Origin of the sequence: Bacillus sp. F19, assembly GCA_023823795.1 — a bacterium.
GTDB lineage: Bacteria > Bacillota > Bacilli > Bacillales > Bacillaceae > Bacillus_P.
Map to the genome: position 1 here is coordinate 1,326,444 of CP085710.1, position 57,671 is coordinate 1,384,114.

General features: G+C 37.0%; 47 protein-coding genes and 2 pseudogenes (2 of these 49 cut by a window edge). 27 read left to right on the top strand and 22 right to left on the bottom strand.

Annotated elements, in window-relative coordinates:
* On the bottom strand, positions 1-325 hold the 5' portion of the coding sequence (locus LIT25_06755) for a helix-turn-helix transcriptional regulator (GenBank protein USK35030.1). The gene continues 35 nt to the left of window position 1, outside the view; the window shows 325 of its 360 coding nt (coding positions 1-325); it begins with the start codon at positions 323-325; the stop codon falls past the left edge of the window.
* Positions 326-502: 177 nt separating this feature from the next.
* Between LIT25_06755 and LIT25_06760 the strand changes: the two genes are divergently transcribed.
* The 4 genes from LIT25_06760 to LIT25_06775 all read left to right on the top strand — a co-directional run bounded on the left by LIT25_06760 (position 503) and on the right by LIT25_06775 (position 4,933).
* The gene (locus LIT25_06760; GenBank protein ID USK35031.1) at positions 503-1,711 is read left to right on the top strand and encodes an MFS transporter; all 1,209 of its coding nucleotides are present in this window, start codon (positions 503-505) and stop codon (positions 1,709-1,711) included.
* Between the two features lie 28 nt (positions 1,712-1,739).
* The gene (locus LIT25_06765; protein USK35032.1) at positions 1,740-2,582 is read left to right on the top strand and encodes an aldo/keto reductase; all 843 of its coding nucleotides are present in this window, start codon (positions 1,740-1,742) and stop codon (positions 2,580-2,582) included.
* 194 nt (positions 2,583-2,776) lie between these two features.
* Positions 2,777-4,306: an IS1182 family transposase gene (locus tag LIT25_06770; GenBank protein ID USK35033.1), complete on the top strand. Its 1,530-nt coding sequence runs from the start codon at positions 2,777-2,779 to the stop codon at positions 4,304-4,306.
* A gap of 201 nt (positions 4,307-4,507) precedes the next feature.
* The gene (locus LIT25_06775; protein USK35034.1) at positions 4,508-4,933 is read left to right on the top strand and encodes a VOC family protein; all 426 of its coding nucleotides are present in this window, start codon (positions 4,508-4,510) and stop codon (positions 4,931-4,933) included.
* Positions 4,934-5,195: 262 nt separating this feature from the next.
* On the opposite strand, the gene LIT25_06780 is transcribed toward LIT25_06775, so the two are convergent.
* Positions 5,196-5,819 carry an MEDS domain-containing protein gene (locus LIT25_06780; GenBank protein ID USK35035.1) on the bottom strand — a complete coding sequence of 208 codons (624 nt, stop codon included), beginning with the start codon at positions 5,817-5,819 and terminating at the stop codon, positions 5,196-5,198.
* 190 nt (positions 5,820-6,009) lie between these two features.
* Positions 6,010-6,204 carry a hypothetical protein gene (locus tag LIT25_06785; GenBank protein USK35036.1) on the bottom strand — a complete coding sequence of 65 codons (195 nt, stop codon included), beginning with the start codon at positions 6,202-6,204 and terminating at the stop codon, positions 6,010-6,012.
* Positions 6,205-6,460: 256 nt separating this feature from the next.
* On the opposite strand from LIT25_06785, the gene LIT25_06790 reads away from it, so the two are divergent.
* The 4 genes from LIT25_06790 (at position 6,461) to LIT25_06805 (ending at position 10,880) form a co-directional block, all read left to right on the top strand.
* Positions 6,461-9,496 carry an efflux RND transporter permease subunit gene (locus tag LIT25_06790; GenBank protein ID USK35037.1) on the top strand — a complete coding sequence of 1,012 codons (3,036 nt, stop codon included), beginning with the start codon at positions 6,461-6,463 and terminating at the stop codon, positions 9,494-9,496.
* Positions 9,497-9,624: 128 nt separating this feature from the next.
* The gene (locus LIT25_06795; protein ID USK35038.1) at positions 9,625-9,813 is read left to right on the top strand and encodes a DUF1272 domain-containing protein; all 189 of its coding nucleotides are present in this window, start codon (positions 9,625-9,627) and stop codon (positions 9,811-9,813) included.
* Positions 9,814-9,893: 80 nt separating this feature from the next.
* Positions 9,894-10,445 carry a hypothetical protein gene (locus LIT25_06800; protein ID USK35039.1) on the top strand — a complete coding sequence of 184 codons (552 nt, stop codon included), beginning with the start codon at positions 9,894-9,896 and terminating at the stop codon, positions 10,443-10,445.
* Between the two features lie 243 nt (positions 10,446-10,688).
* Positions 10,689-10,880, top strand: a complete 192-nt coding sequence (locus LIT25_06805; GenBank protein ID USK35040.1) for a hypothetical protein — start codon at positions 10,689-10,691, stop codon at positions 10,878-10,880.
* 141 nt (positions 10,881-11,021) lie between these two features.
* Here the strand turns inward: LIT25_06805 and LIT25_06810 are convergent, their stop codons facing one another.
* The 3 genes from LIT25_06810 to LIT25_06820 form a co-directional block, all read right to left on the bottom strand.
* A complete protein-coding gene (locus LIT25_06810) occupies positions 11,022-11,192 on the bottom strand; it encodes a DUF3934 family protein (GenBank protein ID USK35041.1) in 171 nt (56 codons plus the stop codon).
* Positions 11,193-11,465: 273 nt separating this feature from the next.
* Entirely contained in the window at positions 11,466-12,401 is a 936-nt protein-coding gene (locus LIT25_06815) for a bifunctional oligoribonuclease/PAP phosphatase NrnA (GenBank protein USK35042.1), read from the bottom strand.
* Positions 12,402-12,648: 247 nt separating this feature from the next.
* A complete protein-coding gene (locus LIT25_06820; GenBank protein USK36182.1) occupies positions 12,649-13,026 on the bottom strand; it encodes a very short patch repair endonuclease in 378 nt (125 codons plus the stop codon).
* A 386-nt stretch (positions 13,027-13,412) separates the two neighbouring features.
* Here LIT25_06820 and dcm point away from each other — a divergent pair, with 386 nt between their 5' ends.
* The gene (gene dcm / locus LIT25_06825) at positions 13,413-14,630 is read left to right on the top strand and encodes a DNA (cytosine-5-)-methyltransferase (protein USK35043.1); all 1,218 of its coding nucleotides are present in this window, start codon (positions 13,413-13,415) and stop codon (positions 14,628-14,630) included.
* 49 nt (positions 14,631-14,679) lie between these two features.
* On the opposite strand, the gene LIT25_06830 is transcribed toward dcm, so the two are convergent.
* Together LIT25_06830 and LIT25_06835 are read right to left on the bottom strand one after the other, a co-directional pair.
* Positions 14,680-16,028, bottom strand: a protein-coding gene (locus LIT25_06830) for an IS3 family transposase (protein ID USK35044.1) whose coding sequence is annotated in 2 segments (ribosomal slippage) — positions 14,680-15,584 and positions 15,584-16,028 — 1,350 coding nt in all. Because the reading frame shifts where the segments join, the coding sequence is not laid out codon by codon here.
* A 67-nt stretch (positions 16,029-16,095) separates the two neighbouring features.
* Positions 16,096-17,424 (bottom strand): restriction endonuclease, encoded by a 1,329-nt coding sequence (locus LIT25_06835; protein ID USK35045.1) that lies wholly within the window; start codon positions 17,422-17,424, stop codon positions 16,096-16,098.
* A gap of 318 nt (positions 17,425-17,742) precedes the next feature.
* Here LIT25_06835 and dptF point away from each other — a divergent pair, with 318 nt between their 5' ends.
* The 3 genes from dptF to dptH are packed head-to-tail and all read left to right on the top strand — an operon-like array spanning position 17,743 to position 26,634.
* Positions 17,743-20,079, top strand: a complete 2,337-nt coding sequence (dptF, locus tag LIT25_06840; protein ID USK35046.1) for a DNA phosphorothioation-dependent restriction protein DptF — start codon at positions 17,743-17,745, stop codon at positions 20,077-20,079.
* A gap of 2 nt (positions 20,080-20,081) precedes the next feature.
* Positions 20,082-21,464: a DNA phosphorothioation-dependent restriction protein DptG gene (gene dptG / locus LIT25_06845; GenBank protein USK35047.1), complete on the top strand. Its 1,383-nt coding sequence runs from the start codon at positions 20,082-20,084 to the stop codon at positions 21,462-21,464.
* Entirely contained in the window at positions 21,445-26,634 is a 5,190-nt protein-coding gene (gene dptH / locus LIT25_06850; protein USK35048.1) for a DNA phosphorothioation-dependent restriction protein DptH, read from the top strand. The genes dptG and dptH overlap by 20 nt, the downstream gene beginning before the upstream one ends.
* A gap of 140 nt (positions 26,635-26,774) precedes the next feature.
* On the opposite strand, the gene LIT25_06855 is transcribed toward dptH, so the two are convergent.
* Positions 26,775-27,287, bottom strand: a complete 513-nt coding sequence (locus LIT25_06855) for a hypothetical protein (GenBank protein ID USK35049.1) — start codon at positions 27,285-27,287, stop codon at positions 26,775-26,777.
* Positions 27,288-27,386: 99 nt separating this feature from the next.
* Positions 27,387-27,926: a GNAT family N-acetyltransferase gene (locus LIT25_06860; GenBank protein ID USK35050.1), complete on the bottom strand. Its 540-nt coding sequence runs from the start codon at positions 27,924-27,926 to the stop codon at positions 27,387-27,389.
* A 99-nt stretch (positions 27,927-28,025) separates the two neighbouring features.
* On the opposite strand from LIT25_06860, the gene LIT25_06865 reads away from it, so the two are divergent.
* The 4 genes from LIT25_06865 to LIT25_06880 all read left to right on the top strand — a co-directional run bounded on the left by LIT25_06865 (position 28,026) and on the right by LIT25_06880 (position 31,195).
* The gene (locus LIT25_06865) at positions 28,026-28,586 is read left to right on the top strand and encodes a GNAT family N-acetyltransferase (GenBank protein USK35051.1); all 561 of its coding nucleotides are present in this window, start codon (positions 28,026-28,028) and stop codon (positions 28,584-28,586) included.
* A gap of 69 nt (positions 28,587-28,655) precedes the next feature.
* Positions 28,656-29,555: a hypothetical protein gene (locus LIT25_06870; GenBank protein ID USK35052.1), complete on the top strand. Its 900-nt coding sequence runs from the start codon at positions 28,656-28,658 to the stop codon at positions 29,553-29,555.
* Positions 29,556-29,567: 12 nt separating this feature from the next.
* Positions 29,568-29,837, top strand: a complete 270-nt coding sequence (locus tag LIT25_06875) for a hypothetical protein (GenBank protein ID USK35053.1) — start codon at positions 29,568-29,570, stop codon at positions 29,835-29,837.
* Between the two features lie 23 nt (positions 29,838-29,860).
* On the top strand, positions 29,861-31,195 hold the full coding sequence (locus tag LIT25_06880) for a hypothetical protein (GenBank protein ID USK35054.1): 1,335 nt from the start codon (positions 29,861-29,863) through the stop codon (positions 31,193-31,195).
* Between the two features lie 42 nt (positions 31,196-31,237).
* Here LIT25_06880 and LIT25_06885 read toward each other — a convergent pair whose 3' ends face one another.
* Positions 31,238-31,843, bottom strand: a complete 606-nt coding sequence (locus LIT25_06885) for a hypothetical protein (protein USK35055.1) — start codon at positions 31,841-31,843, stop codon at positions 31,238-31,240.
* A gap of 174 nt (positions 31,844-32,017) precedes the next feature.
* Between LIT25_06885 and LIT25_06890 the strand changes: the two genes are divergently transcribed.
* The 4 genes and pseudogenes from LIT25_06890 to LIT25_06905 all read left to right on the top strand — a co-directional run bounded on the left by LIT25_06890 (position 32,018) and on the right by LIT25_06905 (position 38,995).
* A complete protein-coding gene (locus LIT25_06890; GenBank protein USK35056.1) occupies positions 32,018-33,817 on the top strand; it encodes a hypothetical protein in 1,800 nt (599 codons plus the stop codon).
* A 6-nt stretch (positions 33,818-33,823) separates the two neighbouring features.
* Positions 33,824-34,291, top strand: coding sequence for an immunity 30 family protein (locus tag LIT25_06895; GenBank protein ID USK35057.1), 468 nt, complete (start codon positions 33,824-33,826; stop codon positions 34,289-34,291).
* Positions 34,292-34,494: 203 nt separating this feature from the next.
* Positions 34,495-35,517: a hypothetical protein gene (locus LIT25_06900; protein ID USK35058.1), complete on the top strand. Its 1,023-nt coding sequence runs from the start codon at positions 34,495-34,497 to the stop codon at positions 35,515-35,517.
* A 769-nt stretch (positions 35,518-36,286) separates the two neighbouring features.
* Positions 36,287-38,995: pseudogene (locus LIT25_06905) on the top strand (pullulanase).
* Positions 38,996-39,118: 123 nt separating this feature from the next.
* Here LIT25_06905 and LIT25_06910 read toward each other — a convergent pair.
* Positions 39,119-39,265: pseudogene (locus LIT25_06910) on the bottom strand (YozQ family protein).
* A 190-nt stretch (positions 39,266-39,455) separates the two neighbouring features.
* Between LIT25_06910 and LIT25_06915 the strand changes: the two are divergent.
* Complete coding sequence (locus LIT25_06915) at positions 39,456-40,688, top strand: MFS transporter (GenBank protein USK36183.1); 1,233 nt, start codon at positions 39,456-39,458, stop codon at positions 40,686-40,688.
* A 75-nt stretch (positions 40,689-40,763) separates the two neighbouring features.
* On the opposite strand, the gene LIT25_06920 is transcribed toward LIT25_06915, so the two are convergent.
* The 3 genes from LIT25_06920 to LIT25_06930 all read right to left on the bottom strand — a co-directional run bounded on the left by LIT25_06920 (position 40,764) and on the right by LIT25_06930 (position 44,614).
* A complete protein-coding gene (locus LIT25_06920; protein USK35059.1) occupies positions 40,764-41,180 on the bottom strand; it encodes a hypothetical protein in 417 nt (138 codons plus the stop codon).
* 12 nt (positions 41,181-41,192) lie between these two features.
* Positions 41,193-42,557 (bottom strand): amino acid permease, encoded by a 1,365-nt coding sequence (locus LIT25_06925; protein USK35060.1) that lies wholly within the window; start codon positions 42,555-42,557, stop codon positions 41,193-41,195.
* 965 nt (positions 42,558-43,522) lie between these two features.
* Entirely contained in the window at positions 43,523-44,614 is a 1,092-nt protein-coding gene (locus LIT25_06930; protein USK35061.1) for a low temperature requirement protein A, read from the bottom strand.
* A 74-nt stretch (positions 44,615-44,688) separates the two neighbouring features.
* Between LIT25_06930 and LIT25_06935 the strand changes: the two genes are divergently transcribed.
* Entirely contained in the window at positions 44,689-45,252 is a 564-nt protein-coding gene (locus LIT25_06935; protein ID USK35062.1) for an NAD(P)H-dependent oxidoreductase, read from the top strand.
* Between the two features lie 378 nt (positions 45,253-45,630).
* Here the strand turns inward: LIT25_06935 and LIT25_06940 are convergent, their stop codons facing one another.
* Genes LIT25_06940 through LIT25_06950 form a run of 3 tightly spaced genes read right to left on the bottom strand, consistent with a single transcriptional unit; the run spans position 45,631 to position 48,472 of the window.
* Entirely contained in the window at positions 45,631-47,298 is a 1,668-nt protein-coding gene (locus tag LIT25_06940) for a ribonuclease J (GenBank protein ID USK36184.1), read from the bottom strand.
* Between the two features lie 45 nt (positions 47,299-47,343).
* Positions 47,344-48,195, bottom strand: coding sequence for a dimethylarginine dimethylaminohydrolase family protein (locus LIT25_06945; GenBank protein ID USK35063.1), 852 nt, complete (start codon positions 48,193-48,195; stop codon positions 47,344-47,346).
* 22 nt (positions 48,196-48,217) lie between these two features.
* Positions 48,218-48,472: a hypothetical protein gene (locus LIT25_06950; GenBank protein USK35064.1), complete on the bottom strand. Its 255-nt coding sequence runs from the start codon at positions 48,470-48,472 to the stop codon at positions 48,218-48,220.
* A 415-nt stretch (positions 48,473-48,887) separates the two neighbouring features.
* Between LIT25_06950 and LIT25_06955 the strand changes: the two genes are divergently transcribed.
* Positions 48,888-49,667 (top strand): YqcI/YcgG family protein, encoded by a 780-nt coding sequence (locus tag LIT25_06955; GenBank protein USK35065.1) that lies wholly within the window; start codon positions 48,888-48,890, stop codon positions 49,665-49,667.
* Positions 49,668-49,674: 7 nt separating this feature from the next.
* Here LIT25_06955 and LIT25_06960 read toward each other — a convergent pair whose 3' ends face one another.
* Together LIT25_06960 and LIT25_06965 are read right to left on the bottom strand one after the other, a co-directional pair.
* Positions 49,675-50,301 carry a LysE family translocator gene (locus LIT25_06960; protein ID USK35066.1) on the bottom strand — a complete coding sequence of 209 codons (627 nt, stop codon included), beginning with the start codon at positions 50,299-50,301 and terminating at the stop codon, positions 49,675-49,677.
* A 280-nt stretch (positions 50,302-50,581) separates the two neighbouring features.
* Positions 50,582-50,728 (bottom strand): hypothetical protein, encoded by a 147-nt coding sequence (locus LIT25_06965; GenBank protein USK35067.1) that lies wholly within the window; start codon positions 50,726-50,728, stop codon positions 50,582-50,584.
* Between the two features lie 1,342 nt (positions 50,729-52,070).
* On the opposite strand from LIT25_06965, the gene LIT25_06970 reads away from it, so the two are divergent.
* Positions 52,071-52,943 (top strand): LysR family transcriptional regulator, encoded by an 873-nt coding sequence (locus LIT25_06970; GenBank protein USK35068.1) that lies wholly within the window; start codon positions 52,071-52,073, stop codon positions 52,941-52,943.
* 76 nt (positions 52,944-53,019) lie between these two features.
* Here LIT25_06970 and LIT25_06975 read toward each other — a convergent pair whose 3' ends face one another.
* Both LIT25_06975 and LIT25_06980 read right to left on the bottom strand, forming a co-directional pair.
* On the bottom strand, positions 53,020-53,595 hold the full coding sequence (locus LIT25_06975) for a DUF2179 domain-containing protein (protein ID USK36185.1): 576 nt from the start codon (positions 53,593-53,595) through the stop codon (positions 53,020-53,022).
* Between the two features lie 437 nt (positions 53,596-54,032).
* The gene (locus LIT25_06980; GenBank protein USK35069.1) at positions 54,033-54,863 is read right to left on the bottom strand and encodes an AraC family transcriptional regulator; all 831 of its coding nucleotides are present in this window, start codon (positions 54,861-54,863) and stop codon (positions 54,033-54,035) included.
* A 333-nt stretch (positions 54,864-55,196) separates the two neighbouring features.
* Between LIT25_06980 and LIT25_06985 the strand changes: the two genes are divergently transcribed.
* From LIT25_06985 to LIT25_06995, 3 genes are all read left to right on the top strand, one after another.
* Positions 55,197-56,489: an extracellular solute-binding protein gene (locus tag LIT25_06985; GenBank protein USK35070.1), complete on the top strand. Its 1,293-nt coding sequence runs from the start codon at positions 55,197-55,199 to the stop codon at positions 56,487-56,489.
* Positions 56,490-56,641: 152 nt separating this feature from the next.
* On the top strand, positions 56,642-57,526 hold the full coding sequence (locus LIT25_06990) for a sugar ABC transporter permease (protein ID USK36186.1): 885 nt from the start codon (positions 56,642-56,644) through the stop codon (positions 57,524-57,526).
* Positions 57,527-57,543: 17 nt separating this feature from the next.
* Positions 57,544-57,671, top strand: the start of a protein-coding gene (locus LIT25_06995) for a carbohydrate ABC transporter permease (GenBank protein ID USK35071.1). The gene runs 706 nt beyond the window's last position; the window shows 128 of its 834 coding nt (coding positions 1-128); its start codon is at positions 57,544-57,546; its stop codon lies beyond the right edge, outside the window.

The window sequence follows — 57,671 nt, forward strand, 5'->3', positions numbered from 1 at the left end:
ATTTATCACCATACACTTTCGTAATGTGGCCTTCTCCCCAGGCACAGAGTGAATCTAAAATTGTCTGCAGACTCCAGCCGTATTCGCTGAGCTCATATTCAACTTTGGGAGGAATCTGCTGATGGACAATCCGGTTAATGACGCCATCACCTTCAAGCTCCCGCAATTGCTGTGTCAGCATTTTTTGCGTAATATTTGGCATCAAGCGCTTCAATTCGTTTGTCCGTTTTTTGCCGTGAGTCAAGTGACAGAGAATAACGCATTTCCACTTTCCGCCAATGATTTCAAGTGTTGCTTCAACAGGTATATTGTATTTTTTTTGCATGAAATCCCTCCTATATAAATAGGCACCAAAAAGTGCCTACCGAACTTAAAAGTTCCTACAGCACTTAAAAGTACGTACTTTTCATGATGTCTGATATGTTTCATAATAACATTTGCCGGCTGATCTTTACCATACACTTATTTTTAATAAATATTCAATTTTTTAGGAGGAGAAAAGATGACTTTAGATAAAAAGAGAAGTACGCTCGCGCTGCTTGCATTAGCAGTCAGTGCTTTTGCCATTGGTACAACCGAATTTATCAGCGTCGGCTTGCTTCCGATGATTTCTGAGGATTTAGCCATACCTGTTACAACTGCAGGATTAACCGTTTCGTTATATGCAGTGGGGGTTATGTTCGGGGCACCGATTCTGACCTCACTCACATCAAACATGTCACGCAAAACATTATTGCTTTGGATTATGATTGTTTTTCTTATCGGAAATAGTCTTTCTGCCTTCGCAACAAGCATTGGGGTTTTATTAGCCGGACGTATTATCGCAGCCCTTTCACATGGTGTGTTTATGTCGATCGGTTCAACGATTGCAGCCGACCTTGTACCTGAAAACCGCCGGGCAAGTGCAATTTCCATCATGTTTACCGGTCTGACAGTCGCAACTGTAACAGGAGTTCCGTTTGGAACATTTATTGGCCAGCAATTTGGCTGGAGACTTGCTTTTATTGTGATTATTATTATTGGGCTAGCTGCACTTATTGCAAACTGCATTCTAGTGCCTTCTGATTTGAAAAAAGGCAATCACACAACATTTGGCGATCAGCTGAAGCTAGTAAAGAACGGCCGTCTGCTGCTTGTCTTTATGATTACAGCTCTTGGATACGGCGGAACATTCGTTGTCTTTACGTACCTATCACCGCTGCTACAAAATGTAACAGGCTTTAAAGAAGGAACAGTAGCGATTATTTTACTTGTTTATGGAATTGCGATCGCCATCGGAAATATGATTGGAGGAAAGCTTTCGAATAAAAATCCGATTAAGGCCTTATTCTATATGTTTATTGTGCAGGCTATCGTACTATTTGTGTTAACCTTTACGGCTCCATTTAAAATTGCAGGTTTGCTGACGATTTTATTGATGGGACTATTTGCTTTTATGAACGTGCCTGGATTGCAGGTTTATGTCGTCATGCTTGCGGAGCGCTTTGTGCCAAGTGCTGTTGATGTGGCATCTGCGATCAATATTGCTGCGTTTAATGCAGGAATTGCGATTGGCGCTTTCTTGGGTGGCATTATTACGGATTCAATTGGCCTGATTCACACTGCTTGGATCGGAGGATTCATGGTTTTGGGCGCCGTTATTCTTACGGGCTGGAGCCGTGCACTAGAGAGTAAAGATCAGAAAATGCAAGGGAAAAAACTAGCCGGATAACTTACCTAAAATACAGGAGGATTTGAATATGATGAACAACTTACAAAGTACAACAACTCTGCATAACGGTGTGAAAATGCCATGGTTCGGGCTTGGCGTATTTAAAGTAGAAGAAGGACCAGAGCTTGTAAATGCTGTAAAAGCAGCCATTAAACATGGATACCGCAGTATTGATACGGCTGCTATTTATGAAAACGAAGAAGGCGTCGGACAAGGAATACGTGAAGGGATAGCTGAAGCTGGTATCCGCAGAGAAGATCTATTTGTCACATCGAAGGTCTGGAACGCGGATTTAAGTTACGATAAAACGCTCGCAGCTTATGAAACGAGCTTAACTAAACTTGGTTTAGACTACTTGGATTTGTACCTGATTCACTGGCCGGCAGAAGGCAAATATAAGGAAGCATGGAGAGCGCTTGAATCTCTTTATAAGAGTGGAAAAATAAAAGCGATAGGCGTAAGCAATTTCCAAACTCATCATTTGGAAAGCCTGATGGAAGATGCAGAAATCAAACCAATGATTAACCAAGTGGAATTTCATCCGCGTCTGACTCAAAAAACTCTTCTATCGTTTTGCAGGGACCATGGTATTCAGATTGAAGCATGGTCTCCTTTGATGCAGGGCCAATTATTGAATCATCCGCAGCTGCAGGAAATTGCAAATAAATACAAGAAATCAATTGCCCAAATTATTCTGCGCTGGGACCTTCAAAACGGAGTGATCACGATTCCAAAATCAACAAAAGAGGAACGCATCATCCAGAATGCAGCGATCTTTGATTTTGAGTTAACAGAAGGGGACATGGCTCTTATTGATGGATTGAATAAAAATGAACGAGTTGGTCCTGATCCTGACAATTTTGATTTTTAATAGTGAACATATCCGTTTCAGATAAAAACAAGCTGCGAACACGTTCACTGTTACCCTAATTTTTATTAAAAATCGGACGCGTTTCTCTAACAGAGGGTACTGCAAAATGAATACATTTTATGGAAAAGACGCCTGTTTGGCGTTTTTTTTGTTAAAATAAAGGTATATATTACTAATTTTAGGAGCTAACTAGTATGTTAAAAAACCATAAACAAACTTCGCTTTCTTTTCATTCAGAATTGTATTCTTTAGTACCTGAGAATCACTTACTTAAAAGAATTCATGCTAATGTAGACTTTTCATTTATTAATGATTTAGTAAAGGACTCTTATTGTATATTTTATGGTAGACCTGCAAATGAGCCTGAATTGTTATTTCGCCTACTATTCCTTCAATTTTTGTATAATTTATCAGATGAAAGAGTAATAGAAGATTCTCAATATAATCTAGCTTATAAATGGTTTTTAGGATTAAACCCTGAAGATGTTCTACCTGATCCTTCTCAACTGAGTCGATTTCGCCGTCATCGTTTAGGCGTTAGTCAAATAGAAAAAGTATTGGAGCATATTGTAAAGCAGTGTGTTGAAAAGGGATTAATACAATCTAAGGCCTTAATTATTGATTCTACTCATTCATTGGCAAACTCTGTGAAAGATAAGCCATTAGATGTTCTTAAAAAAGCCTCTAACCGGCTCTTAAAGGGGATAAAAAAACAGTACAGCCTCTTATATGAAAAGCTCCCAAGGTTCCCTAAACTAGAAGGGACTGATGAAGAAAAATCCAAACAACTTCTTCATTATTTATCAGAATTAACAGATCAATTGGAGGAACAGATTCCAAATGTAGCAGGAAATTTAAAGGAGAAATTAGAAATTGCCAAGCAGATCGTAAAAGATGAACGACTTTTAACGAACAAAGGAATACAATCTGCAGTAGACCCTGATGCCCGATTTGGACGTAAATCAAATTCCAAATCTTTTTACGGATACAAAAATCATATTGCGATGACAGAAGAAGAAATTATTACTGCCGTTCATGTAACACCTGGTAATGAAGTCGATGGAAAGCAGCTTCAACCCCTAGTAAACAAAACAGTGGAACAAGAACTGATTGTTGAAGAAGTACTGGCAGATACTGCTTATTCGAGTAAAGATAATCTAAGATTTCTTCAAAAAGAAGAGATCGATGCTTCCATCCCATTAAATCCTATCGTATATGGAAAACGAGAAGAGGATCTCTTTCAATATGAGAAGGAGAATAGTAAAGTTATTTGCCCGGCTGGGCATACAAGTATAGGCAAAACCAAAAAAAGTAGACAGGCAACTAGTAGAAATCCTTACTATAAGTTTTACTTCGATACAAGTATCTGTCGACAATGTCCACTAAGTGAAGGCTGTTATAACAACACTAAAGAGAAGGCTTACACGGTTACAATCAAGTCGGAGGAACATCAAAAACAAATAGCTTATTTGGAATCGGATAAGTATCGTCAACGAAAAAACGTACGAAGTAGAATTGAACATAAAAACGCTGAATTAAAAAATGCACATGGAATGACCAGGGCAAAATACCGTGGTCAATTTGGCATGCAGATACAAACATTTCTGACAGCTTTTGTAGTTAATGTGAAAAGGATGATTAAACTTCAAGAAGCTCCTAACAAGGAATGCGTCCTGTTTCATTTATTGGCTATTTTCCCTGGGGTTACCCTTATTAGTAGTTAATTTTTGCTCTATAATAAAAGAGTATCAAGGAAAATATTGTTAGTCTTCAATTAAGTCTTTGTTGACGAACGTTTGTTCTGTGTTGTAAAATGCATTTATGGGTAATAATGTGACAGTGGTTACAGCCATTGACAATTCAAACGGAGGTTTGAAGATTACTCAAGCATTTGTATGAAAATTGAGCCAAGGAGCTGCTAAATTATGACATTGCGAATGTCCCCCTATTTAATGATGAACGGAAATGCAAAGGAAGCGATCCAATTTTACGAAAAGGCATTGGACGGGAAAGTCCTCTTCAACCAGACTTTTGGAGAAATGCCAGAAAATCCAGAATTCCCTTTACCTGAAGAAGCAAAGGAACTTGTGGCACATGCAATGATAAAAGTTGGCGAAACGGACCTCATGTTTTCAGATATGTTTCCAGGTCAAACCAGTCAAATTGGAGATCAGGTTACGATCTGTATTTCAACGAACGACATCGAAAAATCTAAACAAATTTTTGAATCCCTTCAGCAAGACGGACAAGTGAAAATGCCGCTGCAGGAAGCTTTTTTTAGCCCAGCTTATGGGATTGTAACGGACAAGTTCGGTGTAACGTTTCAAATTTACACAGAGGGCGAAAAATAATTTATTATTTTTCTTTAAAATAAAAATAGCCTCCATGGATAACCCCAAGCGGCTGTTTTGGTTACTCTTATCAGGAAAATTACCTATTTTCCGTTCCAATATTAAAATCAATAGTTTAGCTTGTTAAGGTGATGCTTGGTTAATAAAAGACATTTCCCATGTTATTCAGGCAAAAGGAAGCCAGTATGAGCAACGAAAGCCGAATTTCTCATTGTTTCAACGAGAAATTCGGCTTTAGCTGCTATTTACTGCTCCTTGGATACTAAGAAAACCCTGTAACCGGATTTACTAATAAAACACTTAGCGATTTATTTTTTTTTACATCAATCTTTGGCTGGTATTGTTCGGAGACGATGATATCATCTTCCATTAACACATAGGGATGTGTTTCCATTAAAATCGTTTTGAGATAGTCAGGCATTCTCTCTGCTTCGTACGCACAAATTAACGGAAACGACAGCTGGTTTACAGCTTCGTCTACCACTTTCTCGAAATCACTTATTAGATGCAGCGGATCTCCCATTGTGGCCCACTCTACATGTGCCCATGAACGGAAAGAAATTTTATTTTCCACATATGGCTGTACAGTTTTATTAAAGTATTCAACGATTGCAGGAGGATGATAACTGCCGCTTGAATAATAGAAATCGAAGTTGTTTACAAAGTGAACGAATTCCATTTGATTTTTTGTTAACCGAGTGCTCAGTTCATTGCGAATCGCAGGGTAAACACGTTCATTTTCAATAAGAATAACGTAATCTCCCGCTAAAATGCCATCTTGGATAAAACTCACAACCTGATCTATGTAATTCTTCGTTCCACTATAGGAATACAGTACATGAACATTCCTTTGGTCCTCAAACAACTGGTTCATTTTGCTCTTCAAGTAATCACCCCTTTTTTTATTTTTCCTTCATTATAATGGGTTTCTGTGAATAAAGCTAAAAAATGAAAGGAGAATAGGGCTTTCATTAATCGCTGCAGCGAATGCGTCTTATACAGAACAGTATGAACGGTGGCTAATCTCACGATTTATTAAAGAAAATAATAAAAACGCCATACATAAGACATGGCGTCTATTTCATAAAAGAAAACCATTTAAAGAATGGATTTTTCTTTTTGTCTGTTATTTTAATTTCATCCATCAGAAGTTTATCTTTACGTTTAGCTATCCATTGATTTAATTCATGCTTATCCTGGCAGTGGGTCATATACGTTTCTCCGCCTTTACCGCTCGCGTTAATGATATATCTGCACGAATTATTTTTCATTTCGTCCCGCCTTTTTTTTCATAATGTGTTTTAACTTCCACCTATTATAACAAGTTTAATTAAATCGTCTACCCCTAATTCAAAAATAATTCTTAGATTTATTTTACTGATAATATCCCCCGTTATTTATAGACAAATTGTAAAGAGTGCGAATAAGTACTTTTTACTAATTGTTAACAAAAATTTACACCTAATTTCCAAATTTTGTTGTATATTTATGGAGTATGTCTATTTTATATCTTTGGGGGATAAGCAAATGTCTATTTTAACTAAATTCTCGTTAAAAAATCGGGCAGCGATTGTTATTATGGTGTTTCTGGTAACAGTACTCGGTGTGTATTCGGGTTCCCGTCTGCCGATGGAGCTACTGCCGAGCGTGGATGCACCGATGATAACGGTCACCACGTTTGGTGAGGGAATGGATGCCGAGACGGTTACCGAAGAGATAACGGAACCGCTTGAACGTCAATTGAAAAATGGTACGTATCTTGACAGCATGACTTCTTCAACAAGTGAAGGAATCTCCATGATTACACTCAATTACACGTCAGAAGCCGACATGAAAGAGGCTGCTTCAGAGGCTGAAAAGCTGATCAATCAAGTTCAGCTGCCGAAGAACACAGGAAAGCCGGTTGTGTCTCAGCTGAACTTCTCCATGATTCCGCTTGCCCAGGTGGCACTTGAATCTGAAGAAGGATTTTCGAAAGCCGATGAAGATCGGATTGAAGAAGAAATAAAAACGAAATTTGAAGACATAGATGGTGTATCAAGCGTCACGTTTTACGGAAAGTCCATTTCAGAGCTTTCTGTTAAAATCGATCCGGAAAAAATGAAAGAAAAGAAAGTGTCCGCCGAACAGCTGATGATGGCTCTGCAATCTCAAAATGCATCGATTCCTGCTGGCGAAATTGCAGTGGACGGAAAAGCAAATGCTGTCAGGGTGCTCGGGGAAGTAACAGACAAAACGCAAATTGAGAATGCGATTCTTGCACCGGATACAAAAATAAAAGATATTGCGGATGTTTCCATTCGTCAGTTTTACGAAGCAGATGCAAGATTAAATGGTAAAGAAGCACTGGTTTTGGTTATTTTTAAAGAAGCAAGCAAAAACGCTGTTGAAATTGGAAAAGAGGTCGACCGGAAAGCCGAAGAATTAAATGATATCTATAATGATGATTTCTCCGTCCGCACGGTTCAAAATACAGCAGAGGATGTTGAAGGCGCCGTGCTTGGCATGGCAAAGGAAGTGGCGATTGGGGCAATCGCTGCAACGCTCATCATTCTGCTGTTTTTAAGAAACATCCGAACAACCTTAATCGCTGTAGTCAGTATTCCGCTGTCGATTTTAATTACACTGTTCTTACTTGATCAATCAAACATTACGCTAAACATTTTAACACTTGGCGGATTAGCCGTTGCGGTCGGACGTTTAGTCGATGACAGCATTGTTGTCATTGAAAATATTTACCGACGCATTCAGACTGAAGGCTTGTCAAAAGAAGTTATTCTAAGCGGAACGAAAGAGGTTTCGACTGCGATTACGTCTTCAACGCTTACAACAATCGCTGTCTTCTTGCCGATTGGCCTTGTTGGAGGTTCAATTGGAGAAATCATGACTCCGCTGATCTTGTCGGTCGTCTATTCAATTCTTGCATCCCTGCTTGTCGCATTAACAGTAGTACCGCTGTTAAGCTTTGTCCTTTTAAAGAAGGTGAAGCAGAAGGAGCATCAGCCGTCTGCTAAGTATATTTCCATTTTGAAATGGTCACTGAATCATAAATGGATTGTTTTAGGTGCCGCGTTCATCATTTTTGTTGGATCCATTTTCACCTTCAATTCGATTCCGCAGGCCAGTGTTAACAGTCAGTCTGAATCGTTCGTAAATGTCTCCTTAACCTACCCGGCGGATTATGATTTAGAAGATGCCAAAGAAAAAGCAGGGGAATTTGAGCAGGAATTATTAAAAGAAGATAAGCTCAAGGATTTATTTTTCCAGATGGGCTCTACATCTGAAGATGCAAAATACGGTCAGGTTTTATCTGAAAAACAAGCAAATTACTCAGTGATTTTTGAAAAAGGAAAAGATGTTGAAGCATTTTTAGAAATGATCAAGGAAAAAAATGAAGAGTATGCTCCAGGCAAAATTGAAGGAACTCAGTTCTCATTTGGAAGCTTTGGCGGAGGAAATGGCATTCAGCTGAACGTGACGGCTTCAAATGAGGAAGACCTTGCAGAAGCAGGAAAGCTTGCTGCAGCAGAACTTGCAAAGATCGAGGGAATCGAAAAAGTCAAAAGCAATTACGAAGAATTGAAAAACGAATGGGTTGTCAATGTGGACCAGGAAAAAGCGTCTGCACTGGGCTTAAGCCCAATACAAATTGGCCAGCAGGTCCGCGCCATGCTGAATAAAACGCCGCTTGGCCAAATCAAAGTAGGCGATGAACAGGTTCAAGCTGTTATCGAATACGATGATGTTAACTTTTCGACAACTAAACAAGTCCTGAATACGTATGTCACTTCACCTATTGCGGGACCTGTACAACTCAAACAAGTAGCTGAGATTGAAGAACGGGACATCAAAACTCAGGTGTATCATCAGGATGGAAAAGAAACGATTCAAATTTCAGGTGAAATCAGTGCGGATGACTTAAAAACGGCAGGAATGAAAATCGATAAAATGACTAAAGAAATCGACCTGCCTGAAGGTGCATCTGTCTCCGTTTCGGGTGCAACTGAATCGATGCAGGACGATTTCACAGATCTCTTTAAAATGATGGGCATCGCCGTATTAGTCGTGTACCTCATCATGGTCGTCACCTTCGGTCAGGTAAGAGCGCCGTTTGCGATCCTGTTCTCGCTGCCGCTTGCTGCAGTGGGAGGCATTCTGGGACTCGTCATCTCCCAGACACCAGTTGACATCAATGCTTTGCTCGGAGCCTTAATGCTGATTGGAATCGTGGTAACAAACGCCATCGTCTTAATCGAACGCGTCCAGCAAAACCGCGAAAAAGGACTCGATGCCAGAGAAGCTCTGTTAGAAGCGGGGTCCACGAGGCTGCGCCCGATTATCATGACGGCCGTAACAACCATCGTAGCCTTAACACCAATGATTTTCAGTGCAACAGAAGCTGCCAGCATGGTCTCAAGAAGCTTAGCGGTAGTTGTAATTGGCGGACTAATCGTATCTACGGCCCTGACACTTGTAGTTGTGCCGGTTATGTATGAACTGCTGGCGAAAATGGGGAGAAGACGGAAGAAGAATAAGGGTGTTGCAGAGGATGTTGGGGTTTAAGAAATAAAAGAATGCAGAGGTGCAGACTTTTAGGTGTGCCCTCTGTTTTTTTTTACACAAAAAAGAAAATATGGAATATAATTGGGTGTAGAAGGATTTTCTAATTCTAATAGGAGGGGGATTTCAAAATGGCACTAGAAATGAGAACGGTATGTGAAAAATGTTCTGCAAATCTCCATAACAAATCAGATGCATACATCTGTACATATGAATGCACATTCTGTCATACCTGTACGGAAGAAATGGAATTTGTCTGCCCAAACTGCGGGGGAGAACTTGTGAAGCGGCCGAGGAGCGGAAAAGCTGTTTTAAGCTGATTTAAAAACTATATAGAAAACAAAGAACAGTCAACATCTCACTGTTCTTTGCTTTTGCTGGTTGGTAAGGGGGTTCCGAAGTGATTGGCTGGTTAATTATAGCATGTGAAATTGGATTTTGGGTCTTTGTTCTAGCGGGTTTAGTCGCAAGGTATCTAATGAAAAAGAAGAAGCTTGGAGCGTTTCTGCTGATTTGTACACCGGCAGTTGATTTTGTGCTGCTTGCGGCAACCGTGCTTGATTTGAAGAACGGGGCGACTGCGACAATGGTACATGGAATTGCAGCCATTTATATCGGAATCAGTATTGCTTTTGGCCATGGGATGATCAAATGGGCAGATCAGCATTTTGCCTACCGGTTTGCAAATGGCGTGAAACCGCCGAAAAAAATCAAATACGGAACCGAGCATGCACGACGTGAAAGAGAAGGATGGATCCGCCATCTCCTTGCCTGGATAATTGGTGCATCTTTTCTCGGGGCCATTATTCTCTATATCAACAACGGACAGCAGACAGAACAGCTGCTTAAAACTCTTCAGCTTTGGACCCTTGTCCTTGGAATTGATTTTCTCATCAGCTTCAGCTACACCTTATTCCCGAAAAAAGAACCGTATAGGGGAAGAGACATGTAAATTAAAACCTGTTTGCTTTCCTCAAAAGATTTAGAAGTATGAAATTTTGCGCTTCTATGTCTAGCTCCATCACCCAGACCCTCGGTCATAACGGCTCCGCCAAAAAAGTCAAACCCGGACTTTTCTGTCGGATCCTTTTATGCCTGTCGGGTCTAAACGGGTGATTCCGCTTTTCTTTATAGCATGATACAAATTACCTTAGGCATAGGGTTAAGTAAAAGCTTCTGAAAAGGGCTGATTAACTTGAAGCGAAATCCTTATGTCCCGCTTATCGCAGGATTGAGTCTTATATTTATTGTTTATCTGGTTGTTAATACAATAAAGCACGTGAAAGTCTACCTTGTTTACAGCTCGGGTCTTGGTCCGTTTATCATTGGCGGATTGCTGCTTGCAGTCATTTTATTTTTAATTGTGAAGGGGAGCAGTTATCGGTGAAAAGACAGATCGGACCTTAAAAGGGGGCGGTCTTTTTTTATTGGGGTGGTATCCGGGTCTATTTCTTTTTTATGCGACATCACTTTAAGTCTGCAGCAAATAAAAAAAGACCCAAAAAGGATCCATGCGCTGTCATACTTTTTATTCTTTAGAGCCTTTTCCATCGTCCTGCTGTTTAGTGCCCTTACTTGTATAAGGCTTAAAGCTCTTCTTTTTATTGGCATTTGCCTGCCAGCGGTTCCAGCCTTTTTTGCCTGTTCCTCCGCCTGTCCCGCCTTTACTGCTCTTCGTTTTAGCTTTAGCTTTACCCATACTATCACTCCATTATGATTGAACGCTGAATGGCAGCGTGTTTATTTTGTATTAAGAAAGTTTAAATTATGCGCTTCGGTGTCTAGCTCCATCGCCCAACTCCTCGGCCAGAACGGATCCGCCAGTAAAGGCAAAAAGCGCCTTTTCTGGCTGATCCTTTTCTGTCTGCCGGAGCTAAACGGGCGATTCCGCTTTTCTTTTAAGCGTATTAGTACTACACTACCACAAACATCAGATTCTATGTGAAAACCAAAAATAGTTCCAATATTCGGTTTAAGTTTTACGATTCAAAGCTTCAATCACTTCATCCGCTTTTTTCCATGAATCAATCGATGCTCCTGCTGCGAAAGAATGCCCGCCGCCGCCAAACATACGGGCGATGTCATCAATCGGAATATTCCTTGAACGAATTCTTACACGAATTTCATTCGGATATTCAATAAAAAAGACCCAGATTCTCACTCGTGCCATCGAAGACAGGACATTCACAAGATTAGCCGCTTCCGCACGGTCCACCCCGTAAGCAGCCAATTTCTCCTCCGTTAAATGAATAAAGGCAACTCCCTGATCCGTCACCTTAAAAGTCCTTAAAATCGCCTCGCGAAGACGAGTAACACCGCTGCTTTTCTTGTTCAAATGATTATGAATCCGTTCAGGCTGAAAATGAAACTTCCGCAATGCCTTAACAGCCTTCAACGTACGCGGTGAAGCAGTTCCATTCAGCAAACGGCCAGTATCCCCAATAATCCCGGTATACAAAGCTCCGGCTGCCTCTTTATTCATCCGAAAAACCTCTGGATACTCCGAAAACAAATCAACAAGCATCTCACTGGCCGAGCTGTAAGAAGGATCCACCCATGAAAGATCACCGTAGGGTTCATGATCAGGATGATGATCGATTTTTATTAGCAGGGCTCCTTTTGAAAATCGTTGGTCGCAAATGCGAGAAGTTTCTGCCGTATCACATACAATTACTAAAGCTTCTTTATATGCTTCATCTGAGATAAGGTCCATTTTATTAATGAAGAGAAGACTTTTCTCATCGTTTCCAGCTGCGTATACGGTTTTGTCAGGGAAAGAATGCTGAAGCGTTCTTTGCAAGCCTGTCTGGGATCCGATGGCGTCGAGGTCGGGGTTGATGTGGCGGTGGATGATGATGGTGTTGTGGGTTTGTATATTTTTTAATATCCTTTTTTTGGCTGTCTCCATGTCCATTTTCTCCTTTATACCTAATAAAGAAAGGACTTCTTCAAAAGTTCTATATTATTTTTTCCCTCTTTATCATCTTCATATTGTTTTACAACAATCTATGATAACCCTAAAGAAGTACAATTGAATTGCTCCAGAATTTCTTTTATGATTCTATTGAATTATGAAAAAAAGCAAGTAATCTATACATCTATATCAAATAAAATCTATTTTCTTATTCCTTATCTTATTATATAGAATTTACTGGTTAATCTGAATAAAATGGTTTATATATTTTTGGGCCTTTAAATTTTTTTGAGAAATTAATTAAACTAACAATTTTATTGATAGATCCTGCAAAATCTCTTTTTAAGTCATGTTCCCATACTCTCAGAAGATGCCACTGCTTTTGTATATAGTAATTGTTCACTTCAAGATCCCTTTCTTTATTTCTATTGAATTTTTTTATCCAGAATAATTGATTTTTTTGAGGTAATGTTCCGTGAAATTCGCAAGCATGACAAAAACAAGAGTCAATAAATATTACAATTTTATATTTCTTAATAGCGATATCAGGGGTACCAAATAATGATTTACCGTTTTTTCTGAATCTAAAACCCCTATGCCAAAGTTCTTTTGAGACTATTGATTCTCATTTTGTATTTTACCCCTTTATAGAACCCATGATTTTCTTTCTATTCTCTTCTGAATTGTTTTTAACCATCCTTTTCACCTCATATTTTTTTCTACCCAAAAAACCATGAATCCAAAAGTGAAACGAACATTTTGAAGTTATCTTATAAATGTTTCAATGTTTTAATAACTGGTTCAAACGATATTAATATGTTAGTATGAAAAGACTATTTAGGTAATTAATACTCTAATGATAGCTCTTTATGCAACTGCAGAAAGAGCTTCTTATTTTGATTAGAAAGTTTCTTTTAAATTTATTTTTAAATAGGTACTTGATCTTTTTTGGCAAATTTATTATTATTTATATATATGATAAGGCGAAAGGATGTTCGGTTTTAAATGAAAGTAATTGAACTTTTTGCTGGAGTAGGTGGATTCAGACTTGGATTAGAAAAAACTGGTCATTTCGAAGTGGTATGGGGAAATCAGTGGGAACCAGCTAAAAGAGCTCAGGATGCATTTAATTGTTATTCAAAAAACTTCAGTGGTACAGGTATTCATTCGAATGAAGATATTTCTCAAGTAAATACACAAGAAATTCCAGATGCTGACTTATTAGTTGGGGGATTCCCTTGCCAAGATTACTCTGTTGCGAGAACTTTGTCCGGAGAACAGGGTTTAAAGGGGAAAAAAGGTGTTTTATTTTGGGAAATTAAACGAATTATTCAAGATAAAATGCCTGAATTTGTACTTCTTGAAAATGTAGATAGACTATTAAAATCACCATCTAGCCAAAGAGGAAGAGATTTCTCTATTATGCTTGCTACATTTAGAGATCTGGGATACAGCGTTGAGTGGAGAGTTATCAATGCTGCTGATTATGGATTTGCTCAAAGAAGAAGAAGAGTATTTATTTTTGCATCTAAACTAGAAACTAATTATGGACAAGCTATTAAAGATAAAGATAAGAATGATTTATTATTTAAAGAAGGTTTCTTTGCTGATGAATTCCCTGTTTTACCAGTGGCTTCAGAAAAACATAAACCACTGGAACTAACTCTACCTTTAGATCTAGTGGAAATTTCTGATACATTCAGCACCAAATTTTTAAATTCAGGTATTATGATAAATGGTCAAGTATACTCTGTGGAATTACTACCTATAGAGACACAACCTACACCTTTAATTGATATTTTAGATTTAATGGTTGATGAAGAGTACTATTTAACCACATCTAACATTGAAAAATTTAAATTCTTAAAAGGTGCAAAAAAGATTGAACGTACATCCTCAACTGGACATAAGTACATCTTTTCAGAAGGTGGAATGGCATTTCCAGAACCATTAGATAAACCAGGAAGAACAATGTTAACTAGTGAAGGAACTGTTAACAGGAGCACCCATGTTGTGCAAAATCCTTTTGATGAAGAAGGACGTCTACGCTTCCTTACACCCGACGAATGTGAAAAACTAAATGGATTCCCGGCTGGTTGGACTGATACTGGAATGTCTGAGAGAATGAGATATTTTTGTATGGGTAATGCTTTGGTTGTTGGGCTAATTGAAAAAATGGGTAGAAAAATTCATGAAATTGAAAAAACACATAGTTACAAATAGAAAGAGCTGCCAACTGAAGTGAACCCAAAAAGTTAGACACTTTATTTACTTAGGCAGCCTTGAGGGCATGAATCCGGTAATCAACCGGGCTCATGCCTTTTAATTTTACCTTGATTCGTTGATGATTGTAGTAATGGATATATTCTTCTAGTTCTTGTTTGAAATGCTCCATGCTTTTAAATTCTTGAAGATAGAGTAATTCGGATTTTAATAAGCCAAAGAAGTTTTCAATGACCGCATTATCGAGACAATTTCCTTTGCGTGACATGCTTTGTGTAATGTTATGTTTTTTCAAATCATGCGAGTATTGTTTCATCTGATAATGCCAGCCCTGATCTGAATGGAGAATGGGTGAATCTTTCGATTCCAAGCGATCAAAGGCTTTATCCAGTATTTTGGAAACGAGCGGATAAACAGGCCGAGATTCGATATTATAGGCGATGATTTCTCCATTAAACAGGTCAAGAATGGCCGATAAGTATAGTTTCTCCCCAGCTATATGGAATTCTGTGACGTCTGTCACCCATTTTTCATTGGACTTTGCCGCCTTGAAATCACGTGCTAGAATGTTGGGCGCAATCTTGCCGATTTTCCCTTTGTACGAACGGTATTTCTTCATGCGAACCAATGACTTCAATCCTAATTCATTCATCAATCTGAGAACTGTTTTATGATTGATGCGAGCACCTCGATTACGTAATTCTAGGGTGATACGCCGATACCCATAACGCCCTTTATGCGTTTGGAAAATCTCTTTGATAAGGGATTTAATTTCTGTGTATTTATCCTCACGCCCGAAGGCGTTTACCCAATAATAGTACGTACTCCGTGCCATTTTAGAAATGGATAGAAGCAGATTTAAATCAAATTGTTTCCTTAGTTCATGGACTACTTTCGCTTTTTCTTTTTTTGTAAGGCATCCTTTTCTTGAACTAAGGCATTCAACTTTTTTAGATAGGCATTCTCTGCACGTAAGTATTCTAATTCGGCAAGAAGTGCTTCTTGAGAGCCATTAGCTGGCGATTTTTTCTTAGTTTCTTTTTTCATGGATAGACGCCCCTTTTTCTTTGGTTTAAGGGCGTCTATACCTCCTTCCTTAAACTGATTTGCCCAATTCAAAAGTGTAGAATCGGAAGGAAGGTTATAGTGTACAGCGGTCTCGTTGATCGATGCCCCATATTCGTTCATATATTTAAGTACCTCTAGTTTAAAGGGCAGAGTGTAATTTGTATAGGATGAAACAAGTCCTTCCATCCCATGTTTTAGATAGCGAGCGACCCATCTTTTCAGAGGGGATAAACCTACATTTCTTTCTTGAGCAATGGATTTATAGGATTTTTCCCCTTCTAAGTACTCTAAAACTGCATGTGATTTTTCGTCTATCGTATATTTAGTCAAAAAAACTGCACCTCCAATTGTTAGATGTTGTCTAACAATTGGGGTGCAGTTCAAACGACAGCTCTTTCTATTTGTTGAAATTAACCTGTTCTAGTAGATAACTATTGTTTAGCCAAAAACATTTTTTTACTATATTGTCACCGTGAGGTGTTGGATAAGTATCTTCCCTGTTTCTCGCATGGGGTCTCACATGGCATACTTTGTTATCGCTACTTTTTGGTAAATCGTCTGATTTCCCCAGATTTATTCTATTAACTGTTTCTTCCCAAACAGATTTAACTTCATTTTCTAAATCAGAAAGTGGAATATTCCAGAACATTGATCTTTCAAAAAGATATTCTCCAACTTCATTTTCCTTAAAAACTACAAAAAGGAATCGTGTTTCTAAAAACATATTTCTTAATGTGCTTGTCTCCCACGTTTCCTTAATAATGTCTAAATACTTAAAGGTAGGAAATGACATACTCTCTTTTATTTTACCATTTTTTTGAATTCTGATAGCTTTTATTTTTGTATTTGATTTTAAAAATTCTTCTGTTTTATTTAAATCAGTTAACTCGCCATTTAACATTTTAGCAGCAACTAAATAAGTTTTACCCTTAGAATTATTCGAGACACCAAAACGAGTGCTTAAGTTGACCAGAGTCTCTCCATAATAATTGCTATAAGCTTTAATAATGAATTCTTCTAAAGAATCTTCTAATTTGTCAGTAATAGTTTGATAAGTAACATTTTTCTTCAATATATATTCATTTAAAATAAATGTCATATATGAAGATTTTAAACTAAACGCCCGTTGCATAGCTTTAATTGAAGATTTCGGCTGTTTTCTTAAACTATGTTTATTTGCCCCTTTAGTGCAAGCACCCAAATAACTTGTTTCAGATTCTGATAATTCATGTGCTAATCCTTTACTGACTTTATCTACTATTTTTTTCCAATCGTCTTTAATTATTTGTAGGTCTTTTTCTGGGAAACTAAACAATTGTGCGTGTGTGATTTTGAAATCACTTCTATTAGTTTCTTTTTCATACAAATAAAAGATTAACAGTAACAATTTATTTTTATTCCAGAAAGAACTAGTTTCAAATTTTTCATAAATCAACTTTTCATAATCAATAATATTTAAGACTAATCGCTCTTTTGAAGAATACTTTGATTTTCTTACTTTTTTATAAGGTGTCAGCTTAAGTTCAACGCCGGCTTCTACAAAATCTGGTCCAGAGAGGCTGTTAGGTTTATAGCCGAAATGATGTTTTTCAATTAATTGCCCCAATCCACCTTTATTAGTAGATTTTTTTAAATCTGAAGCAGGAATAACTTCATAGAAACTTTTATTTTCTAGTACTTTTGCGTGTAATTCTATAGATTTAGCGTTAAAAATATCGTATTTCATTATTAACTCCTTTATGTAATATTAGAATAAGATAATTTTACCATATAAAAAACCATAATAACTTTAATAACAAATCAGATAATCTAAATCTTTTCTTGGAGGTATTGACCAATTACAGATAGGCAAAGTTCCATATTACCGATGTAGGTATTTAGCTGTATGAGAAATAATAAATCTTTACATTTTCAGGATAAATATCATGGGTGATTGTGTAATGAAATTTAATAAATACTATTTAATTGTAAAATTTTTGTTTAAAATAGAAAGAGTGTTTCTATATAAAATTTGAATTAGGTTTTTTAATAAAGAGGTGAAGTTATGTCTAGTCATTCATTTGAATTTATCCAAAATTTGAATCCTGACTTATCTCAGTTAGGAATGATTATTGACAAAATTTTCTATGCGGATCCGCATGGAGTGTTAGTTAAAGGAAGGTTATTCGCAGAGCAGTTGTCAAAAGATGTAGTAAAACGTGAAGCGGGATTAGAGAACCTTCTTTATGTAAGACAAGTTGAAAGAATTGACGGATTAGAAAAAGAAGGATTATTAACAAATGAGATTGCTAAATCATTCGACTCCATACGTTATTTAGGAAATCAAGCTTCACATAAGAATAGTAATTTTGACCTGGAAACAGCATTAAAAATGCATAAGAACTTATTCAAAGTGGCTGTTTGGTATATGGAAGTTTATGGTGACTATGAATTCGTGCCACCTAACTATCAGCATCCTTTATTTAAGGAAAAAGGTTTTAGTAATGAAGAACTAGATGAATTAATAGATAAGAAATTGTCTAATCAGCTTAAAGGATTTCTAGATTTAAATAATAGAAAAATCAGATTGAATACTATATCAGATATAGATATTGAAAATAGAAATTCTAAAGAAGATACTCATCAAACCTTAGAAAAAAAGGCGAAAATTAGTGGAAATGTATTACATGGTAGTAGCTTAATTTATGAGTTATCAAAATTAAAGGAATCTTCTCAAGAAGCTGTGGAAAACGAAAAATCATTTAGTTCTTTTAAAACATATCTTCATGTAGAGCGTCCAATTCAAAACAACATGTATGAAGCTTTAAAGACCTCTGAGAAAAGTAATGTATGCCAGTTGATAATACTAGGTGGAAGTGTTGGTGACGGTAAGTCACATTTACTTGCTTATATGAATAACACATACCCCGAAATGATGAAGAAGTTCACTATTCATAATGATGCAACGGAAAGCTTTAATCCTACAAAAAACTCATTAGATACTTTAGATGAGGTTTTAAAGCCTTTTTCAGATGATTACATTGATAATTCAATTGATAAACAAGTGTTAGCGATTAACTTAGGTGTACTGCATAATTTCCTAGAATCAAATTATGCAAAAGAAAGTTATACAAAATTAAGTGAATTTATTAATAAATCTGATGTGTTTAATTCAAACAGCATATCTAAAGATGTTACAGATGAAAATTTCCATTTAATTAGTTTTAGTGACTTCCACACGTTTGAGATTACAAATCAAGGTCCTAAGTCGACATATTTTAAAGAACTTTTCAACCGTATTACTTCTGAATCAGAGCTTAATCCATTTTATCAAGCTTATATAAAAGATCTCGAAAATGGATATAAAGGTCATGTTATGACAAACTATCAGCTTTTTAAGAGAGGAGAAGTACAAGAAAAAATATCTCAATTGTTAATTCAGGCCCTAATCAAACATAAATTAATTATTTCAACAAGGGCTCTTTTAAATTTCATATACGATATCATTGTTCCAGCAAATTTAGAAGATAATTTGGTCTTTTCTTCCGTAATTGATGAGACGGAATTTTTACTTCCAAACTTGCTTTTTGGTAGTAAAGACCGATCTCTTTTACTACAAGTACTTTCTAAATTAGATCCAATTCATGTTCGATCAAAAGAAATAGATCAATTATTGATTGAGTTAAATAACAGTCACAATGTATCAGATGTTTTTAAATCACAAATAACATCAAATGGTATTGAAGTTTGGATCGATTCTCTAGAAGAGCTAGGACCTTTTTATGAACTCAGCTCTGCAACAAGAAAAATATTAAATGTATCAATGATTCGGATGGGCTGGTGCCTTTCATCAAATTTAGAACATGTATTCTCTGACTCAGTATATAAAAGTTATATGACATCTCTATATGCATTTAATACAGGAGACCGTTCAGGACTAATATCTATATATAGAGATACTCTAAAAGCTATTTTTGAGTGGAAAGGTCAACCAAAGAAAAATACTTCATACATTTATTTAGATGACACTGCAGAAACGATGAAAATTGCTCAATCATTACAACTAAAGCCATATATAAAACATCTTCAAGTAGACGTAGATGATGTGCTTAATCGTTTTAAAAAGACGTTAGTGATAGGGTTTCAAGATCAACAAGAAACATTTTTTGAACTACTTGAGATAGATTACCCACTATATGAGAAAATTTTAAAAGTTTTAGATGGATACCGTCCTAATAAAAAGGACAAAGATGATGCTATTCAATTTGTTGAGTTTATTGATAAGTTAATGAAACTTGGAAGTAGAAAAGAACAATTACTTATCCATCATTCTAATGAAAATTTGAACTTTAAATTAGAGTATGATTCATTCTTTGGACAATTTACATTCACGAGGGAGTAACTATGGATTATAATCAAAATCTAATTGAATTAAGACGGTATTTAGGAGTTAAACCAGATAAAAAAGGATTGACTCATAATATAAATAAACATGCTCCTTATTTTCCATTTCCGACTAGAGCTTCGGAGCGTGCTAGGTTCGCCAGGGGTTTCGATGGTGTAGTAGGGGAGTTCACTAGACTTGTCAGTAATCATTCATTAAAGGAAAAAATTGAAATCGAAGATATCATTAAGGGAATTAGTGATAAAGTACAAATGGATATTCATGATACACCCTATTTTCAAAGATTAATGAAATTGTATCTTGCTGACAATCATTCGTCTATGAAAGTCTTCCATCCACATATTTTTCAATATTTTCAAAGGACAGAAGGAGATGAAGGAAAAGGTGAAGCAGAAATAGCTCTATTACTTAGGGATATTTATATTAAAAGTAATGAATCCATTCGGTCAATGTTTGCAAAAGGAAATTCTGATCATGTAATATCAAAATTGATACTAGATCAGCTTGATTATTTAGTAGTAAAAGAAAAAGCTAATAAATATGTTGGTAAATTACCTCATATTACAGACCTGTTTAATGAAGATATTTCATATTTAGCTAAATATCCTGAATATTTTACTGTCAACTTAAGTCTTTTCTTATCATATTATTATTTCTTTTACATTTCACAGCTTTCATTAAAGCTTAGTCAAAAGTTTATTGCAGATTCTTCTAAAGTGAATGAACTGTTTTATATGTTGGATTGGGAAGGTCCAGGTAAAAGTAGGAAAAGCTATACTAAAGGATATAATTTGATAAAAGATTCTTTAAGAAATTTACTTATACAGGTAAATACACTAGAACATGTGAATTCTCTTCAAGGTACACATGGTTTATCCTATCCAGAGTTGGTAGATTTTTATAATGGAATTTCAGTTATTGAACAAACAGAGTTAAGTAATGTATTAACTAATTGGATACTTGAATATAGAGGTTTAATGGAATTGGAGCAGATAAAAGAGTTACCAGAAAAATATGACGAATTAATCATTTCTTTATACAACAGTATTGAAGAAGTTCATACAAAATTACCAACTAAACAAGGAACAAAGAGTAGGTATTCATTATCTTTAGAACAAATTGGGAAAAAATACTTCCTTAAAACAAGGGGTTCTTTGGGTTATATGTTAAATATAAAACAAGAATTATTATTGTTAATTACAACTGTTGTGGTAAAGGATGAAAGAAAGTCTTTAAAATCGGTATTTGAAGGACTAGAAAAAAGAGGTCTTTTTTTTGATAGATACTCAAAGGAAGGCATAGTTGAACTTTATGATAAATTAAATCTATTGGATAAAAAGAGTGATAGTGGAGATGCCCAATATGTTAAACCAATTTTATAATTATTTATCTGACAAGCTAATTCAATTTTTCCAAGGACAATCTTTAGAAGGTGGAGAACGATACTACCTTCAATTTGAAGATGAAAAACAGGTCTCAGATTTATATAAAGTCTTAAAAACGAAAGACATTGCAGCGGATTTTGATTATCAACATAAATTAGGTTCTCCATATTCTACATTTTCACTGAATTTTGGTGAATTTAGAGTAGTAGTAGCTGCTACAATAGAGAATGTTACACCTGACTTTCTTGTGACTTTACGAAATGAAGTCGGAGAACAAAAAGATAAATGGTCTAAAACGGCACTTCTTAGTATTTGTCATGAAACTCTTGATAGTATTCGAGGTGGGAGTAGTGATCTGCAAAAAGAAGGATTGCCCTTCCATGTAAAATCTATCACAAAGAATTTAAAAAAAGAAATTGAAAACTCAATATTATCAAAATCAGAAAAAGAGGTTGCTCAGTTTTATTTGAATCAAAAATTAGAAGACATGATATTGCAACCAGCTCTTTGGGATTTTGCAGAAGTATTGGCATTGTTATCTCAAGGTAAGATAAAAAAAGAAGATTATCCAAATCTAGGTGTCTTCTATGATGAAAACCTTGAGCAGTATACTCCATCTCAAATTCGAAAAAGATTACAAGAAAACCACGAGTTTTTTGAAAAGATTCAGCATTTCCATGAATATGAAAACTTAAGTCAACAACTTGAAAAGCTCTTCGATGAGAGAGGAGTTACACGACTTAAGAAAGAGGATTGGAAGGAAGAATCCTTTGTCTTTATTAAAGAATCAAATGAACGTAACCAGCCTGTAAGAAAACCTTTAGGGTATATTGGATCTAATAAAACAATAACTAAGGATAACCTTATATACTGGGACAAGGCTCAACAAGAAACGAAATCTGGATTACGGAAACGTCATATTATCATTTTTAATCCTGAAAAATATGAAGGTATTGAAATAGATTTTGAATTCGATCAGACGTTGAAAAAAGAGTTTATTCATATTAAAAATCGTGATATCTGTACAGTTTCTGGTAAGAAATTAAAATTGAATATACCGACTAATAAAGATGAAGTAACGTTCCAAAAAGTAGTTTATACACATGAAAATGATTCGAAATCAAAGTATGAGTTTCATATTGCAATTGTAGGATGTGTATCTGAGGTATTACAAGGAATCAAAACCTATTACGAAATTAATGTAAAAGAAAAACAAATTATCATTAACAACAAAGGTGAAGCTATTGTTTTCGGTCAAAATATTGAGTCCCCTACTGAGATTGTTTTAGATGAGGATGACCTGACTGTAGCTGTATCATCTCATATGGAAGGTATTAAAATATCTTCTTTATCACCTGCCTGGGGTGATGGAATTTTAAGTTTTTATTTAGCATTAAATGATACCAAAATCCCTTTTGTTGCAAAGGACTTAATAATACGATCAGCACCAGTGTTAGGAAAAAGAATTTGGAAGCTAAAGAGGGAATATCAAGCACATTTTCAATATGTAAATAAAAAGCTTCAGCAAGGGACAAGAGAATATTATCCTCGAGACGAATTCAAAGAGTTCTTAGAATATGAACAACTTTGGATTCAAAATGGTTATAAATTTGCTTTAAAATCAATTAGTGGTTTAGAGGAAATTCCTTTGGAACTACCAGTTAATCTATTGAATGCTTATTTATCTTTAGTCTCTTTTTATCGCGAAAATAATCTTTTACCAAGCTTAGCTTATATGGACCAGACACTTTTACAACTGTCAAGGGAATATCTCCAGGCGTTTAACGATGAAATTTCATCCATTGAAGAGAATAAAATTCCTAGCGATAATCAATTATCCATTTTGAAGCTAGGTACAGTAGAAGAAACTGGTCAAATTCTACTTACACCATTGCATCCTATTAACGTGGCCTATCAAGTTGCAATTAACGAACATATAGGAAACGAAGAAATTGAAACTCACATATTGGATAGATTACAGCCGCATAACTTACTTCCATATATGTACGGTAATAACGATGAATTGTTTCGTCCTTTAATGGTGAGTGACGCTTGGGAATGGACTACATATCAACCTGTTAAGAAGGTTGCGGTGGGTCAGTCAAATGAATTTTTGGCTAAAGTGATTGAAGAAAAAGTTATTCAATTTGTTGATCATTTTAATTATCTTTTTGTTCCTGAAGCGAAATCACCGCTTAAAATAAATGTTATTCAAATTTCAAATGATGAGGAAGTATTAAAAGGATTTATTAATTATTTGAAAAAACAAATTGAAAAAAATGGACCACAAAAAGTGGTTCCAATTGAAGTTGCTTTATTTAATGGAGTGGATGTAATTAGTTCTTTTGAACAATTTTCACTTCTTGACGATGTAAATGAGGTTCAGGACAAGTATAAAATATCGTTTGAATCAAAAAACATAGATCCGGTCGACTTACTTAGGATTATTAGAGAAAAAATTCATTATTACAAATTAAGTGACGAGGGTGAATATCAATACGCTCATATATCATTCTATAAAATGAACACTCAAGATGCAGAAGCGAAAGATAATATGGATGAGATAGAGACTGGTTTATCCTTGAATGGTTTATTATCATCTGTAACTTCTGTAGCGGGAAGAAAAGATTATCGAACGGGTTTTGGAACCAAAAATGTACTGTTAAATGAAAATTTATTAATAAAAACTGCCAAAAGTATAAATGAGTTGGCTTCTAACCTTGAAAAGGGCGGAGTAAATCCTTATTTAAAAAATAAAAGTATTGTTACGAGAACTTCTGCGATGAGGGAAGAAGTACTAGATAAGTTATATGACTCGTCTTATTGGGTTACTTTTATTGATCCTAACGTTGGATTAGATTTTTTCCAGAAATCAAAGAGAGAGTTACTCGTCATTCATTATAGTGATCAGTTTAATTCATCAGATCAATATGTGGCAATAACTGTAACCGATAAAGCCAATCAATATAGAAATGTAATAAAACAATATTTACAGGAAAATAAAGTTACAGCAAGAAATGAAAATATAGATGACGCTATTCGAGCATTTAATACTATAAATGGAGAATGGTTATTACGAGTTATTGGAAGTAAAGGACATTTCTCTAGAGAGAAAGTGAGTATTATTTCAGCTATTAAATACTCTTTAAGTTATTTCTATCATCCTAATATTGTCTGGGTACCAATATCGCTCGAAGAAATATTGCGCGTTTCTGGAGCAGTGAAATTAAGCAAAAGTGAAGGCGTTTTTACCGCAAAAAACCTAGGAGTGAAAGGGTCTCATAGCGATGATTTACTGCTTATTGGTTTAGAAATAACAGATGAGGATAAACTCTATCTGCATTATTATCCTATTGAAGTGAAAATAGGAATTAATCAAGATTCCGTGATTACTAAAGCAAAAGACCAAATAAGAAAGACAAAATATTTATTAGATAAAGAACTTAGAAAAACAGATGAAGAAGGAAAACGTGTATTTACAAATAAGTTCTTCAGAAACTTTTTTATTCAGCTGTTTTTAGCGAATTCTCAAAAATTTATTATGAATAACATTTGGCCAGAGAGCTCATATAAGGTTATAGATAAAGTAAAAGCTCGGTTATTAAATGATGATTACGAGGTAGGACATCATTTAACACCTTATATAGGAAATGGAGCCGTATTATCTTTTAGAAAAGAGGCTACTTGGAGATCTTCCAAGATTGAAGAAAATGTCCTAATATTAGAGCTTACTGAAGAAGATGCATACACTGGTGTTGTTGAAGAAATTGAAGTAATTAAAGGAAGAATTCAATCTGGAAATACAGATATTCGAAAATCTATTTTGCTGTCTAATAGACATAGTGATGGGGTTATTGATGAAGATTATGATGATTCATTATCAACTTTGGAGACGGATAAACCTTCCAGTAAAGAAGATGATAATGAGTTTTTACCCACAGATAAAATTGAAGGTAATGACAAACCTATTAATAAAGACGTGGTTGAAATTGAAATACCAATAATAAAACCAAAGCCGAGCAAAGAATTATCAAAAGTAAGAGTTTTATTAGGAAATGCTGAGGGTTCTACTAAAGATGTATATTGGGAATATGGACATCCACAATTAGCAAATAGACATATTCTTATATCTGGAAAATCTGGACAAGGTAAATCCTATTTTATTCAATGTATGTTAATGGAATTATGTTCACAAGGTATATCTAGCATTATTTTTGATTATACCGATGGATTTAAAAAATCCAAACTTGAGCCAGAATTTAAGGAACAATTAGGCGATAAAATAGAACAATTTCTTGTTGCACGTGATAAGTTCCCTATCAATCCTTTTAAGCGGAATCAAAAAGAATTGGATGAAGATGAATATATTCAGGAAGACTTTTCAGATGTTGCAGAAAGAATGAAAAGTGTTTTGGCTTCTATTTATAAGGATTTAGGAATTCAACAACAAAATGCAATTTATCAGGCAATTATGCGTGGAATGAGTAAACACGGCGATAACATGAATCTTGAGAAACTACGCGAGGAATTAGACCAGGATACATCAGGGCCTGCTAAAACTGCACTTTCTCAGCTGAATCCTATGATAGACAAAAATCCATTTAATCATATTAAACAATATGATTGGGCTGAATTAGAGGAAAAACAAGGAAAAGTATTTATTATCCAACTAGCTGGATTTACTCGTGATGTTCAACTTATGATAACAGAATTTATATTATGGGATTTATGGTACTACAAGCTGCAATATGGTAGACAGAACATACCATTACCAGTAATTCTAGACGAAGCCCAAAATCTAGATCATGGTGAAAAATCACCAAGTGCCAAAGTTTTGACAGAAGGTCGTAAATTCGGTTGGTCAGGATGGTATGCTACTCAGTTCTTAAAAGGGTTGCTTTCCACAGATGAAATTTCAAGACTGCAAATGGCGAGCCATAAAATCTATTTCGCACCACCAGACTCAGAAATAAGCAGCATTGCTTCTGTACTATCTCATGATGCAAATTCCCGAAAAGAATGGGAAAAGGCTTTAGCTTCGTTACATAAAGGCCAGTGTATTTCCTACGGTCCAATGTTAATGGAGGATAAATCTTTGAAACAGGTTAAGCCGATAATAATTGATATTGCTACATTAACAGAAAGAATAAAAAGAATGAACCCTTAATAAAAAATATTGGAGCTGAAAAATTTTCAGCTCCATTTTTATTTAAATTTCTCAACGACTTTTTTGATTTTATACTAAATGCTAAATAAGGCGAACGATTTACCTTCAAGATAGAGGTAACTTTTTGTTGTAAAGATAAGTTATTTAACTGGGTTATACGATTTTATTAAGCCATACCTATTTGACCAATCGTAAATATAATCTTTAATTTCTTTTACCCGAATATTTGCACTGCACTTACCGTCTCTCTTACCTATCATTGAATTCATTTTCATAACTTCCTGTATTAGTCCTAGATATTCATCATACTCATAACTATCGTTATATCCCGGATTTAACCAATGTAAATAAATGAAATAGTCTTTATTTGCAAAGAATTTTAATGTATCGATAGCGCTTTTTTTATACTGTATCGAACATAGTACAATATTGGGATCATACCCTACTTGAATAATATCTTCAACTTTCTTTTCACGTTCCTGAGAAGAACCATTTATAAGAAAAACTTTTGTAAACGCTCCTGTTTGCAATTTCAAATCTCTTTCAGACTTCTGTGTTGTCCTAATATTCGGATCGTTAAATAATGTTTTCCATGTTTCGGATTTTCCAGAGTTTCTATTTCCAAGAACTGCAATAAGTAACCTTTCATTCATTTCTCCACCTCCTAAAAATTCTATCTAAATATAATATATTTTATTTTTGTGAAAACAGTCCTGCGATTTTGTTTTATCTTTTAAAATCTTTTACCTTTTTCAATCATCCGGATTCAAAATCGCCAAAACCTCATGATCCTCCCACTTCCCATTAATCATCACATTCTTTCTCGCAAGTCCTTCTTTATGAAATCCTGCTTTCTCCAGTACGCGAATAGAACCAATGTTGTGTGGCATGACGCCGGCTTCGATGCGGTGGAGTTTGAGTTCTTCAAAGGCATAGTTAACAATAAGTTTGACTGCTTGGGTTGTGTAGCCTTTTCCGTTGTGAGCCTTGTCCAGGAAATAGCCTAGGACGGCGCTTTGGAGTGAACTCCGCATGACTTGGAAGAGGCCGATGGTGCCGAGCAAGCGATTGTCCTCATTTAGGTAGATGCCGAATTGATATTCGGTGTCTTCTTTGTTTTTTTGTTCGTATTCTTGGATCATGCTGCGCTGAGTTTCCAGGGTGTAGAAATCAGGTGTGCGGATCATAGAGAATTGTTCAAAGAACTCGCGGTTTTTGAGCTGCAGCTGAAGTCTTTCTTCTGCATCCTCAACTGTAAAAGGTCTTATATGAATGGTTTCATTTTTTAACATCAAATCATCCCCTCTCTCTTAATTGTACCGAATTATAAAGGATAAACAAGATAGGAAGTGGAATATGATGGATGGAATTGTTTTAAAAGTCAGGGAGTGATGAACATAAATGTTGAGATAAGAAGACCAGGAATGGAAGATATGGACGAGCTGAATCTTTTTTTCAGTAAAGTCATTAGGGATACATTTGATAAAGAAGGTTTATCGGAACTACTTGACGATATGAAAGAGGAAATTGAATGTAAGAAACGATATTTGAAAACCGATCTGGAAAGCGATGGGGGGAATCGATATTTTTTAATCGCTTTAGATGAAAATGAGTTTGTCGGTTCAATTGAATATGGTCCTGTGAGTAAATTGATTGTTACTTGCACAGAGGGCGCGTTGAGAGAAGGAGTTGAGGTAGGGACCGTTTTTGTTCATCCGGATTATCAAAGACGAGGTTTAGGTTCGCTGCTTTTGAATTTAATGCTTCTTACCCTGCAGAATAGAGGAATCAACGAGTTTTGTTTGGATAGTGGATACAAAAATGCCCAAAAGGTATGGAGGAAGAAGCTTGGTGAACCTGATTATTTGCTTAAAGATTATTGGGGAGAAGGAAGTGATCATATGATTTGGAAAAGAAACCTGAATGATATGTCTCTGCTGTTTCATTTATAAAAAATTTTATGAATCTTAACAAGGAAAACTTTTGATAAGGAAGAATAGTACGTAGTGGAGGTGGCATCCATGAATTATTATTTTGAGGCAGAGGAACGGTCTGAGATTCTTGAAAATTTAACAGATGATCAGCGGTCGTATTTACTTGAACGGTTAAAGCGCGGAAAACGGACTCTTTTTTCAAATGAGCTGGCAATAAGCAAGGGGACGTATAGTGGTTCAGACCAGGAGCTTGACCGGGAAATAAATGACTGGGAGTTTATTGAACTGCTTGATGGCGGTTTGGGGAATCGTCCGTTTCGCTGTGAGTGCGGCATGCCACTGAGGTATCAGTATATTGTGAAGAATACAGAGACTGGCGAGATCAAGAAATTTGGAAAAAATCATTTTGAATTTCATACCGGGATTCCGGCATCCGTTGTGAAGGATATTATCAAAGGATTTACGCAGATTGATTTTGAACTGGATGAAATGCTCTATAAAGTGATAAATGGCTGGGATAGGAAGGTTCTTGCGGAGGCTAAGGCGATGAATATTGAATTTCCAGAAGAGATTCAGGACCTCATTAAGCTCGACCTGCCTTTGTTAGATCGACAGATTAATAGACTTTATCGAATGATTCAAAAGGAGAAAGGTGCTCGACGCAAGGCATTGCGTCAGCCTGAAGCGGCTAAGGCGATTACAAGAGCTGCTCCAAAGAGGTTAAACGTGATTCCTAAGGTAAGTTCTCCTTTAGGGGAGGAAATGCATCAAGCAATCATTCGTTTAATTGAAAACATTGGAACGATAAGTGTGCTGGAGGTGTGCAGCGAGATTAATCAGTACAGCCATCCTTTTAAAGGATTTTATGACTCTGGAAAACCGAAGTCGTTTGTCTATGTGGCAATGGTGTTGGATCAATTGGTGGATCAGGGAGTCTGTCAATTAGATGGTAAGACGTTTGAAGATCGGTGGTATTCAGTGAAATGAGGCAAGAGGTAATTGGAAAATGAAATTTTGCTTAAGAGATTAGCTGAAATAAAAGGGCTTAGGCTTAACAAACATAATAAAAGTGAACTATTTAATGGTGAATGCATCATAAAGAAACCCCATCATAGAAGAAAAAATGTAATTGGTGATATTTCCCCAACTGGCAGAAGCTTTATATTATACCATAACGGCAAATGGAAATCCAAGAACAAACTTGGCATTCATACCGTTGAAGAAGCCATTGACTGGATCAAGAGGGATATTGATTTTTTGAGTAAATAAATAGGAATGTAGGTGACAAATTCATGTACCAGCCAAAAGCATTCGGAACGTTTCTGAAAAAGAAGAATCACATTTTCCGGCAGTCTGCCTACCTTCAATGGGGAGAGAGTGAAAAGTCGATCGGCAGTTTTCTGCTGCTGAACCCTGGAAGTGCAAGTCATGATGCTGTAAAGGATTTGTGTGATGGAGAAAGTGTTTTCGCACAGGTTTCCCTGGATCCAACTATGAAACAAGTAGTGAAATTGGTTGAAGCTTTCTATCATCTTGAGCCTCTAAATGGAAGAATTTATTTATATAATTTGTTCACACTTCAGAACACGAGGGACACTGTGGCCATTGCCCACATGGAGTATTTGGGCGGAAGAGGGATGGTTCTTCCTTCAGATATGCAAGTGCCGCTGAGTGAGCTGAAAAAGAATCCGTGGATTTGCATCGGGTGGGGAGTAAATAATAAGAGTACATACACATTTTTAAAGCAGCTGAAAAGCAGCTGGCTGGAGCAAATAGAACGTGCGGGCATTCCTTCGTTTGGGAAGAAAAATCAAAATGGCGATTATTATCATGTATGTCCTCAATTAACTGCGCAAAGGCATGCAATAATTGAAGAGCTTAGGCAATTATTCGTGCAGGAGGTTAAACCTCAAGAGCTATTTGATATCATTGAGTTCGCGGTCGCTGCAACTCGTCCTAATCTATACCTTGGTCCATTTACAACTTATTTCGATGAAAATGAAGGGTGGGCGATTTCAAGAGACAATCCTGAACGTGTTATTCAAAGCTTTTCACAGCTGAAGATTCGAAAAGGGTATAAATTGAGAGCCTACCAATATACAGCTGGGGGAAATGGAAATTCTGCCGTCTACGCCATTCCGTATGACCGGGAACTGCCTCCGCCTGAAGAATGTATGTATTCAGATGAGCATAGTTTGGAGCACCCGAAACCGGATTTTGCCTATGATCAGGTCATGATGGCAGTAGACGGGGATTATTCGCCGCTATCCTACTTGCAGGCAGCCATTGCTTATCATGAAATCGGGGAATTTGGCGCGCTGTGGCACGGGTGCTATTGGAGTGCCGGCGATATTTTGCCTATAGATGAGGACGAATACAAAGTGGCAAACAGCGTAGTAGATTACTTGTATACACTTGGTGATTGGAATGAATTTAAAACCATTCCGCCTTCACTCAGACCGGTTTTCTTCTATGAAAATGAAAGGCCGACTGTTGTCTTCTACACGAAGAACGATGTAGGCATGGTCAAACTGAGCCGGTATACACATACGTTTGAAAAAGACAGTTATGTTCAGAAAGTAGAGTGTGAGGATTTGGCTTTTGCGGGGTTGGGGATTATTTTTTAGCATGAAAAAGGGACATGAATCGAGAGTTCATGTCCCTGTGATTTATTTTACCGCTTCAAAGATTTCGTCTACACTTCCAAACTCCCAGATCCCGGTCACAACAAGTCCGTCATCAGTTTCTCCAAATCCAACACCAATAATTCCATCTGCTAATTCTATTGCATCAACTGCTTCACCTGGATACATACCGTTCTCAATGAAAATCGATTCATAAAACTGAAAATCACCAGTTTGAGAACCTTCTAATAAAAACGTAGTATATTCGTCGTAATTCATACCGGTGTAAATATAGCTTGTGAATTCATCATATGGCATGAACGTACTCTTCACCTCTGACTCTGTTTCACCGTAGTCGAATTCTTCTTCCATTTCAGCCGTTTCCTCTTCTTCAGCAGGTACTACTTCGACTTCTTCTACTAATTCAGCTGGCTCTTCTTTCTCGATAGGTGCTTTCTCTGCTTCAATTGGTTCAACCGTTTCTTGCTCCTCAACAGTCTCTGTCGTTTTTTCTGATACATCAGCCGTTTCTTTTTCTTCTTCAACGACTTCATCAATAGCAGCTTCTTTTGTGTCTGCAGGTTCTGATTCAGGTTTACTGCAGCCAACAAGACATAAGAGAATAAATATGAACATTACTCTATTTTTCAAAATAAATAATCCCCTTCAATAAAATAGTATATATGGCACGAAATAACATTATAGCATGTGAGTATTAGAGTGAGTAACTTGTTTTTTTAGAAATAAACTATGTCAAATGATTCATATATACTGATTATTCCTGTGCTATGATAGAATTGGAAATTTATGAGAAGAGAGGGGCGATTGTTTCTGAATGCAGTTTATGAAGCTGACACTCTGATTTCTGCGATGGAAGACCGTGCAAAAAAATATGAAAATCTAAGAGAGCAGCTCATTGTACTAAAAAAGGCATTCTACCAAGTCTCTCATTTAGGTGATGAGTTTCAGGGAGCAGGCGCAGAAGCGATCAAACACTTTTACCAAGAACATGCGGCAATCGTGGATGAATGGCTTACCTTTATTGAGATGCAGAGTGCTTTTTTTCAAGGAGTGGCAGCGGATGCCGCAGAGTCAAAGTTATCCGGGTATACATATGTGGATATAGATTTTTTGGAAAGAGATTTAGTCAATGGCTATCGGAGATCAAAGGATATGGTCTCTGATCAAAAGCAGGAGCTGACCAGCATTTTAAGCAGCATCAGCGACCTCGTCGACCTTCAGCCATTTGATACCGGCACATTCGACGCACACTTGGACAAAGCTGAAAAAGAAAGAAAAAACACTATTGACAAAGTTGATGCATTGACTGAAAAATTTACCTATGAGTATCAGCAATCCGAGGCCATTCAAAATCACATTAAGAGCCGTTTTGAAGCATTAAATCACGCAACACGACGAGGCGGACAGGCATCACCAATCTATTTCGATGCAAAGGCTTATCATAATAGTTCCGCCTGCAAAATGAAAGACAGCGTCCAGCATCAGGCGAAATCCTATCTTTCTTTTAAAAAGGAGCAAGCTGAAAAGCGTAAGATTGAGAAGCTGCAGAAAGAGCTGGAGACGCCGAATCTATCTTTAGATGAGTATTTGAAGATTGCAGAGGATCTTGGGGAAGAGAATTTGACGGCGGAGCAGAAGCTAGCGGTTGATCAATTAAAGGAAGCTAGGAATCGAGGAGAAGCATCTAAAGGAATAGGGAAAGGATTATTGGAATATACAGTGGATACCGCAATGAGTCTTTGGTATCTCAAGCATTGTCCTATGGAAGTGGCATACTCCACGACAGTCGCCCTAATGAATCCAGTCGATACCCTTGTCGCAACCTTGGATGCTCTTCGGAATTCGTTTCAAAAAGAAGTCATAAATGGAGATTGCTATTCCCGATCACGCTGGATTACCTATGCGACAGCATCTGTGGCAACATCTATTTTTATAACGAGAGGAACAGATAAAGCTGTAAAAATAGGGATGACAGCTGGTAAAAAAGAGCTAAAGGATCTTGCCGGTAAAACAGCTACAGGGATAAAGGAGTTTGGCAATGATTTACGTTACCAGCCACAAGATTATCAGCCGGTTGGGGCAGGTGGTGGCGGATTATATGTTGATGTAGATATACCTGTTAATGTGATTAATACTGGGAAGTTGTATGATCATATTAATACTCAGGTTGAGAGTTATTTGTTTTATAAGGGTATAGATAAACCTCTCCTACCAGAAGAAGGAAAAGTTGGAACATATGAAGATTTAATAGATGCTGGAATACGTGGAGATAACATTACACCACATCATATGCCGTCTGCAAAATATATGAAAACAAAAGCAGGTGTACATAAAAATGATGGAGTAAGCATGAATATGGAACAACCTCATCCAGGAAAAGGAGGTAGACACCGTCAAACTAAAACATATGGAATGACTGGTGAAAAACTAGAAGATTATCTCAACCTTCAACCGCGTGATGCTTTAACACGTGATATTATTGATGCAAGAAACATTTATATAAAAGGAGGGCTTTATACTCCTAAGATACGTTCAGGGTTATTGGAAGTAATAAACTTAAATAAAACAAAGTATCCAGATATGTTTGAAAATAATAGGAGGTAGGCTTAATTGGACATTTCAGTCGAACTTATTGAATTAAAGAATAATCGTTTGTTAAGAGATGAGAATGAAGTAGAAAAATTTGAGCAGTCAATAGAAAATATTTTAGAGATGAAGGATGTTAATCATATAGAAATATTGTGTCAAGGGTTTGATGATTTAACAGAAAACGATGAAATAATGTTTGGGCTAATACATGCTATTGAGTCATATGATAACATTGTTGATTCTGAAGTATCTTTGAAAATATTGGCAAATTCTATTCCTAATATGCTTCCTCATGCTAAGGAATGGTTAAAGATACTGCACAAGAGGATATTAAATCATGAGCCTTCCCTAAATATTTATAAAAAAATTATACCCACATTGTACAAAGATGTTCAAGACTATATTGTTTCTCAATTAACTAGTATTAAAGAAAAGAACCCAAGTCGATTTGAAAAAAGTGTAAATTTAATATTAGATTACTTAAAATAATTTCACAACCTTGATAGGCTAAATGCCTTTCAAGGTTTTTTAGTAGTAGGGAGTTTTTCTTTAGGAAAAAGATATTTTTGAAAAGAATTTACTTAGAGGCTATCTGAGATCAAAGGATATTGTCTCTGATCAAAGATAGAATATTACATATATCTCCAATTTGTTTCTACGCCTAACCGTATCACAATATTGCCGCCTGCAAAATGAAAGACAGCGTCCAGCATCAGGCGAAATCCTATCTTTCTTTTAAAAAGGAGCAAGCTGAAAAGCGTAAGATCGAGAAGCTGCAGAAAGAGCTGGAGACGCCGAATCTATCTTTAGATGAGTATTTGAAGATTGCAGAGGATCTTGGGGAAGAGAATTTGACGGCGGAGCAGCGGGAAATCGTTGGTTTGATAAAAGCCAATAAAAAGCAGGGTGAGATTCTAAAAGGTGTTGGAGCCGGTTTATGGGAATTCACCAAGGATACCGCCACCGGATTATGGAATGTTCTAATGACACCTCCTGAACAGGTTCTTTATGATATGGGAGCTGCTGTTATCAATTACGATGAAACCTATGCTCAAATCAGTGCAGCTATCGCAAGTTCCTATGAACGTGATATGGTAAACGGAAACGATTATACTAGAGCCAGATGGGTCACTTATGCGATTGCCACAGTTGGTACTTCTCTCGTTAGCACAAAAGGTGTCGATAAAGTAGGCAAAGCTGGTTTTGATGCTTGGAAAAACACTGTAAAGAATGTGAAAGAGGCGGCTGCGGTTAAGTTAAATCAAGTGAATAATACTAACGCTTTTGCAACTAGGTATGGGTTTGCTGGGGGATTTGAGGGAGTTCCTTATAATACGGTTGATTCGTTGGGTTTGAGGGATCAGTTGATTATTAAAGCTGGACATAGAAGCAAGGGGAATTCTTCTTCTGAGACTCAGGGTGGGAGTTACTTGTTTCATAAGGGTATGGGTAAAGAATATAAAAGCTATAAGGCTGTGGAATATACTGGAACAACTAAGATCAATGGAAAAGTAAGGGATATTAGCAGACGGGTTTTTCAAAGGCTAGATATTGATTACGAGAGAATTGACCCTAAGACTGGTATGACAAATCTTCAATTGATGAAAAAAGGAAGAGCACCAATTGGAGAGGGGACTACGCTAAAAATAGCCTTCATGCTTTCGATTAGCCAATTTTTGATGTGGCGTTCACATTTATACGGAATTATTTTCTAAAGTCTCGGAAAAAATCCGCAAAGTCTAGGAATTCATTCAAAAAGTCTTGGAATAAAGGTTGAAAGTCTCGGAATTAATAGAAAGGGTCACACTAGAAATAGTCTTTTTCTAGAAAAAGATCCCTTTAAACAGTAAATGAGCACCAATTGGAGAGGGGACTACGCTAAAAATAGCCTTCATGCTTTCGATTAGCCAATTTTTGATGTGGCGTTCACATTTATACGGAATTATTTTCTAAAGTCTCGGAAAAAATCCGCAAAGTCTAGGAATTCATTCAAAAAGTCTTGGAATAAAGGTTGAAAGTCTCGGAATTAATAGAAAGGGTCACACTAGTGCCGAGGAGAAATAGTCTTTTTCTAGAAAAAGATCACTTTATACAGTAAACAGGTGCTAATTGGAGAGATACCGCGCTAGAAATAGCCTGCATACTTGCAAATAGCAGAATTTAAAGTGGCGTTCAAAAGGGAGAATCAGAACCAACAGCCTGTTTTTCCCTTTTGATATATTTGTAGAATTTTCAAAATTATTATTGACAGAAAGCATATTTTTCCTTTTAATTATAAATGTAAACGCTTTATGAAACCGTTTGCACATCCGCGCAAGAACGATCCGCGTATAAACTCTCTTACCAGTTTCAAAGTTTCATTGAGTACAAGCTTAAAATGGAGGTTGAAAGATGTCAAGATTATTGAAAAGTGCCCTTGTTTTTATTTTATTTATTTCAATGGTAATTCCAACATTACAGCTGCCAAAAGCAAACGCAGCTGAAAAGGACCTTGATCTTCCTGAAAACACGGTCAGAATTCACTATGTCAAGGACGATAAAAACTACAAAGACCTTGGTTTGTGGCTATGGGAGGATGTAGCGGAAGCGCCAAAAGAGTGGCCGAAAGATGCTGTGCCGTTTACTGATGAGCAAACCGACGAGCATGGCCGCTACATCGATGTGAAAGTAAAAGAAGGCGCGAAGAAACTAGGTTTCCTTGTTGTCAATCGCGCATCTGGCGAGAAAACTGGCGGGGATAAAGTTTTCACGATGCTTGAGGACTACAATCACCTCTGGATTAAAAATGCAGATGACACGGTTTATACATCATCTGAATGGGAAAATCCGATTGGCATAGTCAGTGCAGAAATTGTTTCAAAACAAAAGCTTCTGATTGGCCTGACAAGAACAGAAGGTTTAAAGGAAGAGGAGCTGCTTTCTTCTATTAAGATACAAGATGAAAAAGGCGCGGATATTCAAGTTGAAAGTGTGAAAATTATATCCGGTTCAACTGTGGAAGTAAGTACTTCTGCTGAACTGACGAATGATTCTTACACCGTTATATACGCCGGTAAATCCGTTACGGCAACTAAAGGCTGGAGAATGATTGATGAGCTTTATTCGTATGGTGGCGATGATCTTGGAGCTGTCTATCAATCCGGCAAAGCAGTGCTGAAACTATGGGCACCTAAAGCAAGCAAGGTTACAGCCGTTTTTTATGATAAAAAGGATGCAGCAAAAGAGATTGGCAGGCTCAATTTAGCCATGGGAGAAAAAGGAGTCTGGTCAGTTGAAGCAAAGCCAAAGAATCTTGGAATCTCTGATTTAAAAGGATACTACTATCAATACGAAGTAACAAATGGCGGGGAAACAAAGAAAGTTCTCGACCCTTATGCAAAATCAATGGCTCCATTCACTGTAAATACAAAAGGTGAAGCAGGACCAGATGGTGATATGGTTGGGAAAGCAGCCATTGTTGACCTTGCAGGAACAGATCCGGCAGGACTTGATTTTGCGAAGATTGACGGCTATGAAAAAAGAGAGGATGCTGTTATCTGGGAAGTGCACGTCAGAGATTTTACATCTGATCCTTCAATTGAAGGGGATTTAACAACTGACTGGGGTACGTATGATGCGTTTAAAGATAAGCTTGAATATATCAAATCTCTTGGTGTGACTCACGTCCAGCTGCTGCCGGTAATGGCTTGGTATTACGGCGATGAAACGAATATGAGAGAACGCGAGCTCGAGTATTCTGCGGCAAACAATGAATATAACTGGGGCTATGATCCTCACAGTTATTTTTCACCAGACGGAGCTTATTCAATGGATCCGAAAGATCCGGAGCTTAGAATCAAAGAATTAAAGGGTCTCATTGACGCGGTGCATGATTCAGGAATGGGTGTTGTGCTTGATGTGGTGTATACCCATATGGCCAAAGCAAGCATGCTGAATGATATTGTCCCGAACTATTATGCTTTCCAGGATGCTAATGGAAACTTTATCGGCGGTTTTGGAAACAACCTTGCAACCAATCACGCTATGGCTGAAAAACTGATGGTTGATTCGGTTAAATACTGGTTTAAAGAATACAAAATTGACGGCATGCGTTTTGATATGATGGGTGATGCTACGTACGATTCCATTCAGAATGCCTACAATGCTGCTGCAGAAATTAATGAAAATGCCTTATTCATCGGTGAAGGCTGGAGAACGTTCGGCGGCCATCTATCAGATCCATCACTTGCAGGAAAAGGTGCAGATCAAGATTGGATGAACAAGACGGATAATGTTGGAGTGTTCTCAGATGAAATCCGCAATGAACTGAAGTCTGGTTTCGGTTCAGAAGGCGAACCTCGCTTCCTTACAGGCGGAGCAAGAAGCCTTGATCTTATTATGAAAAATATTAAAGGGCAGCCTACTAATACAGCTGCAGATGATTCTGGTGATATGGTTCAGTATATTGAAGCGCATGACAACCTGCCATTGTATGATGTCATCGCTCAATCGATTAAAAAAGATCCAGCCATTCCTGCAAACAATGAAGAAATTCATGACAGAATCCGTTTAGGAAACTCCATGATTCTCACTTCTCAGGGCACAGCATTCCTGCACGCAGGCCAGGAGTACGGAAGAACAAAACAGTGGCTTGGAGAAGGACTGCCTGAACAGAAATTCCACGCACTTCAAGATGAATCTGGAAAAGTGTTTGGCTATTTTATTCACGATTCATACGATTCATCAGATGCCATCAACAAATTCGACTGGAAAAAGGCGACAGATGATAGCATGTATCCAATAAATAACACGACTCGCGAATATACGGCAGGTCTAATTGAACTGAGAAAATCAACAGATGCTTTCCGATTAGGAAGCAAGGAGTTAGTTGATTCCAATGTTACGATGATTGATGCTCCTGAAATGAATGATTCAGATTTAGTCATCGGATATAAAAACGTATCGTCAAATGGAAAAGAAGCTTACTCTGTATTCGTAAATGCAGATACGAAAGCAAGAACGCTTACTCTTTCCGAGGATTTAAGAAAAGGTGTAATTGTAGTCGATAATGACGAAGCAGGCGCTGGAAAAGTTAAAAAAGCATCCGGATTTAAGCTGAAAAAAAATTCCATTACGATCGAACCTTTAACAACGGTTGTCGTAAAAGTAAGCGATAAAAAACAGGTTGGTCCTAAACATCCATCTTGCCGTTAACAGCGTCGACCAATATACGATGCGGCGGTCGGCTTGGTGAGCTTGCTTTCCGGAGCTGGATTTTACACAAATTTATATAAGATAATAAAGGACCAAATGGCCATGCCATTTGGCCTTTTTAATTTATTCATCCCCTTTATCTTGCTGGTCAATTGTTCCCTCGTAATAATCATCACTGACTTGCTCATGAGTCTCGGCCAGTCCTTTTTCCAATTGTGTTTCACCTTCATAATTAGAAACATCAAATTGCTTTCCTGCAATTTCTGATGATTGTGTGTTTTTCTTTTTCACCATTCATGCACCTCATTCATGTGTATTTATATATAGAGTGCTCTTATGTCAGTAAAACATTCAAATCATTAAAATAGCCCGTTTGTACATACTTAAGAGAACGAGGAAAATACTAAGAAAGGTCTGATCTAATCCTAACAAGCAGGAGGTCAAAGATTTGGGTGCATCCATGGTCAGTGAGGAGAACAAACTAAGCAATTGGTGCATAGTAAGTATGGCTTCTATTCCACTCGTTATGACACTCGGCAATTCAATGCTTATACCTGTTTTGCCGATTTTTGAAAAAGAGGTTGGGATTACTCCTTTTCAGTCAAGTATGGTAATTACCAGTTATTCTATTGCGTCCATTATCCTTATCCCATTTGCAGGATACTTATCTGATCGAATTGGAAGAAAAGCTGTGATATTACCCAGTCTATTTATTGCTCTCATCGGCGGATTAGTGGCAGGATTTGCTTCTTGGAAGTTAAGTGATCCATATACGATGATCATTCTTGGGCGTATTCTTCAGGGGATAGGAGCAGCAGGTGCCTCTCCCATAATCCTGCCTTTAGTAGGAGATTTGTATAAAAACGATGATGAAAAGGCAAGTTCATGCCTGGGTGTAGTGGAAACATCCAATACATTTGGAAAAGTGCTCAGTCCAATTATCGGATCATTATTCGCTTCAATACTATGGTTTGTTCCGTTTTTTTCCATTTCTTTTTTTAGCTTCATTTCCATTCTTCTTATTTTCTTTTTTGTGAAGGTTCCTAAAAGGAAAGAAAAACCAGCTGCTTTTAAAGAATTTCTTTCAAATACAAAAAAGACCTTTCATCAAGAGGGAAAATGGCTCTACCTTTTGTTCGCCCTTGGAGCATTTGTTATGCTTATTTTATTTGCTGTATTATTCTTCTTATCAAACCATCTTGAGAAAGTATATTTACTAAAAGGAATAAAAAAAGGATTTTTATTAGCCATTCCACTTATGGTTTTATGCACTTCAGCATTTATAACAGGTAAATGTATAAAGGGTAATATGAAAATAATGAGAATTATCACTATTTTCAGCCTTTTAATTTTATCTTTAAGTGTTCCGTTTATAGGCTATGTGAAATATAATCTATTTTGGCTTTTTTTTGTTACCAGTATCATTGGTATGGCTATTGGGGCCATGCTTCCAACCTTAGATGCAATTGTAACTGAAAATACCGAGAAGGAAGAACGGGGCACGATTACCTCATTTTACAGTTCTGCAAGGTTCATTGGTGTTGCCTTAGGGCCTCCAATTATGACTGCGGTGATAAAAAATTACTTGAACCTGAGTTTTATAATAGCTGGTATTACAGGCATTCTCCTGTTGTGGCTAGTCATAAAAAATTTTAAAGCAAAGCCTGAAAAAAGGAAAATGATTTACTTTTGACTTGCATCTGGTTAAATGCCGGATGCTATTTAATTTCAAGTACAGAAAGAACTCTAAAAAGAGTTCTTTCTGTACTTAAATCAGTGAATCAAATGAAAATGAGTCAATGGATGAAATTTTTCCTCTCCACCAGGACGCAGAAGCATTTATTGCCGGTTGATGATATTTTGCGTTTTTTAGGTGGATATAGGCTGCGGCAGCTTCCTCATTGTCTTTTTTATCCGCTTGTTCCTGCTTTTGTTTTAAGTATTCATCTCTTAAGTCACCAAATCGTTTAGCAATAATCTTGGACATTGTATCGTCTTTTAAATGAAGGGATGATTCAGTGATCCCGTCATAATAAGCTCTAGAACCAATTAATATGCCTGTAACGATGGCTCCCTGAATGTTCAGGGTAATCGCTACTTCTATGCCATCATTTTCGGCAAGGGACAGGAACATAAGCAAGACTGCATCTTCTGTAGGAGTCTGTTCTTTTTTTGAATTCCCCATTTTAGCCACTCCTTAATAATATCTAATTTTTGTTTTTTCTTGTTTCCAATATTTTTTCATCTTTAAGCAAACTAAAGAGATAATAAGCACAAATAGCAGACTAATATAAAAACCTGGTCTGACGGCCTTGTCCATTAACGTTCCGCTTACAGCAGCTAAAATCAAAACAATTCCAAGATATGAAGATAGTTTAGTGATCCATTTCGTTTTCAGCAGTTTTAAGGAAGACATAATAATGAAAAACCAATTGTACAGAAGAAGTATACCTGCTGCAGTGGTTATATACTCGTATATTTTTCCCGGCAGAATCAGAGCTGTTATGATGGATGCAACAAGACCTATTGATGCTAATGCAAGTGAAGGAACAGGAAGCTGTTTGAATCTCTTGATTTTCTTAGAAAAAAAGGCTGGAGCATCTCCATCTTTGGACAACGTAACAAGAAGGTTCGTTACACCGAAAAGGGAAGCAGTCATAGTAGAAAATCCAGCGATAATAATTGCTGCATTAAATACATGTGGAAAAAAAACAAGGTTATATCCAGTTAAAGCAGTTACAAAGGGGCTTTCTTTTTCATGAAAAGAATCGGAGGACACCAGCAATACTGCAAGTGCCAAAGAAATGACGTAAACGGCGGTCAGACAGAAGAGCATCACTTTTCCAGCCTTTGGCGCATCTTCCTTCTTTTTCAGCTGGATGGCCAAAAGACCAATTACTTCAATTCCTCCATAGGCATAAAAAGCATAAGTCAATGAAGCCCAAAATCCTTTCCATCCATCCTTGAAAAGATCAAATGCGCAAGCAAACAATTCCGGTTTTTGGGGTCCTTTTATGAATCCCATAAGTGCCAGAACTGCCAGTATTATAAACATGATAATCGCAGCAAACTTTAATATGGCAAGAAGGTTTTCTGTCTTATCGAACCCTTTGGTGCCTGTTATAACAACCAGGATGGAAAGAATCGCATAGCCAACGGCAAAAATCCATGAAGCTATATTTGGGAACCAAAATTGAGAGAGTATAGATAGGGCAATAAGCTGACTGCCCATAATTAAGATATTGGACGCCCAGTAATTCCAACCGCAGCTGAATCCTGCCCATTTGCCGAATGCTTTCCCTGCATAATAACAGAAGGATCCTTCCTGAGGGTCTTTTGCTGTCATCTTTGCCAGAACATTAAAGACAATATATGTACCTATTGATGCCAGGAAAAAAGAAATGACAATGGAGGGCCCAGTAATCATAATTCCAATGCTGGATCCAAGGAAATAACCGGTTCCAATGGTGCAGCCGACTCCGATTAAAGATAACTGCCACCAGTTTAAATCTCCGCTGCTTGAGCTGCTTTTATTAGAACTGCCTGGAGTGCAGCCGCTCATGTAACCCCTCCTTCACAGTTTTATTGTTCGATATAAAGTCATTGAATATGTATTTTTATTTGGAAGGGATAAATGCATTTTATCCGTTAAGCTTAAGCGAGCTTTTAGTTCTTTTAACAAATTAAACAAGCCAGAATTCTGGCTTGTTAAGATGAATTGACTATTATTAGTCCTTCTAGTCAATTAGGGATAAGAGGGAGTATATAATAATGGGTTTTACCAGACTTTAATAGTGGCATACTTTAAATGGATAAGGCCTTCAATAAAAATATTTGTAAATAAAATTAAAGCAGGTGAGGAATTGATTAAAACAAATTCAGCAAGATATTGTGAAAACTGCAAAAAAGAAACACTTCACACAATAACTGAGGACGCTTTAGAAATAAATTATCTATGCATTAATTGTAAGAGAGATGAAAATCTAATAAAAACCTTTTTTTGAATTTATTGTTCTTCAAAATCATACAAAAAATTTCCATCTGACTGGTGAACAGGAAGATACTGAACGATTTGAAATAGAAAAAGAAACCGGCCGAAATTATGTATATCGGTCAACATGATTTTATAGAATTTGATAGTGAAGATTTAAAGGTTGAAGAAATAAGTATTGGGTATGGCAGCAGGATGAGAAGGTGAAATTGGAACTTGATAAAAATCGCAACTTCAATTTCCCAAAAGAAAAAGGTGAATATCTAATTGAAGTGGACCTTCTTACAGACAGTGGAAGTGCTGAATATGCTGGTAATATCGACATTAAGTAGTGGATAACATACTTGCACGATCGTAGGGATGGAAGATTTTTTAGAGAGAGATTATGGTGAAGCTGAAGGAATGACAAAACAAGAGATACTATCGCTGCCGTTAATTTATTTCAGAAAACAGGTTTGGCATCCCTGTTCTTGCTGTGCTGCCGATATGTCAGAAGGCTGATTTTTATCAAATGACATAAAAAAACTTGAACTAATTTAAGTGGTTGTTAATTTAGCATAGATGATAAAAAACAGTGTTAATTCCCCTATTACTACAATATTAGGTACTACTACAATTAAATTAATAATAAAAAAGACTGCTAAAATACTTAAAAATAACCCTAAATGATAAATATTCAATCTGTGGTTCTCATGTCTATATTTGTGGAAAACAAAAGTAGTTGACAGGAAATAGAGCAATACAGAACCAAAAACGAAATATAGGATGAATGAATACTGAACCTCATGTAAAAACAATAGTCTGATGGATGCTGCAATCATGCTCAAAGACATTAAAATAAACAAATGACCATAAATAATGATTTGGTCGGCTGTTTGTATCGACTTGTCTACTTTCTTCTCCACATTATCGAAATACTGCCACCACATCGATATAATTAGGATAAATGAAATGATCGAAAAGCCTATTGAATTCCAATTTCCTTGTTTAGGTTGAATTACCGCAAGGGTGCTGACAAGAGCTTCACCAAAGAGAATAATTGAAAATAGACCAAATCGCTCTAATAAGTGCGCCGTATTTGTGGGCACCTTAACTAAATATTTACGTCCAAACATTGGGACCATGATATCAATAATGATACCCGTATATAACACAGCATATCGAATCCAAGAATCAAAAAGGACGGAGAATAATGATATAATGATTCCAATCCAAAAATACCTTCCTAAATATAGTGCTGCATCTTTTCGAAATCCCTCTTCTATACGCTGCACAACAAGATATTGGATCGCAGTCACTGCTCTTAAGCCAATATAACCAATTAAAAAAGAAAGATAATATGGATCAAAATCAACTGCTAAGCTTGATGTCATAATTAGGACAAAAAACATTTGCAGTATCAAAAATAGCCGTTGATGAAATAAATCTTGTCCAAACCGGTTAATAAACATAGTTTGCCCTACCCAAGCCCACCAGATAGGAATAAAAATTAACACAAACTTTAATAAATACTCTGTATGGATATATCCATCTTCAATATGAAGTAAAACATGGGTTGCAGCCGCAACAGCCGCAACAAATAACAAATCATAAAAAAGCTCTAACCATGTAACTTTCTTTTCTGCCATTTCTGCACTCCTTCCTATCCTCTAATTGATTATAGTATGATAGAAATGATTAGAAATTGAAAGGGGAAATCGATATGACCAAAACAATTGGACTAATTTGTGGTAGTTTAAGAAAAAGTTCTTATAATCGAATTATTGCACAATCCCTAGTTGACATGGAAGGTAGCACTGAGTTTCGCTGGATTGAAATTAAAGATCTCCCTTTATTTGATGAAGATTTAGAAGTCGGCGGCGGACCGGAAACTGTAGCATCATTTAAAAAAGCAATTCAAGAAGTTAACGGTATTATTATTGTAAGTCCTGAGTACAATTCAGGCATTCCTGGTGTGTTAAAAAACGCATTAGATTGGGCTTCAAGACCTCCAAAGACTTCGGTTCTTCATAGAAAACCAGTAGGTGTGATAGGAGCAACCCCTGGGGGATTAGGAACGGCTTTTTCTCAAATGCAAATCAGACAAACACTAGAAGCCATACAAGCTCAAGTTCTTCCGTTTCAAAAAGTTTTAATTTCACAAGTACATGAAAAGATTGACTCAAATCAGAAAGTGCTTACTGACGATAAAACAAAGCGATATCTTCAGAGTTATTTGCAACAATTTTTGCTTTGGATCGATCACACTCCCTTTGAAAATAAATAATCATTGTTCTAAGATGAGTCTGCAGCAAGCCTTGACGTTATCTTGCAAGAGGCAGTTGCTTGCATTATTGACAGAGACTCGCAAAATTTAGATTTCTCATACTTTTTATTCCACATGATCTTGCTGACTACTTAAAAGTTCCTGATGTTGCTGAAGGTAAACTCCTTCCGCACTTTTCAAAAATTTGTAAATAAAAACAATTTAGTATATTTTTTTCTCGGTCTCTAACCTGATTTTCTTACCATTTAAAAAGACTTCTGTCCATAAGGATAGAAGTCTTTTTAAAAAAGTTGGATGTACTTGTGTTCATTTCTTTTCAATGAGGGATTCACAACTGGTAAACAAATGACCTTTAAAGAGCAGATCATTCCTGTTTTATTAAACCTCGATAATGATGGGAAGAATCATTGGTCTTCTCTTGGTTTGGACAAATAAAAAATGTCCAAGTTTTTCTTTTATCTCTTTTTTGATTACGTTCCATTGGTTGTTTTTCTTTGTTAAAAGTGAATTTACAGTTGTTTTTGTAAGTTGATTAACTTCTTGCAGTAACGCTTCAGAATCACGTGCATAAACAAATCCTCGTGAAATAGCATCTGGACCGGAAATGATTTTTGCTTCCGTTTTGCTTAAAGTGATTACGATAACAAGCATCCCGTCTTCTGAAAGCTGTTTCCTGTCTCTTAAAACGATATTGCCGATATCGCCAATACCTAAACCATCAACATATACATTGCCTGCTTGTATTGAACGAGTTTGAACGGCTGTCTGATTCGAAATGTCTACAATATCCCCATTTTTCATAACATACATATTTTCTGCTGCAACACCCACGGATTCTGCCAGTAAACAGTGATGGTGAAGCATTCTGTATTCTCCATGAATAGGGATGAAATATTTAGGTTTCATCAAAGTCAGCATCAGCTTGAGTTCTTCTTGATAGGCATGGCCTGAAACATGCATTCCAGTTGAACTGCCAGACCCGTATATGACAGTTGCTCCTAAGTTAAATAAATTATCTATAATACGGGAAACGTTTCTTTCATTCCCTGGGATTGGGGAAGCTGAAAAAATCACAGTATCTTCAGGCAATACCTCGACATTTCGATAACTTGAGTTTGAAAGTCTGGCAAGAGCAGCCATTGGTTCACCTTGACTTCCAGTACAAAGGATCGCTACCCGCTCAGGAGGCAATTGATTGATTTCATGTGCTTCAATCAGCATGCCATCGGGTATTTGAAGGTATCCTTGATCGATAGCCACGGATACCACATTAACCATACTTCGTCCGAGTAAGGCTAATTTTCTATTCGTTAATTTTGCAGCATTCACGATTTGCTGAACACGATTTACATTTGAAGCAAAAGTAGATATGAAAATTTTTCGATGAGCTTTTATGAAGGCATCTTCGATATGTTCTCCTACGATTTGTTCGGAAGGAGTAAATCCTGGCCTTTCAGCATTTGTGCTTTCTGATAAGAGCAGCAAAACGCCTTCACTGCCTATTTTGGCCATTTTATGTATATCAGTATGCTGATTATTTACTGGGGTCAAATCAAATTTAAAATCTCCAGTATGGACAACAGTTCCTTCAGGGGTGTTAAAAACTACGCCAAGGCAATCAGGGATGCTGTGATTTGTTTTAAAGAAACTTAATTTTAGAAATTCAAATTCAATTTTTGTTTCTGAGTCAATTCTTATCAGTTGTGTGTCAGCCAAAAGATTATGTTCTTTTAACTTAATCTCGATTAATCCTAAAGTAAGCCTGGTCGCATAAATTGGGATGTTCAGCTGTTTTAAAAGATAGGGAATACCCCCGATGTGGTCTTCATGCCCATGAGTAACCACTAAACCTTTGATTTTATCTTTGTTCTCTTTTAGGTAAGCAATATCAGGAATGATCAAATCAATTCCCAGTAGACTTTCATCGGGAAATTTCGATCCGCAGTCAATGACAACCATTTCATTATCGTACTGTAAGGCATACATGTTTTTACCGATTTCATTTAATCCGCCAAGTGCAAATATTGAAAGCTTTTCACTAGTCATCAATACAAAAATCCTCCTATGTATATAAACTTTTTTGAGAGAGAATTACATGATTCGTTTAATTGGCAGCGTGCAGCAGCGGAAAGATCCGCCTGATTTAATAATTTCACTAAAATCAATTTTAATCACATCATACCCGCGCTTGCTTAATTGCTGATTGACTTCTGCGTTTTGAGGTAAACTGATGATTTTTTTATTTCCTATTGAAAGAACGTTTACACCCATAGAAAACTGTTCTTCTTTAGAAACCTCAATTAAATCAAATCGATTGGCTAATAGGTTATATTCACTATCATTAAGGCCATCTTTATAAATAAGGGCCTCTGTATCCGAAATAATATTGAAGATACAATCTAAATGTAAAATTTCTTTTTTTATAGGGATAGGAATGACCGTATAATCTATTAGATGTGACTGAATTTTTTCAATGGCACCGGCAGTTGTCCTTTCACTTAAACCAATATAGACTGTTTTACGGTCAATAATGACATCGCCGCCTTCAGTCTGATCTTCGACAAGATCTATGTACTTTATTCCAATGGTATTAAGCCATTCTTTTAGAATTCCTTCTTCACCCTGCCTGATTGGCATTTTCATATCCGAAATAAATAAAACCTCTCCTACAGCAAATCCGATATCTCTAGTAAAAACCTGTTCTGGATATTTTTCTTTTGAAGGAAGGATATGAGTCTCGATTCCGTTATTTTTAAGAGCATCAACAAAAGTTTGATGTTGAACGATTGCTTTTTCCACTTGAATATTTTCTTTATGATATCTTCTTTGAGTCTCATTAATTACCTGACTGATCCTCATAAATCTTGGTTCGCATAGGATTACATTCTTTAAAGAATCATATTCGGAAAAGCAGCTTACTTCTGTTTTATCTTCTTGATGCATTTCATTATCCTCCGAAAAAGTTTTATTGGATGCTCTGCAGGGCAACAAGTGTTTCATTTAAATGCATTAAATGTTCTTTAGCATGATGAACCATAGTTGCCTGTTCATCATTTTGCAAATCCTGGTGCATAACAATGCTTAATTGGTCTTTGGCTAACTTTAAAGCTCTTAAGGCCCTTTGGTATTCTTCGGAGTTAAAATTCATTTGGGCCTGGATCACCGCATTTCTTGCTTGTTCTACAAGCTGCAGCATTTCATCAAAATTAGTATGTTCCATTATCTTTCCTCCAAGAGACGCATGATCATAATTTGGTTTTCATCTTTCATAAAACCAGATTATTGTTGAACAAGTTTAAATGCTTCAAATTGATATGGTGATTGAATGCATGATTTTCTGCTGGGGCTTTTACTTTGTCTGCCACTTGCAGCACGTTTTCTTTATATTCTGCTCAGGTAACTTAAGACTCATACAGATAAATGAATCCCGGTTATCATAAACGCTGGTCCTGATATTAGTTGTATTTTATGATTTTTTCTCGTCTAGTCAGTTTGATTATTGATAGAAAATCTAAAACAATTGATGGGTAAATTTTTCACTCAATCGCAATCTTCTCTTATTATTTAGCTTTCTCATCTGATACGCGCACCCTTTTCAGTTCCCAAAAATAAATTGGGGGGAGGAGGGATAATACGTGAAGCTTATATATGATAAAAACTGCCTTTATAAAAACGAAGCAATACTTGAAGACTGGGAACGAAAAGCATTTCATTTATTCTCAGAAAAAATACAAAACAAGGAACTTAAATTTCCTTGTATACCAGCTGCACAAGGGTTTGCTATGGATCACTTTAGATATGCATTTGTTGATGATCCAGAAAGCATAAACTCACTCTCTGATTTTGCACGCAAGTTTACCTATTATTCCGAAATCTCTAAAACGACTGGCACATACTCTTCACTTATTGTTTTCTTTAATAACATGCCTGAAACTGATAGATATACGCCGGAGAATTATGAGGCTCTTTTTTGGAAGATATTATCAAACATAAAGCAGTTCGATGAGGAGCAATGGCCAGCAGACATTCCAATAGATCCGGAAAATAAATTCTGGGAGTACTGTTTCGCTGGTGAAAAATACTTTATGTATTGTGCAACCCCCAGTCATCGCCACAGAAATAGCCGTTTTTTTCCTTACCTCATGTTAGCAATTACACCACGCTGGGTGTTAAATGAATTCGGAAAGAATAAAATCCAGAGCAGCAAAGTGAAAAAAGAGATAAGGAGAAGATTAAACCTATATGATACAATTTCTCCTCATCCAGATTTGAATCAGTATGGGAACGAGGATAATTATGAATGGAAGCAGTATTTCCTGCGGGATGATCATACATCACCCAAGTCCTGTCCATTCTCTGGCTATGGGAAAAATGACATATACTCGGAGTCTAAGAAAAATAGGGATAATCTTTGAGTCTTCATTAAAATAAAATCAACCATGCATGATAGCCAAAATAGATTCCAAATCCAATCATCGATAATGATGAAAGGAATGAGATTGCGATCAAAAGTTTAGAGTGAAGGAACTTTCTTGCATAACTTGAGACTGCGGCCATTGTAAAATCCCAGATTAAAATCCCGCAGATGATAGCAGTGCTGTATAATAGAAGCTGATTGACACTGGAACCAGAAACAGTTTTAGCTAAAACTGATCCATAAATTCCTAACCAGAACATAATGGTCAGCGGGTTTGAAACAGACATGACAAATCCTGATAAAAATGAGCTTAAGACCGAATTTTTAAAAGAAGCATCATTCCTGATATGTATTTCTCTTATGCTCAAAAGACTTTCGATACCCGAGTAAAGAAGGACAAAGAAACCAAAAATCCAAAGAAACGTTTTCATAAATGAAGAGTCTATAAAATGAATCACACCAAAATATACAAGCATCATATAAAGCAGATCAGCGAGCAACGCTCCTATCCCAAAAATCCATGCATGAAAAAATCCTTTTTTAATACCGCGATTAAGCTGAGCTGCATTTACAGGACCAATAGGTGCTGCAAGAGAAATACCAAGAATCATATAGGTCATGAAAATGTTCAAAGTGGTGCCCTCCAAATTGATTTTATATGTAAGCATATTCCTGGGGAGATGCATGTACCACTTTTATTGAAGAAATAGGGAATAGTCTTTTTTACGCTGGAAAATAGACATTTAAATGATCGCCATTTTTCATCATTCAAAAAAGGCCAAAAAAATTAGCCTAATCTCATCACTGTTACATGTTTGACATGGACGAGGAATAGCCTGAGGAGAAACAGAAAAAACGCTCAGAATAATTTCTAAGCGTTTTTTAGTGATTTCCACTGCTGTTCCATGCAGTTCAAGCAAAGCAAGGATCATTAAAGTAAACAATTTCAGATAGAAACTTGCTGCCTTTTAATTTTTTATAAGCATCTCTGGCTTCTTTTTCTGTGCTGAATTCGTACATTTTAATCGTTTCCTTTAAAAAGAGCGTGATCACCCACATGATATTTCCTCCTTGTTCAGCCGATTTTGTCTTCTTATTAAAACCTATTTCGAGATGGACATATTATGACTAAAAATCGACATGTGCCGGGTAAGCATTCCGGAAACTTCCTAGTTTTTCTTTGTGTACATGTACCCTTCCAAGATAATTCTCGCTGTTCGAACAATTTTGATGGCACGAATATGACTTTGAGCTAGTTTGGGGGCACCATAGAACGCTATGATTACCCAATGAGTGGATTTGAGCTGCTTTGGGGCACCATACAGAATCTATGATTACCCAATGAGTGGATTTGAGCCGATTTAGGGTCTCATACGGACGCTATGAGTATCCAACTCCAGGATTGAGCCTGAAAAGGGGAATCATACGCACTCAATGAGTATCCAACTCCAGGATCGAGCCTGAAAAGGGGAATCATACGCACTCAATGAGTATCCAAATCCACGATTGAGCCTGAAAAGGGGAATCATACGCACCCTATGAGTACCCAACTCCAGGATCGAGCCTGAAAAGGGGAATCATACGCACCCTATGAGTACCCAACTCCAGGAGTGAGCCAAAAAAGAGGAATCATACGCACTCAATGAGTATCCAACTCCAGGATTGAGCCTGAAAAGGGGAATCATACGCACCCTATGAGTACCCAACTCCAGGATTGAACCAAAAAAGAGGAATCATATGGACTCTATGAGCATCCAACTCCAGGATTGAGCCTGAAAAGGGGAATCATACGCACCCTATGAGTACCCAACTCCAGGATTGAACCAAAAAAGAGGAATCATATGGACTCTATGAGCATCCAACTCCAGGATTGAGCCTGAAAAGGGGAATCATACGCACTCTATGAGCATCCAACTCCAGGATTGAGCCTGAAAAGGGGAAGCATATGCACCCTATGAGTACCCAACTCCAGGATTGAGCCAAAAAAGAGGAATCATAAGCACTCAATGAGTTATCCAACTCCAGGATCGAGCCTGAAAAGGGGAATCATACGCACCCTATGAGTACCCAACTCCAGGAGTGAGCCAAAAAAGGGGAATCATACGCACTCAATGAGTATCCAACTCCAGGATTGAGCCTGAAAAGGGGAATCATACGCACCCTATGAGTACCCAACTCCAGGATTAAGCCAAAAAAGAGGAATCATATGGACGCTATGATTACCCAATGAGTGGATTTGAGCTGGTTTGGGGCACCATACAGACTCTATGATTATCCAATGCGTGGATTTGAGCACTTTTGGGGATCCATACGAGCTCTATGACTACCAAATGCCTGGATTTGAGCCGATTTAGGGTCTTATCCATAAATAAATTTGATGTCTAACTGGGAGGAAATGAGGATGGATGAACGGGATTGGCTGGTTTTACAAACGCTTTACCGAGAAAAAAACATCACCAAGGCCGCTCAGCACTTATATATTTCACAGCCCGCATTGACGAATCGCCTGCAGCAGCTGGAAAAGGAATTCGGCGTGACCATCGTGCACAGAGGAAGGCGCGGCGTTCAATTTACTCCACAAGGCGAATATTTGGCGAAATGTGCATATGATATGCTGTCAGCCATTCAAAAAATAAAAGAAAATGTCCTGAATATGGAGGATAACACAGTTGGAACATTAAGGCTTGGTGTATCTAACTTTTTCACAGATTATAAGCTTCCTAATCTATTAAAATTATTTAAAGAGCAGTACCCGAATGTGGAATTCAAGGTAACGACCGCATTCAGCAGCGAGATTGCCCATTTAATTTACAGCGGTGATGTTCACATCGGGTTTGTCAGGGGAGATTACAGCTGGAAAGGGCAAAAGCGTCCGTTGTTTGAAGAAACCTTGTGCATTGCTTCAAAAGAAGAAATAGATATCTCGAAACTCCCTGAACTGCCAAGAATTGATTATCAAACAGACCCTCTTCTGAAAACAGCCGTAGATCATTGGTGGTCTGAACATTTCACTCAGCCTCCATTAATAAGTATAGAAGTGGATAAAGCCGATACATGCAAAAAAATGGTTGTAAACGGATTAGGCTATGCCATCTTGCCGAGTATGATCTTAAGTGATGTTGATGGCCTGCACAAAATTGTGATCGAAACAGTTGATGGAAAGCCTATCATGCGTAAAACATGGATGTTTTTTCATGAAGAATCCCTGCAGCTGAATATTGTGAAGGCATTTGTGGATTTTATCGGGAATTTGGATTTTGAGAATGGGATTTAGGCGTTTGCTGCTTGACATCAATGCGGAAAATTTTATCCTTTCTTATCTCTAAAAAATAAGCTGATGTGGATTCACATCAGCCTTTTTCAGTATAGGACTCAGCTGGTCCTTTTATTTTTTTCTTGTTAAACATACTCTGTCTTTTCTTCATCGATTTCGTCAAATAACCGCCTTTAAACGAACGGATTTCATAGGACATCATGAAAGCAGCTGGTTCTCTTTCCTGAATAATTTCGAGCAATTCCTCTTCGCGTGACCGCTTTGAAACGATGTCTAAACGATAGCGGGTGGAATTGATGCCCTGTCCTTCAAACGAAGTAACGCCGAAACCTGCATTTCTTAAATCATTCACAAGCTCCGTATTTCTCTCCGGAATATTTACTTGATAGGTTATATAGCCAATGGCAAGCTTCTTCTCCAATAATCCGCCAAGGAGCAAACCAATACTGAACCCAACGACATAAGCGATAATGTTATAAAGGTTTGATAGATCCTGAAAGACAATCCCTAAGCTGATGATGTAGATAATCGCTTCCAATAACCCGACACCAGCTGCTGATTTTGTTTGATTTTTTACAAGAAGGATGGTTCTCATCGTGAGGACCGGGACAAAAATCAGCTGCAGTAAAAAGATCAACAACGCTTGAAGCATCATGTATAAAAACTCCTTCTTCCTGACATAGGGAAAGCTTAACATATTTCGTATTTATTTTCAGTTTTTCGATGGAATTGATGAAATTGCCATGATAAAAGATTGAATATGATGACTTAGCAAAAGAAGCCATTATGTTTTTTAAAAGGGAATGAACAAAAATGCACAAGAAATGCAAACATCGCATGTTGGTATACTTTTAACTTATTGGGGTTAGTGCTCCTTGTAAATTCCTTATTGAAATCGGGTTAAGTAAACGATTTATATCATGTAAAAAAACACCCGGAGTTTTTTATTCTGGCATCTAATCTTTCATATAATGATACATCCTTAATGCTGCTGCCGAATTAAATACTTTTCTGGTTCGGAGAGCTGCAGGGATAGCTGTTTCAAGTTGTATAACCAGGTCTTCTGCCGCTGGTTTTCTGCTTCCTTCTCTACTTTCCTCTATAGACACCTGGTGTAACGCCATATTTCTTTTTAAAAGCTCTAATAAAATAGTTTGTTTCCATCCCCAGTCTTTCAGCTATTTCATGAACATGCCATTCTGGTTCTTCTTGCAGCAAAAAAATAGCTTTCTCAAAACGTATTTTATTTAAATATTGATAAGGTGTCAGACCGTACATTTTCCTGAAAATTCTGGTGAAATGCTGTGGTGTAAAGCCGGCGAGACTTGATAAGCTTGCCATTTCCAGAGGTTCGTCGTAATGTTCGTGAAGCAGATTTACGATTTTGCGAATGTTTTCGTGAGGTGAATGTTTTGCGCTGTTTATATGGCTTTCGTTGTTCGTTTCTTCCAGCTTTCTCAGCTCCAGCAAGAAAGAGTAAAGGCTGACGGATGCATTCATTACTGCATCATTCTCATTTTTCTGTGCAATTTGCCACAGTTTTTCAACATATGACCAAAGAGATGAAAATGATTTTACAGTCATCACTTTCGGCTGTTTAAGTCCTATATTCTCAAGGATTGGATTTACCGAATTTCCCTCAAACCCAATAAACCCTAATTGCCAGGGCGACTTGGTTAATGGAAAATATTCATGCGCCACTCCGGCAGGTAAAACAAGGACATGCCCCGCCTTTAATTCAAGCTCTCCAAGCCCAAATATTCGAAATACCCCCGTGCCCTTTTTATTCAAGAAGACTTGATTCACGGGAAATCCGACGGGCCTGTTCATGTATACTTGATGCTCCCATCCAATTGAGTACAAAGTCAAAGGTATTCCTTTGTTATCCCCTCTCGTATTAAGAAAATGAATTGGCAGCATGGCTCTCCCCCTCCGTATGTTCAAAATATCCTATTTATTCGTTTGTTTTGTCCTATAGATTTGTGAAATATTCTATTATGATAAATATAACTAAAGATTAAAAATAGTTAAATAATTAAAAAGATGTCAATGAGAAGTCGTCGATTCAGTCAATGTGCCTATTATCAGCCATTAAAGAAGGGAGGAACATGTACAACTGAAGAAACAATTGAACCCTTTTTCATATGCACTTGTAAGAAAATAGCTGTAGAGTCTCTGCTTGTTTGCAGTAAAATGAAAGCGCTTTAAAAAAGTGCTACTTGATCCTTATTAGTTCATGTAAGAAGTGTAATTATGACTACGTCAAAAGGAATGATTGCAATGAAGTCAAAGAAGGTTTCAGGAATCGTCATGATCCTTTTTATGTTTTGCGTTGTGATCGGATGTACAAAGCCTGTAAGTACGGAAGATGCAGCCGCTGATAGCAAGGTTCAGCTTACAATATGGTATTACAATCGATCGATCGATGATGAACTTTTGGCAAGAGTTCAGGAGCAGTTCCCTCATGTTATATTGAAAACCCAAAAAATTGACGGTGCCACTTACAAAACAAAACTTCAAACTACATTGATTGCAAAAAACGGAGCACCGGATATTGTTGCAATGAACGATTGGGTTTCTGAGTTTTTGCCATATCATGATGAGTTTGTAAATCTATTAGATTTAGAAGGTGAAGAGATAAAAGACCAATATTTGGACTGGAAGTGGAATAAGGCGTTAACACCAGATAAAAAGCATTTAATTGCTCTGCCGATGGACATTGGGCCAACCGCTTTATTCTATCGGGAAGATTTATTTAAAGAAGCTGGGCTTCCAACCGACCCTGCTGAGGTATCTGCACACCTTTCAACTTGGGATGATTATATAAAAGCTGGAGAACAAATGAAAGCAAAAACCGGAGTCTACATGTTTGATACGATCAACAGAGTGTTCACCCAGCTCACAAGTCAAAGGAAAGATATATTCTTCAATAAATCTGATCAGTTTATAGGGGATGGTCCATCTATTAAAGAAGATTGGGAATATGGAGTGGAAATCCATAAAAAAGGATTAAGCGCCAACTTAGAAAATGGACCTGAATGGAGCGCCGGCATGAACAATGGAAAAGTGGCTTCATTTGTGGGCGCTTCCTGGGAAAAATTAATTCTTCAGGATGCTGCTCCTGATACCGCAGGAAAGTGGCGGGTTGCAAGGGCTCCAGGCGGTGGCGGGAACAATGGGGGTTCATTTATAGGAGTTTTAAAAAGCTCAAAGCATCCTAAAGAGGCATATGAGGTTATCAAGTGGCTGATGAATCCTGAAAATCAGCTTCAATCCTATTTAAAAATGGATTTATTCCCTTCAACACCCAGCATATTTGATGAACCGGAAATGATTGAGGAAGAGCCGTTTTTTGGCGGCCAAAAAACGGTGGAGGTCTTTAGCGAAGCAGCTCAAGATGTTCCAGTAGCATACTATGGCCCTGAGCATTCTACAGCTAGTGCCGCTTTCGATGAACAATTGTTATTGATAGCAAGACAAAATAAAGATCCCGGCAAAGCGTGGAAAGATGCATTAGAAAAAATAAAAAGGGAACTTTCACATTAATGATCGGGCTGGAACTATTTAGCATTCTTCATGAAATGGACTGAATGCTTCTTCAGCAGATTAAAGGAGGTCTTAGAAAGGTGGATGGCCCTATGAAAATTGAAAAAACGGAAACACTTGCACACCCAGCCGTTCAGTCAGCTAAAAGCAGTATCTGGCATGATATTTATAAAAATAAAGTATTGTATCTCTTTATATCGCCATTTTATCTTCTCTTTTTAGCATTTGGTTTGTTTCCTGTACTCTTTTCTTTATTTCTTTCATTTCAAAGCTGGGCTGGAATTGGAGAAATGGAGTTTGTCGGGCTGGTCCAATTCAGGTATTTAATAACGGATCCTGTTTTTTGGAAGGCAATTGGAAACACCTTTATTATTTGGTTTTTATCAACTATTCCCATGCTGTTTGGCGCATTGTGCATAGCGTTTTTGCTGAATGTACCCATGCTCAGGTTCAAGGGATTCTACAGAACCGCTTTTTTCTTAACTAATGTTACGTCTATCGTCGCGGTTACCATTATCTTTAAATCTATATTTGGAAATCAGTATGGTCTCTTCAATTATATATTAACTGTGATCGGTCTTGAGCCTGTTCCATGGATGAACTCTGGCATTCTAGTCAAAATTGTGATTGCTTCCATGGTTGTCTGGCGATGGGCAGGTTATAACGCCATTATCTATCTTGCAGGCCTTCAAAGTATTCCAAATACACTTTACGAAGCTGCAAAAATAGATGGTGCGAGTTCATATCAAATGTTTTTTCATATCACGATTCCCATGCTTCGGCCTATTATCCTGTTTACTGTTTTAATGACAACAATAGGATCCATGCAGCTGTTCACTGAGCCGCAAGTTTTGCTTGGAGATTCTGGCGGCGTTGGAGAGTCGGGCTTAACAATTGCTTTGTACATGTATCAGCAAGGGTTTATCAAGCATGAGTTTGGATATGCAGCAGCCATTTCATGGGCACTATTTCTAATCATTGCTCTTTTTTCATTATTCAACTGGAAAGTTGTTCAGAGGACTGGCGTGAAATCCTAGAAGGGAGAATCGATCTAATGAACCGAATGAAGGCACGTTTAAAAAAAATGATCCTGCATCTTATCTTATTAATAGGTGTTTTCATTTCTATCTTTCCTTTTTACTGGCTTGTCGTTATGGCTTCAAATAAAACGGGCGACATTCT

Coding starts and splice junctions, on each gene's coding strand:
- LIT25_06760 (USK35031.1), top strand. CDS start 503: ATGACTTTAGATAAAAAGAGAAGTACGCTCGCGCTGCTTGCATTAGCA.
- LIT25_06765 (USK35032.1), top strand. CDS start 1,740: ATGATGAACAACTTACAAAGTACAACAACTCTGCATAACGGTGTGAAA.
- LIT25_06770 (USK35033.1), top strand. CDS start 2,777: ATGTTAAAAAACCATAAACAAACTTCGCTTTCTTTTCATTCAGAATTG.
- LIT25_06775 (USK35034.1), top strand. CDS start 4,508: ATGACATTGCGAATGTCCCCCTATTTAATGATGAACGGAAATGCAAAG.
- LIT25_06785 (USK35036.1), bottom strand. CDS start 6,204: ATGAAAAATAATTCGTGCAGATATATCATTAACGCGAGCGGTAAAGGC.
- LIT25_06790 (USK35037.1), top strand. CDS start 6,461: ATGTCTATTTTAACTAAATTCTCGTTAAAAAATCGGGCAGCGATTGTT.
- LIT25_06795 (USK35038.1), top strand. CDS start 9,625: ATGGCACTAGAAATGAGAACGGTATGTGAAAAATGTTCTGCAAATCTC.
- LIT25_06810 (USK35041.1), bottom strand. CDS start 11,192: ATGGGTAAAGCTAAAGCTAAAACGAAGAGCAGTAAAGGCGGGACAGGC.
- LIT25_06815 (USK35042.1), bottom strand. CDS start 12,401: ATGGAGACAGCCAAAAAAAGGATATTAAAAAATATACAAACCCACAAC.
- dcm (USK35043.1), top strand. CDS start 13,413: ATGAAAGTAATTGAACTTTTTGCTGGAGTAGGTGGATTCAGACTTGGA.
- LIT25_06835 (USK35045.1), bottom strand. CDS start 17,424: ATGAAATACGATATTTTTAACGCTAAATCTATAGAATTACACGCAAAA.
- dptF (USK35046.1), top strand. CDS start 17,743: ATGTCTAGTCATTCATTTGAATTTATCCAAAATTTGAATCCTGACTTA.
- dptG (USK35047.1), top strand. CDS start 20,082: ATGGATTATAATCAAAATCTAATTGAATTAAGACGGTATTTAGGAGTT.
- dptH (USK35048.1), top strand. CDS start 21,445: ATGTTAAACCAATTTTATAATTATTTATCTGACAAGCTAATTCAATTT.
- LIT25_06855 (USK35049.1), bottom strand. CDS start 27,287: ATGAATGAAAGGTTACTTATTGCAGTTCTTGGAAATAGAAACTCTGGA.
- LIT25_06860 (USK35050.1), bottom strand. CDS start 27,926: ATGTTAAAAAATGAAACCATTCATATAAGACCTTTTACAGTTGAGGAT.
- LIT25_06865 (USK35051.1), top strand. CDS start 28,026: ATGAACATAAATGTTGAGATAAGAAGACCAGGAATGGAAGATATGGAC.
- LIT25_06870 (USK35052.1), top strand. CDS start 28,656: ATGAATTATTATTTTGAGGCAGAGGAACGGTCTGAGATTCTTGAAAAT.
- LIT25_06880 (USK35054.1), top strand. CDS start 29,861: ATGTACCAGCCAAAAGCATTCGGAACGTTTCTGAAAAAGAAGAATCAC.
- LIT25_06900 (USK35058.1), top strand. CDS start 34,495: ATGAAAGACAGCGTCCAGCATCAGGCGAAATCCTATCTTTCTTTTAAA.
- LIT25_06915 (USK36183.1), top strand. CDS start 39,456: ATGGTCAGTGAGGAGAACAAACTAAGCAATTGGTGCATAGTAAGTATG.
- LIT25_06920 (USK35059.1), bottom strand. CDS start 41,180: ATGGGGAATTCAAAAAAAGAACAGACTCCTACAGAAGATGCAGTCTTG.
- LIT25_06925 (USK35060.1), bottom strand. CDS start 42,557: ATGAGCGGCTGCACTCCAGGCAGTTCTAATAAAAGCAGCTCAAGCAGC.
- LIT25_06930 (USK35061.1), bottom strand. CDS start 44,614: ATGGCAGAAAAGAAAGTTACATGGTTAGAGCTTTTTTATGATTTGTTA.
- LIT25_06935 (USK35062.1), top strand. CDS start 44,689: ATGACCAAAACAATTGGACTAATTTGTGGTAGTTTAAGAAAAAGTTCT.
- LIT25_06940 (USK36184.1), bottom strand. CDS start 47,298: ATGACTAGTGAAAAGCTTTCAATATTTGCACTTGGCGGATTAAATGAA.
- LIT25_06945 (USK35063.1), bottom strand. CDS start 48,195: ATGCATCAAGAAGATAAAACAGAAGTAAGCTGCTTTTCCGAATATGAT.
- LIT25_06950 (USK35064.1), bottom strand. CDS start 48,472: ATGGAACATACTAATTTTGATGAAATGCTGCAGCTTGTAGAACAAGCA.
- LIT25_06965 (USK35067.1), bottom strand. CDS start 50,728: ATGTGGGTGATCACGCTCTTTTTAAAGGAAACGATTAAAATGTACGAA.
- LIT25_06970 (USK35068.1), top strand. CDS start 52,071: ATGGATGAACGGGATTGGCTGGTTTTACAAACGCTTTACCGAGAAAAA.
- LIT25_06975 (USK36185.1), bottom strand. CDS start 53,595: ATGCTTCAAGCGTTGTTGATCTTTTTACTGCAGCTGATTTTTGTCCCG.
- LIT25_06980 (USK35069.1), bottom strand. CDS start 54,863: ATGCTGCCAATTCATTTTCTTAATACGAGAGGGGATAACAAAGGAATA.
- LIT25_06985 (USK35070.1), top strand. CDS start 55,197: ATGACTACGTCAAAAGGAATGATTGCAATGAAGTCAAAGAAGGTTTCA.